This is a genomic window from Citrobacter sp. wls829 (assembly GCF_005280825.1).
GTDB classification, from domain to species: Bacteria; Pseudomonadota; Gammaproteobacteria; order Enterobacterales; family Enterobacteriaceae; genus Citrobacter; species Citrobacter gillenii.
Genome location: NZ_SZWP01000032.1, coordinates 1 through 57671 on the forward strand (window position 1 = coordinate 1; position 57671 = coordinate 57671).

General features: G+C 52.9%; 57 protein-coding genes (1 of these 57 running past the window's edge). 20 read left to right on the plus strand and 37 right to left on the minus strand.

Annotated elements, in window-relative coordinates:
* Positions 1–213 precede the first annotated feature (213 nt).
* The 3 genes from shiA (at position 214) to FDW88_RS04030 (ending at position 4903) form a co-directional block, all read left to right on the plus strand.
* Positions 214–1536, plus strand: a complete 1323-nt coding sequence (gene shiA, locus FDW88_RS04020; protein WP_137362070.1) for a shikimate transporter — start codon at positions 214–216, stop codon at positions 1534–1536.
* A 118-nt stretch (positions 1537–1654) separates the two neighbouring features.
* Positions 1655–3109, plus strand: coding sequence for an AMP nucleosidase (locus tag FDW88_RS04025; protein ID WP_115258852.1), 1455 nt, complete (start codon positions 1655–1657; stop codon positions 3107–3109).
* Positions 3110–3124: 15 nt separating this feature from the next.
* On the plus strand, positions 3125–4903 hold the full coding sequence (locus FDW88_RS04030) for an aminopeptidase P family protein (RefSeq protein WP_137362071.1): 1779 nt from the start codon (positions 3125–3127) through the stop codon (positions 4901–4903).
* A 55-nt stretch (positions 4904–4958) separates the two neighbouring features.
* Here the strand turns inward: FDW88_RS04030 and ptsG are convergent, their stop codons facing one another.
* The 14 genes from ptsG to yceD form a co-directional block, all read right to left on the minus strand.
* Positions 4959–6392 (minus strand): PTS glucose transporter subunit IIBC, encoded by a 1434-nt coding sequence (ptsG, locus tag FDW88_RS04035; RefSeq protein WP_096757538.1) that lies wholly within the window; start codon positions 6390–6392, stop codon positions 4959–4961.
* Between the two features lie 416 nt (positions 6393–6808).
* A complete protein-coding gene (locus FDW88_RS04040) occupies positions 6809–7606 on the minus strand; it encodes a metal-dependent hydrolase (protein ID WP_135912250.1) in 798 nt (265 codons plus the stop codon).
* Between the two features lie 10 nt (positions 7607–7616).
* Positions 7617–8621: a DNA polymerase III subunit delta' gene (holB, locus tag FDW88_RS04045; RefSeq protein ID WP_137362072.1), complete on the minus strand. Its 1005-nt coding sequence runs from the start codon at positions 8619–8621 to the stop codon at positions 7617–7619.
* The gene (gene tmk / locus FDW88_RS04050) at positions 8618–9259 is read right to left on the minus strand and encodes a dTMP kinase (RefSeq protein WP_137362073.1); all 642 of its coding nucleotides are present in this window, start codon (positions 9257–9259) and stop codon (positions 8618–8620) included. Before tmk ends, holB begins: the two co-directional genes overlap by 4 nt.
* On the minus strand, positions 9249–10271 hold the full coding sequence (yceG, locus tag FDW88_RS04055) for a cell division protein YceG (protein WP_137362074.1): 1023 nt from the start codon (positions 10269–10271) through the stop codon (positions 9249–9251). The genes tmk and yceG overlap by 11 nt, the downstream gene beginning before the upstream one ends.
* A gap of 2 nt (positions 10272–10273) precedes the next feature.
* Positions 10274–11083 carry an aminodeoxychorismate lyase gene (gene pabC, locus FDW88_RS04060; protein WP_096757543.1) on the minus strand — a complete coding sequence of 270 codons (810 nt, stop codon included), beginning with the start codon at positions 11081–11083 and terminating at the stop codon, positions 10274–10276.
* A gap of 127 nt (positions 11084–11210) precedes the next feature.
* Entirely contained in the window at positions 11211–12452 is a 1242-nt protein-coding gene (gene fabF / locus FDW88_RS04065) for a beta-ketoacyl-ACP synthase II (RefSeq protein WP_115258859.1), read from the minus strand.
* Between the two features lie 85 nt (positions 12453–12537).
* Positions 12538–12774 (minus strand): acyl carrier protein, encoded by a 237-nt coding sequence (gene acpP, locus FDW88_RS04070; protein WP_000103754.1) that lies wholly within the window; start codon positions 12772–12774, stop codon positions 12538–12540.
* A 155-nt stretch (positions 12775–12929) separates the two neighbouring features.
* Complete coding sequence (gene fabG / locus FDW88_RS04075; protein ID WP_096757545.1) at positions 12930–13664, minus strand: 3-oxoacyl-ACP reductase FabG; 735 nt, start codon at positions 13662–13664, stop codon at positions 12930–12932.
* Positions 13665–13676: 12 nt separating this feature from the next.
* Positions 13677–14606: an ACP S-malonyltransferase gene (gene fabD / locus FDW88_RS04080; RefSeq protein WP_137362075.1), complete on the minus strand. Its 930-nt coding sequence runs from the start codon at positions 14604–14606 to the stop codon at positions 13677–13679.
* A 15-nt stretch (positions 14607–14621) separates the two neighbouring features.
* Complete coding sequence (fabH, locus tag FDW88_RS04085; protein ID WP_096757547.1) at positions 14622–15575, minus strand: beta-ketoacyl-ACP synthase III; 954 nt, start codon at positions 15573–15575, stop codon at positions 14622–14624.
* Positions 15576–15652: 77 nt separating this feature from the next.
* Entirely contained in the window at positions 15653–16732 is a 1080-nt protein-coding gene (gene plsX, locus FDW88_RS04090; protein WP_096759432.1) for a phosphate acyltransferase PlsX, read from the minus strand.
* A gap of 122 nt (positions 16733–16854) precedes the next feature.
* The gene (gene rpmF, locus FDW88_RS04095; RefSeq protein WP_003036242.1) at positions 16855–17028 is read right to left on the minus strand and encodes a 50S ribosomal protein L32; all 174 of its coding nucleotides are present in this window, start codon (positions 17026–17028) and stop codon (positions 16855–16857) included.
* 16 nt (positions 17029–17044) lie between these two features.
* Entirely contained in the window at positions 17045–17566 is a 522-nt protein-coding gene (gene yceD, locus FDW88_RS04100; protein WP_115258860.1) for a 23S rRNA accumulation protein YceD, read from the minus strand.
* A 197-nt stretch (positions 17567–17763) separates the two neighbouring features.
* Here yceD and FDW88_RS04105 point away from each other — a divergent pair, with 197 nt between their 5' ends.
* The gene (locus tag FDW88_RS04105; protein WP_137362076.1) at positions 17764–18348 is read left to right on the plus strand and encodes a nucleoside triphosphate pyrophosphatase; all 585 of its coding nucleotides are present in this window, start codon (positions 17764–17766) and stop codon (positions 18346–18348) included.
* A gap of 82 nt (positions 18349–18430) precedes the next feature.
* Here FDW88_RS04105 and rluC read toward each other — a convergent pair whose 3' ends face one another.
* Complete coding sequence (gene rluC / locus FDW88_RS04110) at positions 18431–19384, minus strand: 23S rRNA pseudouridine(955/2504/2580) synthase RluC (protein ID WP_167456044.1); 954 nt, start codon at positions 19382–19384, stop codon at positions 18431–18433.
* Between the two features lie 699 nt (positions 19385–20083).
* Here rluC and rne point away from each other — a divergent pair.
* Positions 20084–23374, plus strand: a complete 3291-nt coding sequence (gene rne / locus FDW88_RS04115) for a ribonuclease E (protein ID WP_137362077.1) — start codon at positions 20084–20086, stop codon at positions 23372–23374.
* 40 nt (positions 23375–23414) lie between these two features.
* Here the strand turns inward: rne and FDW88_RS04120 are convergent, their stop codons facing one another.
* On the minus strand, positions 23415–24350 hold the full coding sequence (locus tag FDW88_RS04120; protein WP_164496610.1) for a LysR family transcriptional regulator: 936 nt from the start codon (positions 24348–24350) through the stop codon (positions 23415–23417).
* A 111-nt stretch (positions 24351–24461) separates the two neighbouring features.
* Between FDW88_RS04120 and FDW88_RS04125 the strand changes: the two genes are divergently transcribed.
* Positions 24462–25661: an MFS transporter gene (locus FDW88_RS04125; protein WP_115258862.1), complete on the plus strand. Its 1200-nt coding sequence runs from the start codon at positions 24462–24464 to the stop codon at positions 25659–25661.
* A gap of 78 nt (positions 25662–25739) precedes the next feature.
* Here FDW88_RS04125 and flgL read toward each other — a convergent pair whose 3' ends face one another.
* The 11 genes from flgL to flgB form a co-directional block, all read right to left on the minus strand.
* Positions 25740–26693: a flagellar hook-associated protein FlgL gene (gene flgL, locus FDW88_RS04130; RefSeq protein ID WP_115258863.1), complete on the minus strand. Its 954-nt coding sequence runs from the start codon at positions 26691–26693 to the stop codon at positions 25740–25742.
* Positions 26694–26707: 14 nt separating this feature from the next.
* A complete protein-coding gene (flgK, locus tag FDW88_RS04135) occupies positions 26708–28372 on the minus strand; it encodes a flagellar hook-associated protein FlgK (protein WP_115258864.1) in 1665 nt (554 codons plus the stop codon).
* A gap of 64 nt (positions 28373–28436) precedes the next feature.
* A complete protein-coding gene (gene flgJ, locus FDW88_RS04140; protein WP_137362078.1) occupies positions 28437–29387 on the minus strand; it encodes a flagellar assembly peptidoglycan hydrolase FlgJ in 951 nt (316 codons plus the stop codon).
* Positions 29387–30484, minus strand: coding sequence for a flagellar basal body P-ring protein FlgI (locus FDW88_RS04145; protein WP_096757557.1), 1098 nt, complete (start codon positions 30482–30484; stop codon positions 29387–29389). Before FDW88_RS04145 ends, flgJ begins: the two co-directional genes overlap by 1 nt.
* A gap of 12 nt (positions 30485–30496) precedes the next feature.
* Positions 30497–31195: a flagellar basal body L-ring protein FlgH gene (locus FDW88_RS04150; protein WP_096757558.1), complete on the minus strand. Its 699-nt coding sequence runs from the start codon at positions 31193–31195 to the stop codon at positions 30497–30499.
* 57 nt (positions 31196–31252) lie between these two features.
* Positions 31253–32035: a flagellar basal-body rod protein FlgG gene (flgG, locus tag FDW88_RS04155; RefSeq protein WP_045441663.1), complete on the minus strand. Its 783-nt coding sequence runs from the start codon at positions 32033–32035 to the stop codon at positions 31253–31255.
* Positions 32036–32048: 13 nt separating this feature from the next.
* The gene (locus FDW88_RS04160) at positions 32049–32804 is read right to left on the minus strand and encodes a flagellar basal body rod protein FlgF (RefSeq protein ID WP_137362079.1); all 756 of its coding nucleotides are present in this window, start codon (positions 32802–32804) and stop codon (positions 32049–32051) included.
* Between the two features lie 20 nt (positions 32805–32824).
* Positions 32825–34036, minus strand: a complete 1212-nt coding sequence (gene flgE, locus FDW88_RS04165; protein ID WP_137362080.1) for a flagellar hook protein FlgE — start codon at positions 34034–34036, stop codon at positions 32825–32827.
* 26 nt (positions 34037–34062) lie between these two features.
* Complete coding sequence (gene flgD / locus FDW88_RS04170) at positions 34063–34761, minus strand: flagellar hook assembly protein FlgD (RefSeq protein WP_115258868.1); 699 nt, start codon at positions 34759–34761, stop codon at positions 34063–34065.
* Positions 34762–34772: 11 nt separating this feature from the next.
* On the minus strand, positions 34773–35177 hold the full coding sequence (gene flgC, locus FDW88_RS04175) for a flagellar basal body rod protein FlgC (protein ID WP_096757562.1): 405 nt from the start codon (positions 35175–35177) through the stop codon (positions 34773–34775).
* 3 nt (positions 35178–35180) lie between these two features.
* A complete protein-coding gene (gene flgB, locus FDW88_RS04180; protein ID WP_096757563.1) occupies positions 35181–35597 on the minus strand; it encodes a flagellar basal body rod protein FlgB in 417 nt (138 codons plus the stop codon).
* Positions 35598–35754: 157 nt separating this feature from the next.
* Here flgB and flgA point away from each other — a divergent pair, with 157 nt between their 5' ends.
* The 3 genes from flgA to flgN all read left to right on the plus strand — a co-directional run bounded on the left by flgA (position 35755) and on the right by flgN (position 37227).
* Positions 35755–36414 carry a flagellar basal body P-ring formation chaperone FlgA gene (gene flgA / locus FDW88_RS04185; RefSeq protein WP_115258869.1) on the plus strand — a complete coding sequence of 220 codons (660 nt, stop codon included), beginning with the start codon at positions 35755–35757 and terminating at the stop codon, positions 36412–36414.
* A gap of 93 nt (positions 36415–36507) precedes the next feature.
* Positions 36508–36801, plus strand: a complete 294-nt coding sequence (flgM, locus tag FDW88_RS04190; RefSeq protein WP_096757564.1) for a flagellar biosynthesis anti-sigma factor FlgM — start codon at positions 36508–36510, stop codon at positions 36799–36801.
* A 3-nt stretch (positions 36802–36804) separates the two neighbouring features.
* Positions 36805–37227 carry a flagella biosynthesis chaperone FlgN gene (flgN, locus tag FDW88_RS04195; RefSeq protein WP_115258870.1) on the plus strand — a complete coding sequence of 141 codons (423 nt, stop codon included), beginning with the start codon at positions 36805–36807 and terminating at the stop codon, positions 37225–37227.
* Positions 37228–37310: 83 nt separating this feature from the next.
* On the opposite strand, the gene murJ is transcribed toward flgN, so the two are convergent.
* The 4 genes from murJ to rimJ form a co-directional block, all read right to left on the minus strand.
* On the minus strand, positions 37311–38846 hold the full coding sequence (murJ, locus tag FDW88_RS04200) for a murein biosynthesis integral membrane protein MurJ (protein ID WP_096757566.1): 1536 nt from the start codon (positions 38844–38846) through the stop codon (positions 37311–37313).
* A gap of 323 nt (positions 38847–39169) precedes the next feature.
* Positions 39170–40093, minus strand: coding sequence for a Gfo/Idh/MocA family protein (locus tag FDW88_RS04205; protein WP_137362081.1), 924 nt, complete (start codon positions 40091–40093; stop codon positions 39170–39172).
* 1 nt (position 40094) lies between these two features.
* Positions 40095–40745: a YceH family protein gene (locus tag FDW88_RS04210; protein ID WP_137362082.1), complete on the minus strand. Its 651-nt coding sequence runs from the start codon at positions 40743–40745 to the stop codon at positions 40095–40097.
* Between the two features lie 35 nt (positions 40746–40780).
* On the minus strand, positions 40781–41365 hold the full coding sequence (gene rimJ, locus FDW88_RS04215; protein WP_115258871.1) for a ribosomal protein S5-alanine N-acetyltransferase: 585 nt from the start codon (positions 41363–41365) through the stop codon (positions 40781–40783).
* 258 nt (positions 41366–41623) lie between these two features.
* Between rimJ and mdtH the strand changes: the two genes are divergently transcribed.
* Positions 41624–42832, plus strand: a complete 1209-nt coding sequence (gene mdtH, locus FDW88_RS04220) for a multidrug efflux MFS transporter MdtH (RefSeq protein ID WP_137362083.1) — start codon at positions 41624–41626, stop codon at positions 42830–42832.
* 115 nt (positions 42833–42947) lie between these two features.
* The gene (locus tag FDW88_RS04225; protein ID WP_096757571.1) at positions 42948–43508 is read left to right on the plus strand and encodes a lipoprotein; all 561 of its coding nucleotides are present in this window, start codon (positions 42948–42950) and stop codon (positions 43506–43508) included.
* Between the two features lie 39 nt (positions 43509–43547).
* Here the strand turns inward: FDW88_RS04225 and tssJ are convergent, their stop codons facing one another.
* The 5 genes from tssJ to tssK form a co-directional block, all read right to left on the minus strand.
* Entirely contained in the window at positions 43548–44063 is a 516-nt protein-coding gene (tssJ, locus tag FDW88_RS04230; RefSeq protein ID WP_137362084.1) for a type VI secretion system lipoprotein TssJ, read from the minus strand.
* Positions 44064–45134: a type VI secretion system baseplate subunit TssG gene (tssG, locus tag FDW88_RS04235; protein WP_137362085.1), complete on the minus strand. Its 1071-nt coding sequence runs from the start codon at positions 45132–45134 to the stop codon at positions 44064–44066. It lies immediately after the preceding gene.
* Positions 45098–47455, minus strand: a complete 2358-nt coding sequence (gene vgrG, locus FDW88_RS04240; RefSeq protein ID WP_137362086.1) for a type VI secretion system Vgr family protein — start codon at positions 47453–47455, stop codon at positions 45098–45100. The genes tssG and vgrG overlap by 37 nt, the downstream gene beginning before the upstream one ends.
* 153 nt (positions 47456–47608) lie before the next feature.
* Positions 47609–48256, minus strand: coding sequence for a type VI secretion system protein TssL, short form (gene tssL / locus FDW88_RS04245; protein ID WP_137362087.1), 648 nt, complete (start codon positions 48254–48256; stop codon positions 47609–47611).
* Positions 48253–49593, minus strand: a complete 1341-nt coding sequence (gene tssK / locus FDW88_RS04250) for a type VI secretion system baseplate subunit TssK (RefSeq protein ID WP_137362088.1) — start codon at positions 49591–49593, stop codon at positions 48253–48255. Before tssK ends, tssL begins: the two co-directional genes overlap by 4 nt.
* A 283-nt stretch (positions 49594–49876) precedes the next feature.
* On the opposite strand from tssK, the gene pyrC reads away from it, so the two are divergent.
* From pyrC to FDW88_RS04285, 7 genes are all read left to right on the plus strand, one after another.
* Positions 49877–50923, plus strand: a complete 1047-nt coding sequence (gene pyrC / locus FDW88_RS04255) for a dihydroorotase (protein WP_137362089.1) — start codon at positions 49877–49879, stop codon at positions 50921–50923.
* A gap of 74 nt (positions 50924–50997) precedes the next feature.
* Positions 50998–51243, plus strand: a complete 246-nt coding sequence (dinI, locus tag FDW88_RS04260) for a DNA damage-inducible protein I (protein ID WP_137362090.1) — start codon at positions 50998–51000, stop codon at positions 51241–51243.
* Positions 51244–51584: 341 nt separating this feature from the next.
* The gene (gene bssS / locus FDW88_RS04265; protein ID WP_096757575.1) at positions 51585–51839 is read left to right on the plus strand and encodes a biofilm formation regulator BssS; all 255 of its coding nucleotides are present in this window, start codon (positions 51585–51587) and stop codon (positions 51837–51839) included.
* 114 nt (positions 51840–51953) lie between these two features.
* Complete coding sequence (gene solA, locus FDW88_RS04270; RefSeq protein WP_137362091.1) at positions 51954–53072, plus strand: N-methyl-L-tryptophan oxidase; 1119 nt, start codon at positions 51954–51956, stop codon at positions 53070–53072.
* Between the two features lie 50 nt (positions 53073–53122).
* Positions 53123–53236, plus strand: coding sequence for a YceO family protein (locus FDW88_RS04275; RefSeq protein ID WP_096757577.1), 114 nt, complete (start codon positions 53123–53125; stop codon positions 53234–53236).
* A 262-nt stretch (positions 53237–53498) separates the two neighbouring features.
* Positions 53499–54065, plus strand: coding sequence for a cytochrome b (locus tag FDW88_RS04280; protein ID WP_137362092.1), 567 nt, complete (start codon positions 53499–53501; stop codon positions 54063–54065).
* 1 nt (position 54066) lies between these two features.
* Positions 54067–54642, plus strand: coding sequence for a YceI family protein (locus FDW88_RS04285; RefSeq protein WP_096757579.1), 576 nt, complete (start codon positions 54067–54069; stop codon positions 54640–54642).
* A gap of 59 nt (positions 54643–54701) precedes the next feature.
* On the opposite strand, the gene FDW88_RS04290 is transcribed toward FDW88_RS04285, so the two are convergent.
* Complete coding sequence (locus FDW88_RS04290) at positions 54702–55754, minus strand: rhodanese-related sulfurtransferase (protein WP_137362093.1); 1053 nt, start codon at positions 55752–55754, stop codon at positions 54702–54704.
* Between the two features lie 221 nt (positions 55755–55975).
* Between FDW88_RS04290 and FDW88_RS04295 the strand changes: the two genes are divergently transcribed.
* Both FDW88_RS04295 and mdtG read left to right on the plus strand, forming a co-directional pair.
* A complete protein-coding gene (locus FDW88_RS04295; RefSeq protein WP_117341757.1) occupies positions 55976–56896 on the plus strand; it encodes a Kdo(2)-lipid IV(A) acyltransferase in 921 nt (306 codons plus the stop codon).
* A gap of 154 nt (positions 56897–57050) precedes the next feature.
* A protein-coding gene (gene mdtG / locus FDW88_RS04300) for a multidrug efflux MFS transporter MdtG (protein ID WP_137362094.1) crosses the window boundary here: on the plus strand, positions 57051–57671 show its 5' portion. The gene runs 600 nt beyond the window's last position; the window shows 621 of its 1221 coding nt (coding positions 1–621); its start codon is at positions 57051–57053; the stop codon falls past the right edge of the window.

Consider the following 57671-nt stretch of genomic DNA (forward strand, 5'->3'; position numbering starts at 1 on the left):
ATTTAAGAAGCCTGCTTAGGATACTAAGCAGGCTTTTTGCTTTTCTACTTTCTCTTTCGTCCTATTTGTCATCTTACTCCGTTGTAACAGATAAAATCGTTTTCTCTTCCCGCCTGTCGCGGTAGTCTCATCACAGTCGCTAATATATCGACTGCAATGTGCGTAACCTTATTCCAATACTAATAACAAAAAATCAGTACAGACAGGATAGCTATGGATTCCACCCTCATCTCCGCGAGTCCTCAGAAGGACTCCTCTTTACATCATCGCGATCGCGCTCGACGTGCCGCACTGGGCAGCTTCGCCGGTGCCGTGGTCGATTGGTATGATTTTCTGCTGTATGGCATCACCGCCGCGTTAGTCTTTAACCGCGAGTTTTTCCCGCAAGTCAGCCCGGCGATGGGCACGCTCGCAGCCTTTGCCACCTTTGGTGTCGGATTTTTATTCCGCCCATTAGGCGGAGTTATCTTCGGTCACTTCGGCGATCGTCTTGGCCGCAAACGTATGCTGATGCTTACCGTCTGGGTGATGGGTATTGCCACGGCGTTGATTGGCATCATCCCCTCTTTTGACACTATCGGTTGGTGGGCTCCAGTACTGCTGGTAACACTACGCGCCATTCAGGGTTTTGCCGTCGGCGGCGAATGGGGCGGCGCGGCGTTACTCTCTGTCGAAAGCGCGCCAAAAAATAAAAAAGCCTTCTACAGCAGCGGCGTGCAGGTGGGTTATGGCGTTGGTCTATTGCTCTCGACCGGATTGGTTTCGCTGATCAGTTCACAAACAACCGATGAGCAGTTCCTGAGTTGGGGCTGGCGCATCCCATTCCTGTTCAGCATCGTGCTGGTACTTGGTGCATTATGGATGCGTAACCGCATGGATGAATCAGCTGAGTTCGAGCAGCAAAAACAGGAACCTCTGCCCGAGAAAAAGCGGCTGCCGGTCGTTGAGGCGTTAATCCGCCATCCGGGCGCATTTTTAAAGATAATCGCCCTGCGCCTGTGTGAGTTGCTGACCATGTATATCGTCACCGCGTTTGCACTCAACTATTCCACGCAAAATCTAGGTCTACCGCGCGAGCTGTTTCTGAATATCGGTCTGTTAGTTGGTGGGTTGAGCTGTCTGACCATCCCCTGTTTCGCCTGGCTTGCTGACCGCTTCGGCCGCCGACGGGTCTACATTACCGGCGCTCTGGTCGGCACGCTCTGTGCCTTTCCGTTCTTTATGGCCCTTGAGGCACAGTCTATCTTTTGGATTGTATTCTTCGCCATTATGCTGGCAAACATCGCCCACGACATGGTGGTCTGCGTGCAACAGCCAATGTTTACCGGGTTGTTTGGCGCCAGTTACCGTTACAGCGGTGCTGGCGTTGGCTATCAGGTAGCCAGCGTCGTTGGCGGCGGCTTTACCCCGTTTATTGCCGCGGCACTGGTGACCTTCTCGGGCGGAAACTGGCACAGCGTAGCCATATACCTGATGGCGGGGTGTCTTATTTCTGCCGCGACCGCAATTCTGATGAAAGATAAACCACACGGCTAAGCCGTTCTGCGAAGGCCGTTCGGCCTTCGCAGATTCTTCCTTAACGTCTGACTTTTGTTTCACATTCCTGTGACATACTATCGGGAGAGCAGCACATCTGTGGAACAAGGAGACAGACATGAACAATAAGGGCTCCAGCCTGACCCCGGCTCAGGCACTGGATAAACTGGACGCATTGTATGAGCAATCAGTTAAGGCTCTGCGTAGCGCCATTGGCAAGTACATTGAAACCGGGACGCTTCCTGACATCATCGCCCGAGATAAAGGTCTTTTTGTTTACCCTTCACTTTCTGTGACCTGGGATGGCAGCGCAACGAATCCTCCAAAAACACGCGCCTATGGCCGTTTTACCCATGCTGGCTGCTATACCACGACCATTACTCGCCCGTCTCTGTTCCGACCTTATCTTGAAGAACAGCTCACCCTGCTGTACCAGGATTACGATGCGCATATCTCTGTCGAACCGTCCCAGCACGAGATCCCCTACCCCTACGTGATAGACGGTTCTGAGTTGACGCTCGACCGCTCCATGAGCGCCGGATTAACGCGCCATTTCCCCACTACCGAACTGTCGCAGATTGGCGATGAAACCGCGGATGGAACATTTCACCCGGCAGAATTTTCTCCCCTGTCGCACTTCGACGCCCGACGCGTTGATTTTTCACTTGCACGCCTGCGCCATTACACCGGCACACCGGTAGAACATTTTCAGCCCTTCGTACTGTTCACCAACTACACTCGCTATGTCGATGAGTTTGTGCGCTGGGGCTGTAGCCAGATCCTCGACCCGGACAGTCCGTATATTGCGCTGTCATGCGCAGGTGGAATTTGGATTACCGCAGAAACGGAGGCACCGGAAGAGGCTATTTCCGATCTTGCCTGGAAGAAGCACCAGATGCCCGCCTGGCATTTAATCACCGCCGACGGTCAGGGGATCACACTGGTGAATATCGGCGTTGGCCCGTCAAACGCCAAAACCATTTGCGATCACCTGGCGGTCCTGCGTCCTGACGTCTGGCTAATGATTGGCCACTGTGGCGGCCTGCGTGAGAGCCAGGCCATAGGTGATTACGTTCTCGCCCACGCCTACCTACGCGACGACCACGTGCTGGATGCCGTACTGCCGCCAGATATTCCGATTCCGAGCATCGCCGAAGTCCAGCGCGCGCTGTATGACGCCACCAAAGAGGTCAGCGGCATGCCCGGTGAAGAGGTCAAACAGCGACTGCGTACCGGCACCGTCGTCACCACTGACGACCGTAACTGGGAGCTACGCTATTCTGCCTCTGCGCTGCGTTTTAACCTCAGTCGTGCCGTCGCTATCGATATGGAGAGCGCCACGATTGCCGCGCAGGGTTACCGTTTCCGCGTACCTTACGGCACCCTGCTTTGCGTCTCCGATAAACCGCTGCACGGAGAGATTAAACTGCCAGGCCAGGCCAACCGTTTTTATGAAGGTGCAATTTCCGAGCATCTGCAAATCGGTATTCGGGCAATCGATCGGCTTCGCGCCGAAGGCGATCGCCTGCATTCCCGCAAACTACGTACGTTCAACGAACCGCCGTTCCGTTAAGGCCTGAAGGTAACTATGCATAACTCAACGCCCCTTTCCGCCCTGCGCAATCTCCTGTTAGCACAGGGACTGGATGGTATGATTGTTCCACGCGCCGACGCTCATCAGAGTGAGGATTGCACACCACACGACAATAAACTGGCCTGGCTTACCGGCTTTAGCGGCTCAGCCGGTCTGGCACTGGTGCTTCGCGATCGCGCATTGATGTTTGTCGATGGACGTTACCAGGTCCAGGTCCGTAACGAAGTCTCCCTGGACGATTTCGAGATTCATCATTTACACGACGAGCCGCTAGCTGATTATTTGCAGACGCATGTGCCAGCAGGTACCCGCATTGGCTTTGAGCCTCTGCTGATGGTCAACAGCCAGTTTGAGGCGCTTTCGGCCACTCATTGCGAACTGGTCGCGCTGGAAACCGACCCCTTCGATACAGTTTGGCTCGACCGTCCGGCTGCCCCCTGCGGCATCATCCGCGAAATGCCCATTGAGATCAGCGGCGAAAGCAGTGCGCAGAAACGCGCACGGATCGTCGAGCAACTTGCTCAGCATCAGGCTGACTTTCTGGCAATCACCCTGCCCGATAACATCGCCTGGCTGCTCAATGTGCGCGGTTCAGATCTCAATATGGTTCCGGTGCCTTTTTCGTTTGCCTTGCTGCATCGCAGTGGTGAACTGGAGTGGTTTGTGGATGCCAACAAAACGCAGCAGTTACCCGAAGCGCTACTGAACGCATTAATGATTTCGCCACAAGAGGATTTTCTATCTCGCTGCCAGCAACTTGCCCACGGGAAACGCTTCCTGGTCGATAAAGACTATGCACCGGTTGCACTGCGATTCGCCATTGAACAGCACGGCGGCGAACTCCTCTGGGCACCCGATCCCATAACGCTTATCAAAGCACATAAAAATGACACAGAACTGGCGGGTTATCGCGAATGTCATGAGCAGGATGGTGCCGCTTGGGTGAACTTCCTCGCCTGGCTGGCGCATGAAGTCCCCTTACGTGAGGCTGCGGGTAATCCGGTAACCGAACTGGAAGCCCAGGAAAAACAGTTGGCGTTTCGCCAGCAGCAGCCTGGGTTTATTGAACAAAGTTTTGGTACGATCTCAGCATCAGCCAGCAATGCGGCAATGTGTCATTATCATTCCAGCGAAAAAACCAATACCCCCATCACCTCTCAGGCGATGTATTTAAATGATTCTGGTGGTCAGTATCAGAACGGCACTACGGATACAACGCGCACCCTCGCCTTTGGCCCGCAGGATCCACAGCGTCGACTGCATTACACTGCAGTGCTGAAAGGCTTTTTATCGCTGATCACGTTGCAATTCCCGAGCGGTACTCAGGGGCATCAACTGGATGCGTTTAGCCGTCGGGCACTTTGGGCGCTGGGCCTGGATTACGATCATGGCACCGGCCACGGTGTCGGACATCAGTTGTTGATCCACGAGCAACCGCACCGCATTGCGAAGAAAGTGAATCCCTGGCCTCTGGTTGCGGGCAACATTATTACCATCGAACCAGGATATTATCTGGCCGGACAATACGGTATCCGCATTGAGAATCAGGTGGAGATTATCGACAGTCGCCCTGGCTTTTGCCGCTTCTCTACGTTGACGCTAGTGCCCATTGATTTGAATCTGGTTGAGTTGCATCTGCTGAGCGAGAGCGAAAAGCAGTGGATTGATGATTACCATCAGCAAGTCAGAGAAACCTTGTCACCGCGCGTAAACAGTGATGCTCGTCCATGGCTATTTGCTGCCACCGCGCCGATTCGTGTTCAGGCCAATTAATGCATTAAAAAAGGCAGCCCGCAGGCTGCCTTAGTTCTCCCCAACATCTTACGGCTTAACTGTTACGGATGTATTCATCCATTTCAGTTTTCAGGTTATCGGACTTGGTGCCGAAAATAGCCTGAACACCAGAACCCGCAACCACCACGCCTGCTGCACCCAGTTTCTTCAGGCCAGCCTGATCCACTTTGGCGACGTCAGCCACGCTGACACGCAGACGCGTAATGCACGCATCGAGGTTAGTGATGTTTTCTTTTCCGCCGAACGCAGCAACCAGGGCCGGAGCCATTTCACCCGTTGCGCCCGCTTTGCTGTCTTCAGTCGCGTCTTCACGACCCGGTGTTTTCAGGTCCAGCGCTTTGATCAGCACACGGAAGATGGTGTAGTAGGCGATAGCATAGCCAGCACCGACAATTGGGAACAGCCACAGTTTGCTGCTGTTACCGGACAGAACGATAAAGTCGATCAGACCATGAGAGAACGACGTACCGTCACGCATACCCAGCAGGATACAGATCGGGAATGCCAGGCCTGCCAGAATCGCGTGGATGATGTACAGGATCGGCGCCACGAACATGAAGGAGAACTCGATCGGCTCGGTAATACCGGTCAGGAACGAGGTCAGCGCCGCGGAGATCATGATACCGCCCACTTTCGCGCGGTTTTCTGGTTTTGCAGAATGCCAGATAGCAATAGCGGCGGCCGGCAGACCGTACATTTTGAACAGGAAGCCACCAGACAGCATGCCCGCAGTCGGGTCACCCGCCATATAGCGAGGGATATCGCCGTGGAACACCTGGCCCGCAGCGTTGGTGTATTCGCCAATTTGCATCTGGAATGGAACGTTCCAGATATGGTGCAGACCAAACGGTACCAGGCAGCGTTCAATGAAGCCGTAGATACCGAACGCCACAACCGGGTTCTGGTATGCAGCCCATTGGGAGAATGTCTGAATAGCAGTACCGATCGGCGGCCAAATGAAGGACAGGACCACACCCGTAAAGATGGCAGCCAGACCAGAAATAATTGGAACAAAGCGCTTACCGGCAAAGAAGCCAAGATACTCAGGCAGTTTGATACGGTAGAAACGGTTGAACATATACGCTGCTATCGCACCGGAGATAATCCCCCCGAGAACACCCGTATCAGCAAGGTGTTTAGCTGCGATCTCTTCAGCAGGTAAATGCAGAACCAGCGGCGCAACCACAGCCATGGTCTTGACCATGATGCCGTAGGCAACCACTGAAGCCAGTGCGGAAACACCGTCATTGTTGGTGAAGCCTAACGCGACACCGATGGCAAAAATCAACGGCATGTTTGCAAAAACAGAACCGCCTGCTTCTGCCATAACGTGCGATACAACGGCTGGCAGCCAGCTGAAGTTAGCGGAACCGACGCCCAGCAGGATACCTGCGATCGGGAGTACGGATACCGGCAGCATCAGCGATTTACCGACCTTTTGCAGGTTAGCAAATGCATTCTTAAACATAATTAGGAGTGCTCCTGAGTATTTGTGCTTATACACTTCATCCTTCAAACCGCCTCAGCGTTGGCTGCGCTCGTTCATCCCAGTCACTTACTTAAGTAAGCTCCTGCAATTCACTCACTTGCCGCCTTGATGCTGCTTGAATGATTTTGCGTATTCTACGTTCTCACGCATTGGCGAGGGGGGAGAACCTCGCCGTGAACAGGGCATCTAAGTACCCTTTATTTATTACACAGAGTAAAATAATTCAGCTTATTTTTGTTTGACGGCTATCACAATTCAGCTGTGGATAGCCGTAAAATTCGCACAATTCGATAAAATGAGTATCTGAATGTGTCCAACTGGTTATTCACCGCCCATTTTATGGCGGTGAACTCTACTCGGTTTACTTATTAATTACGAGCTTTAAAAAAACTCAATTAACGGATAGATTGCAGGCGAGAAGCGTTGATGTGAAACAGGCGGGCAAAGTTATCAGTGGTGATTTGCGCCAGTTCTTCAACGGCAACACCTTTCAATACGGCCATATACTCTGCGACATCACGAACCATGGCGGGCTGGTTCTCTTTACCACGATGCGGTACCGGCGCAAGGTACGGAGAGTCAGTCTCAACTAACAAACGATCCAAAGGAACATAGCGCGCGGCGTCGCGTAACTGTTCGGCGTTACGGAACGTGACGATGCCGGAAAAAGAGATATAGAATCCGAGATCCAGCAATTTGCCCGCAGTTTCCCTGTCCTCTGTAAAACAGTGTAGTACGCCGCCACAATCCGTCACGTTTTCTTCTCGCAGAATCGATAGCGTATCGGCTCGCGCATCACGGGTATGGACGATCACTGGTTTTTGCAGTTCGCGGCCAATCTGAATGTGATGAATGAACGACTCCTGCTGACGCACTTTGGTTTCCGGGGTGTAGAAATAGTCCAGCCCGGTTTCCCCCATCGCCACCACGCCGTCTTCCGCGGCAAAGCGACGCAGGTCTTCTACATCATAGGTTTCATCCTGATTTAACGGATGAACACCGCAGGAGAACACCACATTATCGCGCTCGCCAACCAGGTCGCGCATATTGCGGTATCCGGGTAAGGTGGTCGCTACGGCAAGACAAAACTTCACATCACGCGCTGCCGCTTTCGCCAACACGTCATCCACGTCCTTATGCAGAGATTGATAATCCAGGCCATCAAGATGGCAGTGTGAGTCGACTAAAAACATAATGTCTCTCTCAAAGATGGGGAACAGGCAGTACAGTGCCTGGTTGCAGGTAATGCTCAATACGCAGGATAAGATCGGTTAATACCAGTTCACGATTGACGCCCGTCACGTTGAGCAGTTGCTGACGGCAGTGGCACACATCACCCAGCATCGCCTGAATCTGCGCCACGGAGAACCGTTCAGCAATGGATGAAATCAACGCCAGTGCATCAGGGTTAGTTAAATGGGCAGCACCATACGGACGTTTGAGCGCATCCGTAAACAGCGTTGCCAGCCAGTGTAAGCGGGCTGCAGCTTGTTCATGGTTGAGCGCCGCCAGCAGCTGATACCAGTCGCCGGAGTGCAAGGTGTTCGCCAGTGCCGCGCAAAAATCGCTACGGTGCGCCCAGCTTTCTGCCTGAAGCAACATTAGTGCCGCCCCAGGAGACCCGGCGCTCAGGCGTAGTGCGCAAAGGAGTGCATCCTGCGGGGCAGTCACTTCGCGGGCCAACCAGGAAACCGCATACGATTCCTCCGGGGGAGCAAGGTGATGCAATCGACAACGGCTGCGTAATGTGGCAAGTAAGCGTGCCGGCTCGGTAGTAGCCAGGAAAAACCACGTTTGCGCCGGCGGCTCTTCTAACGTCTTTAGCAGGGCATTGGCTGCCGCATCCGTTAACTGGGCAGCATCGGGGATCCACACCACTTTGGCACCGCCCAGACGCGAATGTTCGTACAGCTTTTCAGTGACTTCACGTACCGCGTCAACACCCAGCGTGTTCTTTCCTTTTTCCGGCAGCAGAGAATAATAGTCAGGATGCGTTCCTGCCTGCATCAACTGGCAACCACGGCAATGTCCGCAGCTTTTATGCCCTTCCGGCTGCTGGCACATCAGATAGCGGCTAAGGGCGTAAATCAGCGCGTCGTCACCCATACCAGGTAACGCCTGAATCAGTAACGCATGGTGACCGCGACCCGCCTGGTAACTGGCGACAAGTTTTTCAAAATCGGGTCGTAACCATGGATACCATTTCATGCGCCCTGCTCCTGTACCCAGTGGGTAATGGTGCTACGGATATCATTCATGACAGCTTCAAGCGGCTGCGTGGCATCTATGGTACGGATACTGGGATCTATCGCCGCCAGTTCCAGATAGCGGGCGCGGGTGCGATTAAAGAAGTCAAAAGACTCCTGTTCAATGCGGTCCAGCTCACCACGAGCACGGGCACGCTTTAAACCCACTTCAGGCGTCACATCCAGATATAGCGTCAGGTCCGGGCGAAAATCACCGAGTACCGCATCACGCAGAGTGGCCAACATCGTTTGGTCGATGCCACGGCCACCGCCTTGATAGGCCTGGGTCGACAGATCGTGACGGTCGCCAATCACCCAGGTACCTTTTGCCAACGCAGGCTTAATGACGGTTTCGACCAGCTGAACACGTGCGGCGTAGAACATCAGCACTTCCGCTTTATCGGTAATCACTTCGTCACCGACCGACTTGATGTCCAGCACCAGGCTTCTTAATTTCTCTGCCAGCTGGGTCCCTCCTGGCTCGCGGGTAAACACCATGTCGCGGATACCGAGTTGCTCAAGTGTCTCTACCACTACATCCCGCGCGGTAGTTTTTCCGGCGCCTTCCAGGCCCTCGATGACGATATAATTACTGCCCATTTTTTTCCTTAAGCACTTTCAGATAATCCTGCACAGAGCGGTTGTGGCTGGCAAGATTGGTATTAAACGTGTGACCACCTTTACCGTCAGCCACGAAATAGAGATACGGTGTTTTTGCCGGATGCGCGGCGGCCTGCAATGAGGCTTCGCCCGGCATAGCAATCGGGCCTGGCGGCAGCCCGGTAATGGTATAGGTGTTATACGCAGTCGGCGTTTCCAGGTCGGCACGCGACAATTTACCATTATACCGTGTGCCCATCCCGTAAATCACGGTCGGATCGGTCTGTAAGCGCATGCCAATACGTAAACGGTTTATAAACACCGAGGCCACCTGATCGCGCTCGCTGGCGACAGCGGTTTCTTTTTCAATAATAGAGGCCATGGTCACCAGCTGATTTTTGTCGGTATACGGTAGACCTTCGGCACGCCCTTCCCAGGCAGTATCAACAGCTTTGACCATTTTCTGGTGTGCACGCTTCAGCAGCGCCACATCCGAGGTGTTGGCGGTATACATCCAGGTATCCGGCCAGAACCAGCCTTCCACCCATTCCGGGTTCTCCAGCTTCAGCGCCTCGGCAACGGTAGCGTAGTTGTCGTCGCTCAATGTGTGCTTGATATAGGGCGCATTGCGCAGCTGTTTAAGGTAATCACTCAGGCGCATGCCCTCAACCAGACGTAATGGGAACTGTGCTTCTTTTCCGCTTTCCAGCAGTTGCAACATTTCCCGTACAGTCATATCAGGCGTCAACCGGTAGGTCCCGGCTTTAAAATGCGAAAGGTCGGGTTCAATACGCAGTAACCACTGGAATACGCGTGGACGATTAATCACCTTATCTGCATACAGCTGCTCACCCAGAGCCAGACGACCCGTGCCCGCTTTCAGCGTAAAAATCGTTTCATCTTTAATCAATAATTTACTGTCCGCCAGATGGCGAACTTTCCACATTCCCACACCCGTGGCAATGCCCAGCACAACCAGCAATAAAACAACAACGCGTAACAATTTTTTCATGACTAATTTGGGTGCTCACAAAGTGGGGCTAAAAAATCGAATAACAAACGTGAAGACAACATCCTGTCACCACAGGCACGCACGGGAACCACCGGCATTAATGCATTACAGACAACCATCTCATCCGCCTGCATCACGTCCTCTTCCCGCGCATACACGTCGACAATCTTGAACGGTGATTGTGCCAGCATCCGCATACAGAATTGTCGCATAATGCCGTTCACGCCAGCCTGATCCAGTCGAGGGGTATAAACGACATCGTCTTTACGCCAGAACACATTAGCCGCACAGCATTCCGTAACCCATCCCTCACTGTCAAGAACCAGCGCTTCATCGGCGTCTGTCTGCTCAAGATGAGAACGAATCAGCACCTGCTCCAGTCGGTTCAAGTGTTTAATTCCGGCAAGCATCGGATTGCGCCCCAGACGCACAGGACTTACAGCCAGAACAATCCCATCGTTCTGCCAACGAGCGTAATGTGTGGGAAAGGCAGAAGTAGAGAGAATACGCGTAGGCGAATGACAGTTCGCGCCACTATAGCCCCTGCCCCCGCTACCACGACTGATGATCACTTTCAGTACACCACGTGTATGCCCGACCGCCAGCATTTGCATTTCATCTTGCAGTTCTGACCACTTATCGAAGGGGATCAGCAATTTTTTGCATGCGTCGTCTAAACGCTGGAGATGCGCCGAAAGAAAACACACATTACCATCGACAATTCGCGCAGTGGTAAAACATCCGTCACCAAACTGCGTCGCACGATCGCTTGCAACCAACGTGCCCTGCTCACGGCCATTAATTAAGAACATGGTGGCTCCTTATTCGTGGTCAGCTAGTTTGGCAGGATGCCAAAGCCAGGACAAGGTCGAAAAATCGAATAAAAAAAGGCCCGCAAGCGGACCTTTTTTATGACGCCAGGTAAGTTACCTGCGGGACTTAGATCTTTTTAAAGATCACCGAACCGTTAGTACCACCAAAGCCGAAGGAGTTACAAAGAGCATATTCCATGCCGCTGACCTGACGTGCTTCGTGCGGAACAAAGTCCAGGTCACAACCTTCATCCGGGTTATCCAGGTTGATGGTTGGTGGAACCGCCTGATCGCGCAGCGCCAGAATAGAGAAAATAGACTCTACCGCGCCCGCCGCACCCAACAGGTGTCCGGTCATGGATTTGGTCGAACTGACCATCACGCTACGTGCCGCATCACCAAAGACAGATTTCACTGCCTGAGTTTCCGCTTTATCGCCTGCTGGTGTAGACGTGCCATGTGCGTTGACATAGGCAATCTGACCGGGTTCGATAGCCGCGTCACGTAATGCGTTGACCATCGCCAGTGCAGCACCCGCGCCGTTTTCCGGCGGCGAAGTCATATGGTAAGCATCGCTGCTCATCCCAAAACCGACCACTTCAGCGTAAATTTTTGCACCACGCGCTTTTGCATGCTCGTACTCTTCCAGTACCACCATACCAGCGCCGTCGCCCAGCACAAAACCGTCACGCTCTTTGTCCCACGGACGGCTTGCCGCTTGCGGGTTATCATTACGCGTAGACAGCGCACGTGCTGCGCCAAAACCACCCACACCCAGCGGTGTACTGGCTTTTTCAGCACCACCCGCAACCATCGCGTCTGCGTCGCCGTATGCAATGATACGCGCGGCATGACCGATGTTATGCACGCCTGAAGTGCAGGCGGTAGCGATGGAGATGCTTGGCCCTTGCAGGCCGTACATGATGGTCAAGTGACCGGCCACCATGTTAACAATCGTCGACGGAACGAAGAATGGACTGATCTTACGTGGTCCACCGTTTACCAGCGAGGTATGGTTTTCTTCGATAAGACCGAGACCACCAATACCGGAGCCAATAGCGGCACCAACACGGTGAGCGTTTTCTTCCGTAATTTCGAGACCAGAATCCTGCATGGCCTGAACGCCAGCGACAATTCCATATTGAATGAAGGCATCCATCTTGCGCTGTTCTTTGCGCGAGATAATGTCATCACAGTTAAAATCCTTTACTAAGCCAGCAAATTTCGTTGCATAGGCGCTAGTATCGAAATGGTCGATCAGGCTGATGCCACTCTGACCGGCAAGGAGAGCTTTCCAGGTAGACTCTACGGTATTGCCGACAGGAGACAACATGCCCAGTCCGGTCACAACTACACGACGCTTAGACACGGTTGTCCTCCAGGGAGGGAAAATAATTCAAGTGGGATAAAAAGATAAAACTCAGGCGGTCGAATGACCGCCTGGAGATGTTCACTTACGCCTGGTGACCGTTGATGTAATCAATGGCAGCCTGAACGGTAGTGATTTTCTCAGCTTCTTCGTCCGGAATCTCAGTATCAAACTCTTCTTCCAGAGCCATTACCAGCTCAACGGTGTCAAGAGAATCTGCGCCCAGGTCTTCAACGAAGGAAGCATTGTTGGTTACTTCTTCCTGCTTAACGCCCAGCTGTTCGCCGATAATTTTCTTAACGCGTTCTTCGATAGTGCTCATACTCTTAAATTTCCTATCAAAACTCGCTTTCGCGATGGTTTTCGTAGTGTATAAAATGTTGAAAAATTTGCAACTAAATCCCGGCAGGTCTTACCACGATTTTGCGTTATTTTGAGGGCATTCACCCTAATAACGCAAATTTTTTTATCTCGTGGTTAAACCATGTACATCCCGCCGTTGACATGCAAAGTCTCACCTGTGATGTAACTTGCTTCGTCAGAAGCTAAAAATGCAACCGCATTGGCGATTTCATTTGGGGAGCCAAGGCGCCCCGCAGGAACTGCCGCCAGCGTACCCGCACGCTGCTCATCAGTCAGCGCACGCGTCATGTCCGTTTCAATAAAGCCCGGAGCAACAACGTTTACAGTAATGCCACGAGACGCAACTTCACGCGCCAGTGATTTACTGAAGCCGATCAAACCCGCTTTCGCCGCAGCGTAGTTGGCCTGACCCGCATTTCCCATGGTACCAACCACAGAACCAATAGTGATAATACGACCATGACGCTTTTTCATCATAGCGCGCATTACCGCTTTTGACAGACGGAAAACAGATGACAGGTTGGTTTCGATGATATCGTTCCACTCGTCATCTTTCATGCGCATTAACAGGTTATCACGAGTAATCCCGGCATTATTAACCAGAATATCGACTTCCCCAAATTCTGCGCGAATATTTCCCAGAACAGATTCGATAGATGCAGGATCGGTCACATTCAACACCAGACCTTTACCATTTGCACCTAAGTAATCGCTAATGGCCTGCGCACCGCTTTCGCTGGTTGCAGTGCCGATCACTTTCGCGCCACGGGCAACGAGTGTTTCAGCAATTGCGCGGCCAATGCCACGGCTTGCACCGGTAACCAGCGCGATTTTTCCTTCAAAACTCATGGTTTTCCTCTTTTATTGCGCAAGCGCCGCAGTCAGCGCCGCCGGCTCATTCAATGCCGAAGCAGTCAGGGTATCAACAATACGTTTTGTCAGACCCGTGAGGACTTTACCCGGCCCCACTTCATACAGATGCTCTACGCCCTGGGACGCCATAAACTCGACGGTTTTGGTCCACTGAACCGGGCTGTACAGTTGGCGAACCAGCGCATCGCGGATCGCGTCTGCGTCGGTTTCGCACTTCACATCGACATTGTTCACAACCGGAACGGTCGGTGCGTTAAAAGTGATCTTCTGCAGTTCAACGGCCAGTTTTTCTGCTGCTGGTTTCATCAACGCGCAGTGAGACGGCACGCTAACCGGCAGCGGCAGAGCACGTTTCGCACCTGCGGCTTTACATGCTGCACCTGCACGCTCTACGGCTTCTTTATGCCCGGCAATCACCACCTGGCCCGGTGAGTTAAAGTTAACCGGTGATACAACCTGACCTTCTGCTGACTCTTCACAGGCTTTCGCGATGGACGCATCGTCCAGGCCGATGATAGCAGACATGCCGCCCGTACCTTCCGGCACCGCTTCCTGCATGAATTTGCCACGCAGTTCAACCAGGCGTACGGCATCAGCAAAGTTGATGACACCCGCGCATACCAACGCGGAGTATTCACCCAGGCTATGCCCGGCCATCAGCGCAGGCGTTGCACCACCCTGCTGCTGCCACACGCGGTACAATGCAACAGAGGCCGTTAACAGCGCTGGCTGCGTTTGCCAGGTTTTATTCAGTTCTTCTGCTGGTCCCTGCTGGGTAAGTGCCCACAGATCATAGCCCAGCGCAGCTGAAGCTTCAGCAAAAGTTTCTTCAACAATGGGGTAGGCTGCAGCCATTTTAGACAACATCCCAACGGTTTGAGATCCCTGACCCGGGAACACAAATGCAAATTGCGTCATGTTAAAATCCTTATACTAGAAACGAACCAGCGCCGAGCCCCAGGTGAATCCACCCCCGAAGGCCTCAAGCAATATCAGCTGACCGGCTTTAATTCGCCCGTCGCGGACGGCTTCGTCCAACGCACATGGAACGGAAGCGGCTGACGTATTGCCATGTCTGTCCAGCGTTACCACGACATTATCCATCGACATGCCCAGCTTTTTCGCCGTCGCGCTGATAATGCGCAAGTTTGCCTGGTGCGGTACTAACCAGTCCAGGGCAGAACGGTCGAGATTATTCGCTGCCAGCGTTTCATCAACGATGTGTGCAAGCTCGGTAACCGCCACTTTAAAGACTTCGTTACCCGCCATGGTCAGATGAATCGGGTTCTCCGGATTTACACGATCGGCATTCGGCAGTGTCAACAGTTCGCCATAGCGACCATCAGCATGCAAATGAGTGGAGAGAATGCCAGGCTCTTCTGAGGCACTCAGTACCACCGCGCCAGCACCATCACCAAAAATAATGATCGTCCCGCGATCGGTCGGATCACAAGTACGCGCCAGCACATCAGACCCGATCACCAGCGCGTGCTTCACTGCGCCGGACTTAACGTACAGGTCAGCCACGCTCAGGGCATAAGTAAAACCGGCGCAGGCAGCCGCGACGTCAAACGCCGGGCAGCCTTTAATTTCCAGCATACTTTGGATCTGGCACGCCGCACTCGGAAAAGCGTGCGTTGATGATGTGGTCGCAACCACAATCAGACCAATTTGATCTTTATCGATGCCAGCCATTTCAAGTGCGCGGTTTGCGGCGGCAAAGCCCATCGTCGCAACGGTTTCATTGGGCGCGGCAATATGGCGTTCACGGATACCTGTACGAGTGACAATCCACTCATCAGATGTCTCGACCATTTTTTCCAAATCGGCGTTAGTACGCACTTGTTCAGGCAGATAGCTGCCAGTACCAATAATCTTCGTATACATGTACGCTCAGTCACTTTTTGGTTATATACCGCTACGAACAAATCACGGGTAGGTAGGCTACGCTCTCGACCGCACTATCATCTGCGCGCCCGCGAGCGTGTCGTTTCGCCACCATCCAGCAGTTCGAATCCAGCTGGGTATACAGATTCCAGGCGAGCGGCAATTCGCTGAGGAACTTGTCGCTGCACCGCCTGCACTGCCTGTTCAATCGCGACTTCAAATGCTCGCTGATTGGCCGCACCATGACTTTTTATCACTGTGCCGCGCAATCCTAACAGACAGGCGCCATTATACTGGTCGGGGTTGAGGTGACTGAATCGCCTCGTTAGGCTTTTTTGTAACCAACGTTTTAATAACAGCAGCCACCACGACCGTTTTTTGCCCTCACCCTGAGATTTCAGCAGTGAAAGGAACATTCTTACAACACCTTCCATCGTCTTTAATGTGACATTGCCTGTAAAGCCGTCACAAACCAACACATCGGTTTTGCCAGTCAACAACTCATTGGCTTCAAGATAGCCGATATAGTTAATGGAAGGGATTGTTTTTAGCACAGCAGAAGCATCCCGAATACTGTCGAGACCCTTAGTTTCTTCTTCACCGATATTAAGCAATGCAACGCGAGGGCTGGCAATCCCAACCACCTCTTCTGCCAGCACGGAACCCATGACGGCAAATTGCACCAACATCGTACTGTCGCAATCAACGTTAGCGCCGAGATCCAGCACCACCGTTTTGCCCTTCTGCTGATGCGGCAACACCGTCACCAACGCAGGTCGCTCAATCCCCTCAAGGGGTTTGAGTAATAACTTCGCCAGTCCCATTAGCGCGCCCGTATTACCGGCGCTCACACAGGCTTCTGCACGACCTTCTTTCACGAGCTCCAGGGCAACACGCATAGAGCTACCACGACTGGCGCGGATAGCCTGCGAGGGCCGGGCATCACTGGCAATAACTGACTGAGCAGGGATAATCTGCAGACGTGAACGTTGTTCGAAGTCAGCTTTGGCAAGTAATGGCGTGATTGTATCGGGATCCCCGACTAAAAGAAGTGTGAGTTGCGAATTAGAATTCAGTGCCTGCAGTGCTGCAGGCACTGTCACGGTAGGGCCAAAATCGCCCCCCATGACATCTAACGCCAGGGTTAGACGTGTCAAGGTATCGTCGCTGCTCGGCTAGGTGTTTCCCCAGTTACCCGGGGAAAGCCTCACTAAGCTTCATCACGCTGGTTCTCTTTGTCTTTCTCACCGAGGTGGGAAATTCATTGAGCCATGCGTGATTACTTAGCGATTACCTTACGGCCGCGGTAGAAACCATCGGCAGTGATGTGGTGACGCAGGTGTTGTTCACCAGAAGTTTTGTCTACAGACAGGCTGGTGACTGCGGTCAGAGCGTCATGAGAACGACGCATGCCACGTTTGGAACGGGTTGGTTTATTCTGTTGTACGGCCATGGACCTTACTCCTCAATTACTTACGCTTTAAGCTGGCTAATACGGCAAATGGATTTGGTTTTTGCGCTTCATCAGGCAATTCACCAAAGACCATGTCCGCCTCGGACACTTCACAGTGTTCAGAATCATGCACCGGAACTACCGGCAAGGAGAGGATAATCTCATCTTCAACCATTGCAAGCAGATCGATTTCACCGAATTCGTTAACCTCAATCGGTTCATACGCTTCCGGCAGTGCTTCAGCCTGCTCGTCAGAACGGACAGGACTAAAACAATATGTTGTGTGGACATGGAGTGGGAACGGTTTCCCGCAACGCTGGCATGCGAGCGTAACCGAGACCTTCGCATCACCGGTAATAACGGCAAGACGTTGGTTATCGATCGCGAACGACATGGAGCATTCCACATCACTGTCCACACTGACTACAAAATCGGTGACGCGCTCTAACAGATCAGAAGTATAGATACCTTCATAATCGAGGCGTTTTTGAGCCGTACGAACCGGATCAAGAGTCAGGGGTAATTTTACCTTTTGCATAGGGCGCGCATATTAACTTTGTAACGTCATAGAGTCAAAGAAAAAGGCAGCCTGAGGTTGCCTTTTGCCAATAATTCGCACACATTGCGGGTCATCGACTTAAAATCACTCAAGTCTGGCCATAGCAGCCAACTTGAAGGTCGAGAGCCCTAGTTTAAAATGGCTCTCATCATTACGCTATATGCGAGGGAAAAAATATGCCTCAACTCATTCTTGCGTCTACCTCTCCCTGGCGTCGCGCCTTGCTTGAAAAACTGGCCATCCCGTTCGAATGTGCAGCACCTGAGGTTGATGAAACACCGCAGCCTGGCGAAACACCTCGGCATTTGGTGTTACGTCTGGCCCAGGAAAAAGCGCAATCTCTTGCCCACCGCTACACATCACACCTCATTATTGGATCCGATCAAATCTGTGTACTTGATGGAGAAATAACCGGAAAACCGTTAACAGAAGAAAAGGCCAGACAACAATTAACCAAAGCCAGCGGCAATATTGTGACGTTTTACACCGGAGTGGCGCTGTATAATTCTGCAAACGGACATTTACAAACCGAAGTCGAACCGTTCGATGTTCATTTCCGTCATTTAAGCGAGACGGAAATTGACGATTACGTACGCAAAGAACGTCCGTTACATTGTGCCGGCAGTTTTAAAAGCGAAGGATTAGGTATTGCGCTCTTTGAGCGTCTGGAGGGCCGCGATCCTAATACGTTGGTTGGCCTGCCGCTGATTGCGTTGTGTCAGATGCTACGCAGGGAAGAGATGAATCCGCTGAAAGCCTGATTAATCTTCCTGATGGCGACGCGGTGCGTCTTATCAGGCCTACGGCGCATAACGCAATGGTAGGCCTGATAAGCAACGCGCATCAGGCTTTGCTGCGTAATACCTCAAGGCAGCGTTTTAGCTGATTATCCATCGGGGCTTCAACACGCATGACCTCACCGGTCCCCGGATGGGTAAACTTCAATGCTGCGGCGTGCAGAAACAGTCGGTTCAGCCCCGTACCGGCCAACTGCTTGTCGAACTCACGGTCGCCATAGCGATCGTCAAAAGCAATAGGATGTCCAGCATACTGGGTATGCACGCGAATCTGGTGGGTCCGCCCGGTTACCGGACTACAGCGCACAAGCGTGGAAAACGCATAGCGCTCTTCTACTTTAAATCGCGTCTCCGACGGTTTACCTTCCTGATTTACCCGCACGATTCGCTCACCGCTTTGCAGAATATTCTTTAACAGCGGCGCCTGTACGGTTTTGACATGCGACTGCCACTGACCTCTTACCAGCGCCAGGTAATCTTTTTGCATTCCCTTTTCGCGCAACTGTTCATGCAGCGAACGCAGTGCGGAACGTTTTTTGGCAACCAACAGCACGCCAGACGTGTCACGGTCGAGGCGATGCACCAATTCAAGGAAACGTGCCTCCGGGCGTAACGCTCGCAGACCTTCAATTACCCCAAAGCTTAATCCACTGCCGCCATGCACGGCCGTGCCTGACGGTTTGTTGAGCACCAGAATATGGTCATCTTCATACAGAATAACATCGGCCAGCGCGGCGACCTTCTGCAGATGCGGTGAAATAGCTTCTTCTTCGCGCTCAGCGACACGCACTGGCGGAATACGCACAATATCTCCGTCTTCGAGCTTGTACTCGGGTTTGATGCGTTTTTTATTCACCCGCACTTCGCCCTTACGCAAAATGCGATAAATCATACTTTTTGGCACACCTTTAAGCTGGGTGCGCAGAAAGTTGTCGATGCGTTGCCCTGCTTCGTCGGCAGTAATGGCAACAATTTTTACGGCTGGAGTCTCTGTTTTCATGGGTGCCGATTTTAAATAGCCATCAAGATTCGCGCCACACATTTTTCTATGCTTAGATTAACTGCTATACCCTATTACACAGGTTTGACAGTTTCGATTTGGTGGTTATTAAACCAATCACTGTACGGAAGTGTAAAAACTGTGAGTAACCGGGTGGTAAATGGCAAAAGTCATCTTGCTATAACAAGGTTAGCAGTGGAATAATGAGGTCGTCTCCGTGTTGAATCTTGTTAAAACAAGAACTTTTCCGGAATGACCCAATTTTGCCCGACCGATCATCAACGCAGCAATGGCGTAAGACGTATTGATCTTTCAGGCAGTTAGCGGGCTGCGGGTTGCAGTCCTTACCGGTAAGTGCTCTATGAATTTCGCGTTGTAGGAAGACGGCAAGTCTGGGAACCCCCAAGAATTTACTCCGGTGAGTGACTGGGGTGAGTAGATGAAGCCAACGCACCGATAGCGTGAAAAACGACGAGCATAATGGAAGCGTTTCTGGAGAGTAACACCCAGACTGTTCCCCTGATAATTGCGCTGTGTTTCCGTATGAAATACAGGCAACCGACACTCTGCGCCTCTTTGAGCTGACGATAACCGTGAGGTTGGCGACGCGAATAGACACGAGGCCATCGGTTCACACCCGGAAAGGCATTACTCTGCCCGCAGCTTAGTCGTCAATGTAAGAATAATGAGTAAGTTACGATGAAAAGAATGTTAATTAACGCGACTCAGCAGGAAGAGTTGCGTGTCGCCCTTGTAGATGGGCAGCGTCTGTACGATCTGGATATCGAAAGTCCTGGACACGAGCAGAAAAAAGCCAACATCTATAAAGGTAAAATTACCCGTATTGAACCGAGTCTGGAAGCCGCTTTTGTTGATTATGGCGCTGAACGTCACGGTTTCCTCCCGTTAAAAGAAATTGCCCGCGAATACTTCCCCGCTAACTACAACTCCCATGGCCGTCCCAACATTAAAGATGTGTTGCGCGAAGGTCAGGAAGTGATTGTTCAGATTGATAAAGAAGAACGCGGCAACAAAGGTGCTGCACTGACCACCTTTATCAGCCTGGCGGGTAGTTATTTGGTTCTGATGCCTAACAACCCGCGTGCGGGTGGTATCTCTCGTCGCATCGAAGGCGATGACCGGACAGAACTCAAAGAAGCGCTGGCAAGCCTGGAACTGCCTGATGGCATGGGGCTCATCGTACGCACTGCGGGTGTTGGTAAATCCGCAGAAGCGCTGCAGTGGGACCTGAGTTTCCGTCTGAAGCACTGGGAAGCGATTAAAAAGGCCGCTGACAGCCGCCCTGCTCCGTTCCTGATCCATCAGGAAAGTAATGTCATCGTTCGCGCATTCCGCGACTATTTACGTCAGGATATCGGCGAAATCCTCATTGATAACCCAAAAGTCATGGAGATGGCGCGTCAGCACATCGCCGCGTTGGGTCGTCCGGATTTCAGCAGCAAAATTAAGCTCTACACCGGTGAAATCCCGCTGTTCAGCCACTATCAAATCGAGTCTCAGATTGAGTCTGCGTTCCAGCGTGAAGTGCGCCTGCCTTCTGGGGGTTCTATCGTTATCGATAGCACCGAAGCACTGACCGCAATTGATATCAACTCCGCACGTGCCACGCGCGGCGGCGATATCGAAGAGACCGCATTTAATACCAACCTTGAAGCGGCCGATGAAATCGCTCGCCAGCTGCGTCTTCGTGACCTCGGCGGCCTGATTGTTATCGACTTCATCGACATGACGCCGGTTCGTCACCAACGTGCCGTTGAGAACCGTCTGCGTGAAGCCGTTCGTCAGGACCGTGCGCGTATCCAGATTAGTCATATTTCTCGCTTCGGCTTGCTGGAGATGTCCCGTCAGCGTCTGAGCCCGTCATTAGGCGAATCCAGCCATCACGTCTGCCCGCGTTGCTCCGGCACAGGTACAGTGCGTGATAACGAATCGCTGTCGCTGTCTATTCTGCGCCTGATTGAAGAAGAAGCGCTGAAGGAAAACACCCAGGAAGTCCATGCGATTGTCCCGGTGCCGATTGCGTCTTATCTGCTTAACGAAAAACGTACTGCGGTCAATGCCATTGAAACCCGACAGAACGGCGTACGCTGTGTGATCGTGCCCAACGATCAAATGGAAACACCGCACTACTCTGTTCTGCGTGTTCGCAAAGGTGAAGAGACATCGACCCTGAGCTATCTGCTGCCGAAACTGCACGAAGAAGAGATGGCGTTACCGACGGAAGAAGAGTACGTCGAACGTAAACAGCCTGAACAGCCTGCGCTGGCGACCTTCGCCATGCCAGACGTACCGCCAGAACCTGCTCTGCAGGAGCCTGCCGTTACAGCCGTTGCTGCCGCACCAAAAGCAGCCGCAGTCGCAGCAGGATCCGAACAGCCTGGTTTGTTTGGTCGTTTCCTCGGCGCACTGAAGTCCATCTTTGGTGGCAATGAAGAAGCCAAGCCTGTTGAGCAGCCAGCACCGAAAGCGGAAGAGAAATCTTCTGAACGCCAGCAGGATCGTCGTAAGCCTCGTCAGAACAATCGCCGTGACCGCAACGATCGTAACGATCGTCGCGATAATCGCGATAACCGTGGCGAACGTGATAACCGCGATCGTGACAACCGTAATGAACGTTCTGATAGCAGCGAAAACCGCGATGAAAATCGCCGTAACCGTCGCCAGCCGCAGAATGCCGAAGCGCGCGATACCCGCCAGCAATCCACCGATGTTGCTGATAAAGCGAAGTCAGGTGACGAGCAGCAGGCTCCGCGTCGTGAACGCAACCGCCGTCGTAACGACGACAAGCGTCAGGCACCGCAGGAAGTTAAAGAACTGAACCTGGTTGAACAACCGGCACAGGAAACGGATCAGGAAGAGCGCGTTCGCCAGCCTCAGACTCGCCGTAAACAGCGTCAGTTGAACCAGAAGGTTCGTTACACCGATAGCGCAACCGTCGAAACCGAAGCCGTAACCGCTGCCGTGGTTACCGAAACGGTTGTGGCTGAGCCTGTGGTTCAGGCCGCTGTTGCCCAGCGAACTGAACTGGCGAAAGTCGATCTGCCTGCCGTTGTCACTACCGAGCATGAAGATAACAACGACGCGCGTGATAACAACGATGCACGTGATAGCAACGGTATGCCGCGTCGTTCTCGCCGCTCGCCTCGCCATCTGCGCGTAAGCGGACAGCGTCGTCGTCGCTATCGTGACGAACGTTACCCGACGCAGTCGCCAATGCCGATTACTATCGCCTGTGCATCTCCTGAATTAGCCTCTGGTAAAGTCTGGATCCGCTACCCTGTTGCCCGTGCACAGGAACTGCAGGTTGAAGAGCAGCATCAGCAGGAAGTGGCCCAGGTGCAGCCGGTTATCGCCGAGCAGCAAACCATTGCAGCGGTCGTTGCACCAGCAGTGGAAACCGTAGCGGCATCTGTCGCGGTCACAGAAGCGCCGGTAGTCACCGAAACCGTCGTTGTCGAACCTCAGGTTGTGGCGGTTGAAACCACACATCCGGAGGTTATCGAGACGGCTGTTGAGGAACAACCGCAGTTCATCGTTGACGCTGACGTCCCGGTTGCAGAAGAGGTTGTTGCTGAAGCTGAGCCCGTAGCAAACGTGGTAGAAGCACCGATTACCGAAGAACCTGTCCAGGTTGACGTCGCTGTCGCCCAGCCAGACGTTGCTGAACCGGTTATCGAGGCCGCGCCAATTGCCCCGGTTACGCAGGAAGAAGTCGCACCGGTTGCACCAGTCGTTGTCGCTGAAGCTGTGGTAGAACCTGCGTCTGTTGCCGCTGTACCCGTAACGGTTCACAGCCACGCAACCGCACCGATGACCCGCGCACCTGCGCCGGACTACGAACCAGAAGCGCCGCGTCAGAGCGACTGGCAGCGCCCTGCTTTCGACTTCGAAGGCAAAGGTGCCGCAGGCGGTCACAGCGCCACGCATCAGGCTACTGCCCCAGCCACACGCCCGCAGCCTGTTGAGTAAGCCGTAATCAACATCAAAGCCGACCTTCGGGTCGGCTTTTTTATTTCTTATCGATTTGTTTCATTCCCGTCAGCTGCGGCATCACATCCTTCATCAGCGCCAGAAATTTACGCAGTCGGACCGGATAATAACGCGCCCAGGGATACACCAGATGCACCGGCAGCGATGCCGCAGGCCAGTCTGCGAATAGCTCGACTAAACGCCCGTGAACAATATCTTCTTCCACCATCCAGCTTGACACAATGGCTACCCCCAGCCCTGCCAGAGCCGCATTTCTGGCAACATAAATACTGTCCGTGCTTAATCGGGGAGAGATATTTATCGTGATGGGTTCATTTCGCTGTTGATGGCGCAGCGACACACTATGCTGATAAAACGTGTTTACAGCAATCCACGGCAGCGTTGATAACTGTTCGGGATGCGTAGTATCGCCATACTGCGCCAGCAATGCCGGGCTGGCCACAATGCTTCGGGGCACTTCGGCCAGCAGAACGGAGACCGTTGCCGGATCAACTTCCGCACCCACTCGGATCGCGCAATCAATATTGTCGCTAAGGAAATCCACCGTTTTGTCATTGAGCATCCACTCCACCGATAACTGCGGATAACGGGCCAGAAATTGCAGCAGCGGTTCAAGCAGTTGTTGCTGACCAAACGCATGAGGCGCTCGTACCCGCAGCGTACCGACGGGTTCATCCTCCGTGATATTCAGCCCATCTTCCAGCGCTAACCAAGCATCGATAATATGCTTAGCATGCTGATATCCCCGCTCTCCGTCATCGGTCAATTTCATCGCGTGGGTGGTGCGTAAAATCAGTTTCACACCCAGCAGCGTTTCCAGGGATTGCAGTCTCCGACTGACGGTCGCCTGGGTGGTCCCCATCTGTTTTGCCGCCGCAGAGAGCGATCCTGCCTCAACGATGCGCACAAACGTCCGCATCAGCTCCACTCTGTCTATACGCTCATTTTTCAAGATAACCACTTTCATCATACGTCAAACGTATAACTGTTTTACCACCACGCCCGCTACCGTGCCAATGAGCGAAAGATAAAAATAGCCGTACATCCTGTGATTGAGGAATCATTTGTGAACACATCTACCGCACTTTCCCGTTGGGTCATCTTTGTACTGGCACTTGGCGCCGGTTTCAGCGTGGCGGCTATCTACTATGCCCAGCCTCTTCTGCCGCTGATCGGTCAGGACCTGACCTTAAGTCTCACCGGTATGGGGCTGGTGCCGACGCTTACCCAGGCCGGGTACGCGCTGGGGATTTTGTTTCTCTTACCGCTTGGCGACCGCTATGACCGCCGGACTTTAATCTTGCTGAAAAGCATCTCACTTGCCGTGCTGCTTCTGGCCTGCAGCTTTAGCGGGCAACTGCATTCACTGCTGTTGATTAGCTTGCTGATGGGAATGGCGGCAACCATGGCACAGGACATCGTTCCCGCAGCAGCCATACTCGCCCCCGCGGGGAAACAGGGAAAAACGGTCGGTACGGTGATGACCGGCCTGTTGCTGGGCATTTTGCTCTCCCGCACCGTCAGTGGTCTGGTGGGCGAAGCGTTTGGCTGGCGCGAGATGTATCAACTCGCCGCCATCAGTATTGCCATTATTACTGTGGTGATGTGGAAAATGCTGCCTCACTTTGCGGCCAATTCCACGCTGAGCTATCCGTCGTTAATGCTCTCAATGGCCAAACTCTGGCAACGGTATCCTGTACTGCGCCGGGCGGCGCTGGCACAGGGATTCCTGTCAATTGCCTTCAGTGCCTTCTGGTCAACGCTGGCGGTGATGTTATCCGAGCATTATCACATGGGCAGCGCAGTAGCCGGGGGTTTTGGTATTGCAGGAGCCGCTGGCGCGCTTGCCGCACCGCTAGCCGGACATCTTGCAGACAGAGTTGGCGGCGAAAAGGTCACGCAACTGGGGGCATTATTAGTGACGCTTTCTTTCGCGCTGATGTTTTTACTGCCCGCCCTGCCGGTTGAGGGACAGTGGCTGCTAATAGCCCTTTCTGCGGTCGGCTTTGATCTTGGGCTACAATCCAGCCTGGTGGCTCACCAGAATCTGGTCTATAGCCTTGAGCCTCAGGCGCGGGGCCGCCTGAACGCCCTACTGTTTACCCTGGTGTTCATTGGCATGGCGTTGGGTTCAGTTCTCGGCACCCAAGTTTACGCCCTGGCAAACTGGCAAGGCGTTGTCGGGTTGGCAACCGTCAGCGGTGCGATTGCTCTGATGATCAGACTGACAGGTAACACTGTGGTGAGTCGGACAAAAACGGCCTAAAAAAATGCCCGCGCCGGGGGGGAAGTGGCGCGGGCAGACAAACATATCCAGTTTCATGATATGTTTCAAAAAAAGGCGTTAACGATTTAACTGGAACAACGACATTCCCTGCATATCGGTAAACGCTTTATAGGATGCCTGCAGCGCAGCCTGCTGCATAACATAGGACGAAATCGCTGCGTTCCAGTCGACATCCACCAGGTTACTCATCTGCTGAGTTTGCCCTAATGCGCGATCGGTACCCAGTGAATCCAGCGAGCTCAACTCACTGAGTTGTGTGCCTAATTCAGCACGCACAGACAGGACGTTATTAAGCGAGTTCTTCAGGCCACGGCTGGTTTTATCAATAGCGGCTGCCGCTTTATCTTTTGCCACATCATCCCCAGCAACCGGCGTTTTAAGGGCATCAATAGCGGTATCCAGCATTTTGAACAGGCTCTTTTCCTGGGTTCCACCCGCGGGTTCCGGCACCGCATTACTGGTCAATTCGGCAAATATTTTATCCCCGGTATGGCCAATCACCATGGTACGGGCAGCATCGACCTGCTGGGTCACGTTTTGGGTTCCGCCAGTATAGGTACCATCAGCCTGGGCAAATGGTGCACTTTCTGTTTTATATCCACCGAAAATATAGCGCCCGTTGCCATCGGTGCTGTTCGCCAGGTTCATCAGCTGATCGCGGATCCCCTGTAAATCAGTTGCCAACGATGCACGGTCATCATCACTTAACGTCCCGTTAGCAGCATGGACAATTTTTTCCTGCGCGCTCTGAATAGCCGTCGTTACCTGTCCCAACACGTTTTCTTCCAGTGAGACTTTTTGCGTGGCGAAAGAGCGCGCCAGCGTGTACTGGCTGTTTTGTGCCTGAGCCTGAGACAGCACCACGGCCTGTGAGGCGGCAATCGGATCGTCAGACGGATTAATGACCCGTTTACCCGTCGACATTTGCTCGCCGAATTTCATCCATTCCGCCTGAGAGTTGGTGATGCCACGCATGTTCTGCTGGTACATCATCTGGGTACTGATACGCATTGATTCCCTCTCCCTTAGCGAATATTAATCAGTGCATCAAACAACGCATTCGCGGTTTGCAGCACCTGGGCGTTAGCCAGGTAGTACTGCTGATAGCGCTGCAAATTGCCGTACTCTTCGTCGAGATTCACCCCGGAGATGGACTGCTGCTGATTAGAGAGCTGCGTGACCACGTTGTTTTGCGTGGTGCTGCTGGTTTTCAGCGTCGCGGTTTTGTTACCGACATCGCTTACCAGCGTGGCATAGGCATCGTTGAAGGTTTTATTCCCGACGGTGGCCTTATTTTGTAGATCCAACAGTTTCTGACCGTTACGGTTGTCGCTTGCGCCCGTCTCCGCAGCAGGATCGGTCTTTTTCTCTGACGCCATGGCAATTTTTGACTCGTCGGTCACCATCACTTTCATATTGACGATGGCGTCGCTAACCGGCTTCAGAATAAAACTGTCATTATCGTTAGCTCCGGTTGGTTTATTCGTCACCGTCACTTTCAGGCCATCAATATCCAGTTTACCGCTGGCATCCGGTTTTGCTTCAAACGTCGTATTATCCGCCAGGCGCGTGACTTGCCATTTGCCACCGTTAAACACAACTTTATAGTCAGTCGCCTGCACTTTCGAACTATCATCAACTTCAGCGGTTAACTCCGCTTTGCCGGTGTTTTTAGCATTACTGGTCACCGACGGATCGCCGATGGCAAAGAAATCCTTACCCGCAACACCATCAGTATCAAAACCGGCTTTATGCTGTGTGTTAAAGGCGTCGGCAAAAGCCAGTGCCAATTGGCCCAGCGTATTACGCGTCTGGTCCAGTTCCTGAGAGCGAAACGTCAGCAACCCACCCAGTGAGCCGGTATTGAGCAGTTTTTCTGGAATTTCAATATTACCCGCAACCCCATCGACATAGGCCACGGTGGTGCGGGTGGTATCGGCACTGGACGGTACGGCAGCAAGCTGACGTGCGCTACTGCCCTGCACCAGCGAATAGCCATTCGCCATGGTGACGTTATAGGTGCCGCCGTCTTGAACGCTGACTTCAACGCCGACAATCTTGTTTAATTCGCTCACCAACTGGTCGCGCTGGTCCAGCAGATCGTTCGGTGAAGCGCCCGCGCCGACGCCGGTCAGACGAGAGATTTGATCGTTGAGGCTGGCAATTTGCTTCGAGTAGTTATTGATCTGGTCAACACTGGCGGAAATCGCGGTATTAACCTGTTTATCCTGATCGCGCAGATACTGATCGGTGGTTTTAAACTGGTTGACTAAGCCGTCTGCTTTGCCAATCAATGCCTGACGCGCCGCCGGGTCTTCTGCGTTACTGACCAACGTTTGTAAGCTGGTGAAAAAGCCCTGCATCGAGGTAGAAATAGAGCTGGTCTTGCTGGCGAGCAGGTTATCGATTTTCGACATTTGCTCATAACGCGTTGTCAGACCGCTGCTTTGGTTCTGCGCAGCGCGTAACTGATTACTGATAAATGAATCATACTCACGCTGCACGCCAGAAACATAGACGCCATTGCCAACCCAGCCCCCCGCACCCAGCGTGCTGTTTGCTTGCGCCATAATGGTCGTCTGGCGGGTATACCCTGCCACGTTATAGCTGGAGATGTTATTACTGGCTGTGTTCAACGCGGCCTGCGCTGCGCTAAGACCACTCATGGCGTTGTTAATCAAGCTGGACATGGAGGTTCCTTGTAATCCTTCAATACTCGTTATTATCGGCAGCGGATGGGTAGACTTGAGTTATTTAAAACAGATTGTCGAGATTGCTACTGTAAGTTTTACTCACTTTCTCGCTCATCGACTTCAGCTGCTGGATCATGGTGGTTAATTTACGCGCATAGTGCGGATCGGTGGCGTAGCCTGCATTCTGCAAGGCCTGCGCACCCTGTTCGGCAGTCGCCGCACCGGTTACCGCGGCGTAGCGCGGATTACGCGATATCAGCCCGACATAATCCGACAGCGCCTCAAGGTACGAGCTATAGACACGGAATCGGGCTTTCACTTTTTTCGCCTCACCGTTTTCATATTCGGTAGTGGTGATTTCGGTGGTCGGCCCTTTCCAGCTCCCCGAAGCCTTCACGCCGAAAATGTTAAAGCTCGGCTCACCGTTCTCACGGCGGATTTGGCGTTGCCCCCAGCCGGATTCCAGCGCAGCCTGTGCCAGGATCAGATGATGCGGTACCCCGCTTTGTTGACTCGCCAGTTTTGCTGGTAGCGATAGCTGAGCAAGGAAGTCTTTACTGTCGCCCGACAGCGGTTCATCGTTCCCTTCCGTCGCTTTCGGTAGCGCTTTACGCACCATCTGCGTCAGTGCCTGGTTTTGATAGCTGGTCACCGTTTCCAGTGAAAACTTCATCGGTACCTGCGGCGCATCATCCGCAGGCGTCCCCTGGCCTTCGGTCATCTGCTTAACCATCATTTCAGCCAGCCCCAGACCTTTGCCTGCTGTCATCTGCTGGGCTACCTGCTGGTCATACATGCTGGTGTACAAGCGCGTCGAGTCGCTGCTAAAGACGCCATCTTTTGGCAGCGCTTCACGCATGCTTTTCAGCATCATCTGGACAAACATCCCTTCAACCTGGCGGGCGACCGGGCGGATATTTGCCGCCGGTTCCTGACCCGCCTTCGCTTTCAGTTCGTTCAGCGATTGCGCATCCCAAGCGGCGCTGCTCAGCAGTTTGCTGTCGCCAATCATCAGATAATTTCCAGTTTGGCGCGTAAACAACCCGCACTTTGCATGGATTGCAGAATTGACATCAAATCCATTGGCGTGGCACCGAGCGCATTGAGGGCGCGAACCACATTGTTCAGATTGGCGCTGGAGCGCACGCTCTGCAATGAGCCGCCGCTTTGACGCATATCGATTTGGGTTTGCGGGGTAACCACGGTTTGCCCACCGCCAAACGGCGTATCGGGCTGACTGACGTTGGCCTGGCGATTCACTGTGATAGACAAGTTGCCCTGCGCGACCGCACAACTGTCCAACGTAACTTCGCGGTTCATCACTACCGATCCCGTACGGGAGTTGATAATCACCTTCGCATCCTGCGGCGTTACGTTCACTTCTATATTCTGGATATCAGCGAGGAAGCGCACCTGTGAGCTATTGCCGCTCGGCACACGCACCTGAATCGTACGCGCATCCAGCGCCGTGGCGCTGCCAAACCCACGCGAACGGTTAATGGTGTCGGTTATCTGCTGTGCCAGGGTGAAGTCTTCATTATTCAGCTGCAGATTGAGGGTGTTTCCGCCACCAAACTGGCTAGGAAGTTCGCGTTCAATAGTGGCCCCGTTGGTGATCCGCCCACCATTGAGTTGGTTCACCTGAACGCTACTGCCGCCCGCCGCAGCACCGGCGCCGCCGACTAAAATATTGCCCTGCGCCAGCGCATACACCTGGCTATCAACCCCTTTCATCGGGGTCATCAGCAGCGTCCCGCCGCGCAGGCTTTTGGCATTACCCATTGAAGAGACCACAACGTCAATGGTTTGTCCCTGACGTCCAAACGCCGGAAAGGATGCAGTCACCATCACCGCCGCCACGTTTTTCAACTGCATATTGGTGCCGGTCGGCACGGTGATCCCCAGTTGAGAGAGCATGTTATTGAGCGTTTGGGTGGTGAACGGCGTCTGGGTGGTCTGGTCACCCGTGCCGTCCAGTCCTACCACCAGCCCGTAGCCAATCAGCGAGTTTTCACGCACACCCTGAACGCTGGTCAGATCGCGAATACGATCGGCATGGGCCAACGTGGTTGCCAGCATCAGGACCATTGCAACAAGAGTTTTAAACACAGAAAGCCTCGCTTACATCGGTGACAAATTAAGGAAGAAACGCTGCAACCAGCCCATATTCTGCGCTTCGTTGATATAGCCGTTACCGACATACTCAATACGTGCATCCGCCACCTGGGTTGACGGAACAGAGTTGCTGCCGCTGATGGTGCGCGGGTTAACCACCCCGGAGAAGCGGATAAATTCAGTGCCCTGGTTTATGGCGATCTGCTTTTCACCCACAACGTGTAAATTGCCGTTGACCAGAACCTGATCGACGGTCACGGTCAGCGTACCGCTAAAGGTGTTACGGGCATTAGCGCCACCTTTACCGTTAAAGGAGTTCCCACCGGACGCTTCTACGTCAGCACGCTCGTTGCCAAACAGTCCCTGCAGGTAGCGCGGCACCGTGTCGAAACCAAAGTTTGTTTTGCCATCACGGCTGGCATTAGCAGAAGAGCTTTTGCTCGCACTGACGTTTTCCTGCAATACGATAGTTAGCGTATCGCCAACATTGCGCGGACGGCGGTCTTCAAATAGCGGCTGGTAGCCATAGTTAACTGGCTGCGCAGACTGAAAAATTGATCCATTGGCCACCGGCGTTGGGCCAGGTATCGGCTGGGCAGAGGTCGCCCCCTGAACCAGCGGCGTGGCCGGGATCCAGGCACATCCTGTCAGTGACACCACCAGCAGGGCCGTAATCGGGTATGGGTGAAGCGCGTTTTTTCGCATTGCCTTCATCTTCTACATCAGTGTGCCGGTGAGGTTTTCACCCCACCGGACAACACGTTAGAGTTGCGTCAGTTTTTGCAGCATCTGATCGGTAGTCGACACCGCTTTGCTGTTGATTTCGTAAGCACGTTGAACCTGGATCATATTCACCAGCTCTTCCGCCACGTTGACGTTAGAGGTTTCAACATAGCCCTGATACAGCAGACCCGCGCCGTTAAGCCCAGGCGTGCTCTCGTTCGGCGCACCTGAAGATTGCGTCTCGGTGTACAGGTTCTCACCAATGCTTTCCAGGCCGGTATCGTTCATAAAGGTGGTCAGGTTGAGCTGGCCTACCTGTACCGGCGCCGCCTGTCCTTGCTGGGTTACGCTGACGATGCCATCACGCCCGATAGTGATGCTGAGCGAGTTCGCTGGAATGGTGATCGCTGGCTGAACCTGAAAACCGCCTGCCGTCACCAGTTGACCGTTCTGATCCACCTGGAAAGAGCCGTCACGCGTATAAGCAGAAGTACCATCCGGCAACATGACCTGGAAAAAACCCTGGCCTTTAATCGCCACATCTTTGCTGTTATTGGTCTGTGACAGGTTGCCCTGACTGTGTAAACGCTCGGTCGCCACCGGACGCACACCGGTACCGATTTGCAAACCCGAAGGCAGTACGGTCTGTTCAGAAGACTGCGCGCCCGGTTGACGAATCGTCTGGTACAACAGATCTTCAAACACCGCACGCTGACGCTTGAAACCATTGGTGCTGACGTTTGCCAGGTTGTTGGCAATCACATCCATGTTGGTTTGCTGTGCATCCAGGCCGGTTTTGGCGATCCATAATGAACTGATCATAAAATGTCCTGTATTAACTCATCGACAGCAGTTGGTTGGCGCGACCCGCGTTATCATCCACGCTACTGATAATCTTCATCTGCATTTCGAAGCGACGGGCGCTGGCGATCATGTCGCTCATCGCGGCAACCGGTTTGACGTTACTGCCCTCCAGCACGCCCGACATCACGCGGATGCTGGGATCGGCCGGAAGCGTCGGACCACGGGTCGCCTGTGCCGCCGCGCTCAGACGGAACATACCGTCATCACCACGCTGCACTTCACTTCCCGTCGCCTTCACCAGCTTCAGACGCCCGACAGGCGCCACGGTATTCGCCGGATCGCCTGGGTTCAGCACAGAAATCGTCCCGTCAGCAGCAATGGTGATTTCTGAACCTTCCGGTACCGCTATTGGCCCGGCTTCGCCAATCACCGGGTGTCCCTGAATGGTCAGTTCACCGGTGGGGCTTACCTGAATTGCGCCATTACGGGTGTACCCTTCACTGCCGTTAGCGGTCTGCACCGCCAGCCAGCCGTCCTGTTGCAGCGCAACGTCCAGCGGGCGGGAGGTGTAGTCCATCTGACCTGGCGTCATATCAGCCCCTGGCGTTGAGGCCACCACCAGCGTACGCGTCGGTAAAGAGAGCCCTTCAACCGGTACCGCACGTAGCGCATTAAGCTGCGCGCGGAAACCCGGCGTTGAGGCGTTTGCCAGGTTGCTGGCCGTCACCGCCTGTTGGTTCAGCGTCTGACTGGCCGCGCCCATGGCGGTATAAATTGCGTGATCCATTAAGCCATCCCGTCAAGCGCTTAGCGCAGGTTGACCAGCGTGTTGAGGATCTGATCCTGGGTTTTGATGGTCTGCGCGTTCGACTGATAGTTACGCTGGGCGACGATCATGTTCACCAGTTCTTTACTCAAATCCACGTTCGATGCTTCCAGCGCGCCGTTCGTCAGCTTGCCGAAGTTACCGGTGCCCGCGGTGCCCAGCAGCGCAACGCCAGAAGACTGTGTCGCGGCCCAGACGTTATCGCCCTGAGAAGCCAGACCTTCGTTGTTGGCAAAGTTAGCCAGCACGATCTGCCCCAGTACTTGCTTTTGTTCGTTGGAGTAGTTACCGACGACGGTGCCGTCATTGTTAATCTGGTAGCTCACCAGATCGCCCGGTTTGTAGCCGTCCTGATTCGTCGCTACGATGTTGTTGGCGCCGGTGTTCTGCTGCATAGAGTTCTGGAAACTCATTGCAAAGGTGATAGCAGGTGCGCCATTGAGTGGGCTAGTGGTGATATCAAAGGTACCGCCCCCGATTAACGCCCCGTTGGTATTAAATTCCAGCGTGGAAGTCGGTGTAGTTGGCACAGGAGCCTTAGGATCACTGCTATCAATGGTGTAGACAGCCCATTTGTTATCAGGCTGCTTAACAAAATAAGCGTTAACTTCGTGGGCATTCCCCAAGCTGTCATAAACGGTGACAGGGCCTTTTTTGTTATAGCTGTCCGCATCTTTCGGATCGAACTTTGCCGCTGTCGGGATTTTATCCGATGAGTTCAGGTTGATCTGCATTGATGCTTTGCTGGTAGCCTGTGCCGCCATCAATGTATTCGGAACTGTGATCGGTCCCGGGTTTGCGCCCTGTTGTACCGTCGGCGGTGTGCCGGTGGCCGGGTAACCCGTCAGCTGCAGTCCCTGCATGTTGACGATATTACGGTTTTGATCGAGCTTGAATTGACCGTTACGGCTGAAGAAAACAGACCCGTTGCTGTCGACCATACGGAAGAATCCGTTCTGGCTAATGGCAACGTCCAGCCCACGGCCGGTGTTGGTGGTAGTGCCATCGGTAAAGTCCTGGGTAATACCCGCAACTTTAACGCCCAGGCCCACTTTAGAACCGGCAAACATATCCGCAAAGGAAGCGGTACCGGATTTAAACCCGTAGGTCGCGGAGTTGGCGATGTTGTTACCGATGACATCGAGGTTGGTCGCTGCAGCGTTCAGACCGCTGACCGCTTGAGAAAAGGCCATGACTTACTCCTGATAAGTGTGAAGGCTTAGATGATCTGCCGTACTTCGTCGAGGGTGGTGGTTCCATAGGTGCCGAGGTCCAGCGTGTTACCGCCGTTGCTGCGAATAACCCCCTGCACCAACGCAAACTGAAGTGGCTGCGCCACAAGCTGCGTCCCCCCATTGCTGGCGGATATCGCCACGTTGTAGGAACCGCTTGGGGCCGCCGTGCCATCCGTCATGGTGCCGTCCCAGGTGAAGGTGTGAACCCCCGCCTTCAGCTCACCAATATCGATCGTGCGCACGACCTTGCCGTCTTTATCGGTAATGGTGGCAGTGACCTTATCGGCTGGCTGCTGCAGCTCAACGCCAAACGGTGTCGTGGTGGTGGTCGCCCCCTCTTCTGTCCCTTTCCCGGTCAGGATCGTGGTACCTGGAATCATCACGCCATGACCAATCAAGGTACTGGCCTGCAGCGACTGACTGTTGTCTATCTGTCCAGAAATCGACCCCAGCGTAGTATTCAGCTTCTCAATCCCGCTGACGGTACTGATTTGCGCCAACTGGGTGGTGAGTTCGTTGTTTTGCAAGGGGTTGGTCGGATCCTGGTTTTTCAGCTGCGCGACTAACAGCGTCAGAAAGCTGCTTTGCAGATCGGCGGCATTGCTGCCCGTCAGTGAACTGTTGTTACTGGCTGCATTCACGCCCGTGCTGCTCGGGTCATTCATTTTTACCGAAATTGACATGTGCGGCTCCTTTACTGGCCTAGCGTCAGCGTTTTAAGCATCAAACTTTTTACGGTATTGAGCACTTCGACGTTTGCCTGATAGCTGCGTGAGGCTGACATGGTGTTGACCATCTCTCCGACCACATCCACATTGGGCATTTTGACGTAACCGTTCGCATCGGCCAGCGGATTACCCGGTTCATAAACCAGCTTGTCCGGCGCCTGGCTCTCAATCACATCAGCGACTTTTACGCCACCGGTAGCCGCACCCGGCGCGGCGTTAACCTGAAAAACAACCTGCTTCGCGCGATACGGTTGACCGTCAGGTCCCGTCACGCTGTCCGCATTCGCCATATTGCTCGCCGCCACGTTCAGGCGCTGGGATTGCGCGGTCAGCGCCGAACCTGCGATATCAAAAATATTTAACAACGCCACGAATTAGTTCCCTCCTTGCAGCACGGTCATCATGCCCTTGATTTGTCCACCCAATGCGGTGAGCCCCATCTGATACTTCAGACTGTTATCGGCAAACTGCGTACGCTCGCGGTCCATATCCACCGTATTGCCATCCAGCGACGGTTGGTCCGGAATGCGATAAAGCAACTCCGTCGAAGGTGCAGAAAGTGTCTGGGCCGGAATATGTTGTGCAGAGGTCAGCGTCAACGAGACACCGCCGGTTTCTTCCCGTCCACGCACCATGACTTTTTTTAATTCACTGGCGAAATCCAGGTCGCGCGCCTGATACCCCGGCGTGTCGGCGTTGGCAATGTTGGCCGCTAATACTTCCTGGCGTTGGGCGCGCAGATTCAGCGCTTCCTGTTGAAAACGTAAGGCGGCGTCGAGCTTATCGAGCATATCTCCTCCGCAAATGACAAAATTCAGCCGACAGCTTAAATCCCATTACGCGCGCGTTATCGCTGGAATAAGCGCAAAATGCGTCGCTATTTGTTGCGTTGATGGCGGCGTCACACAGGTAAAATCCAGCCACAGCCTGAAAAAGCGAGAGGTATTGATGCAAACGTTCAAACGCGGAATAGCGGTGGTCGCACTGCTGTTCAGCCCCCTGACGCTGGCGCAAGACCTGAATTCGCAGCTTACGGCGTGGTTTTCCGAGCGACTGGCAGGGTTCAGTGACGAGGTGGTCGTTACCCTCCGGACCCCACCCAACCTGCTGCCTGCCTGTGAGCAACCGGCACTCAGCGTGGCCGGTAGCGCGAAGTTATGGGGCAATGTGAATGTGCTGGCGAGATGCGGCAATGAAAAACGTTACCTACAGGTGAACGTGCAGGCCACGGGCGACTACGTGGTTGCCGCTGCCCCCATCGCCCGGGGAAGCGCGCTTAACTCAGCCAGCGTAACGCTAAAACGCGGTCGTCTGGACCAACTGCCGCCACGTACCGTGCTGGACATTAACCAGGTGCAGGAAGCGGTGAGTCTGCGTGATGTGGTCGCTGGCCAGCCGATCCAGCTCACCATGCTGCGTCAAGCATGGCGGATAAAAGCGGGTCAGCGCGTGCTGGTTATCGCCAATGGAGACGGTTTTCGCGTGAATGCGGAAGGTAAGGCGCTGAATAATGCGGCGGTTGCCCAGAACGCCAGGGTACGGATGCTTTCAGGCCAGGTCGTCAGCGGCGTCGTCGATTCTGATGGGAATATTCTTATTAACCTATAATAGGTTAAAGATTTTTTTGCGGATGCCGATAGATAATCAACCAATGATTAAAGCGGGCCGCTATAGCGTAACCCCTCGATGAGGATAAAAAAAATGAGTATTGATCGTACCTCACCATTGAAGCCAGTTAGTACTGTCCAGCCGCGCGAAGCCAGCGACACGTTGGTCCAAAAAACGCGTAAGGAAAAAACGTCCACGACCAACAGCACTAGCGTCATGTTGAGCGACGCGCAGGCAAAGCTGATGCAACCCGGCACCAACGACATCAATATGGAGCGCGTTGAAGCACTGAAAACCGCCATCCGTAACGGTGAGTTGAAAATGGATACCGGAAAAATTGCCGACTCGCTGATCCGCGAGGCGCAGAGCTACTTACAGAGTAAATAAAGTATGACGCGTTTGTCAGAAATACTTGATCAGATGACGACTGTCCTGAATGACCTGAAAACGGTGATGGATGCTGAGCAGCAGCAACTTTCCGCAGGCCACATTCACGGTAGCCAGCTACAGCGTATTACAGAAGAAAAAAGTTCTTTGCTGGCAACCCTGGATTACCTGGAGCAGCAGCGACGTCTTGAGCACGACGCGACGCGCAGCGCTAATGATGATATTGCCCAACGCTGGCAGACGATTACCACTAAAACGCAGCATTTACGCGATCTCAACCAGCATAATGGTTGGCTGTTGGAAGGACAAATCGAGCGCAATCAACAGGCGCTCGAGGTGCTTAAACCGCATCAGGAACCCACGCTGTATGGCGCTAACGGCCAAACATCTTCAGCCCATCGCGGCGGAAAGAAATTCTCAATTTGACGAATGCCTGACGGCTCGTAGCTTTCAGGCCTGCGTGTTTTGCAGGCCGGATAAGGTGATCCCCTCATCCGGCAGTATGTTCATTATGCCGTTCGGCGCACAAACTCTTTCACTTTAAAGCCCAGCACGGCCAGCGCGGCAAAGTAAGCAGTAATACCGACCAACACCACCGCCATTAAGCGCAGCAGACGCCACAGCATCGTCCCCTGAGACCACTCCGGCATAATGTACAGCATCCCCACCAGCGCCGCAGACATCACCAGCACAGAGATCACCAGACGCGCCAGGAACCAGGCCCAACCCGGCTGTGGCGTGAATATTTTCTGTTTACGCAACTGCCAGTACAGCAGCGAGGCGTTCAGACAGGCCGCCAGACCGATCGACAGCGACAGCCCGGCATGTTTCAACGGACCGATAAACGCCAAGTTCATCACCTGGGTCATAATCAGCGTCACGATGGCAATTTTCACCGGCGTTTTAATGTCCTGACGGGAGTAAAATCCGGGGGCCAATACTTTCACCACGATCAGGCCAATCAGGCCGACCGAATACGCTACCAGCGCGCGCTGGGTCATGGACGCATCAAAAGCGGTAAACTTACCGTACTGGAACAATGAAACCGTCAGCGGCTTTGCCAGGATCCCCAATGCCACCGCACTGGGCAAAGCAAGCAGGAAGCACAGGCGTAAACCCCAGTCCATCAGGCGACAATATTCATCATGGTTACCGCTGGAAAAACTTTTTGACAGCGAGGGCAGCAGAATAGTGCCCAGCGCGACGCCCAGAACACCTGACGGGAACTCCATCAAACGGTCAGCGTAGTACATCCAGGAAACCGAACCTGAAGCCAGAAATGACGCGAAAATCGTGTTGATAATCAGGGAAATCTGGCTGACGGAAACGCCGAGGATCGCCGGCCCCATCTGCTTCACTACGCGCATCGCGCCCGCATCACGAAAATTCACGCGCGGCAGCACCAGCATGCCAATTTTCTTCAAGTGCGGAAGCTGATAAACCAGTTGCAGCACACCACCGACGGTCACGGCCCACGCCAGCGCCAGCACCGGCGGATTAAAATACGGAGCGGCAAACAGCGCAAAACCGATCATGCTGATGTTGAGAAACGTCGGCGCAAACGCCGGAATAGAGAAACGGTTCCAGGTATTCAGAATCGCACCCGCCAACGAGGCCAGCGAAATCAACAGAATATAAGGAAAGGTTATCTGCAACAGCTGGGTAGTCAGCGTAAATTTGTCAGCAGTATCGGCAAAGCCTGGCGCGGTGACCATGATCACCCACGGCGCGGCAAGCATCCCGGCAACCGTCACAACGGCCAACGCCAGCGTCAGCAAGCCAGACACGTAGGAAACAAACACGCGGGTGGCGTCTTCGCCCTGCTTACTTTTGTATTCAGCCAGAATAGGGACAAATGCCTGAGAAAATGCGCCTTCAGCAAAAATTCGACGCAGCAGGTTAGGAAGTTTGAATGCCACAAAAAAGGCATCGGTCGCCATCCCTGCACCAAAGATTCTGGCGACGATCGCATCACGCGCAAAACCCAGCACGCGTGAGAACATCGTCATTGAGCTGACGGCTGCCAGTGACTTTAATAAATTCATCTATGTTGTATTCCAGACTCTGAGGCAAAACCCCGTATAACCAACATCGCCATCCGGCAATGTCACTGTGCCTGATGGCGACGCCGCAGCGTCTTATCAGGCCTACAAGCCAGCCTATGGTTGAAAAGAGGTGTTATTTTGAGTGGGCATATATACCCGTCATACTTCAAGCTGCATGTGCGTTGGCTGCGCTCGCTCACCCGAATCACTTACCTGAGTAAGCTCACCGGGATTCACTCCCTTGCCGCCTGCCTGCAACTCGAATTATTTTGGGTATAGTACCTGGATTATGCTGAATTACTACCGCCAGATGTTACAGGGGGTTATTCGTCCATCGCATCCCGCCACAGCTTTTCCACCACGCGCTGCGCCAGAATAGCCTGCTCACCCGCTGTCTCAGGAACTGTCTGATTTTGCACGCATTCAATAAAATGGCGCGCACATCCGGTAAAGCCTCTCTGCTCCAGCGTCGTTTGCCAGCCGGGTATCGGTTGCTGAACGACACCGTGTCCGCGCTCCTCACGCCATTCACGCATATCCGTGACATCAATTAACCCACCGTCGATAACCGCCTGCACGCTCTCGCGCTGACTGCCCGCACGGCGATGCATACTGGTCGTTATCTGCAGCCGGTCGACGTAGAAATGGTGTTCTGCATACAGCATTGCTCCGGACTCGTTGGTTAACAGCGTGCCGCTATTTAGCTGTGCCTTTCCCCCTGCCAGCCACAGCGCGGTGTCCACCACATGCAGATAGTCATCCAGCAGCGTAAAACGCAGATCGTGTGGCCCGACGCTATCGCTGCGATGCTTATCCATGCGGATGGAGGCCGGCTGGCTTAACTGCGACTTTAACTCGCGATACAGCGGCGCAAACCGGCGGTTAAATCCGACCATCAACGTCAGTTTTTTTCGCGCCGCCAGCTCCACCAGTTGTTCCGCATCACGCAGGTTTTCCGCCAGCGGTTTATCCACGCAAACGTGTACCCCGGCATGAAGCAATTCGCTGACTACCGCATGGTGCGTCGCAGTACTGGAGTGTACGAAAACCGCATCACAGGTTGCCGCCAGGTTTTGTAATGAATCAACATACGGCATGCGCCAGGCTGCACAAATCCGTTCTGCTTTCTCACGCGAAGGTGACCAGGCCCCCTGTAACGTCCAGTCCGCAGCGGCACCCAACACGGGTAGCCAGGCCTTTTGCGCGATGCCGCCCAACCCGACGACACCGATACGAAGTTTTTTCACGTTACTCTCCCAGATGCGCCAGCAAGGATTCGAGCCGCTGTTTTAACTCAGCGACTTCGCTTTCCAGCACCTCAACGCGCGCCAGCAAATCGCTGGATGCCGCCTGAGGCTCATCGGCGGTTGTCACCATCGTCAGATCGACGTCGCCACAGAACAGATGCATATAGCGGCTTTCGCGTTTTCCCGGTTCACGCGCCAGACGGACCACGTAAGGACCATCTTCGCGGGTGGCCAGCTGTTCCAGCGTTGACTCCACTTCCGCCACATCGCTGAATTCATACATGCGGGATGCGCGACTACGCAGTTCGCCCGGCGTCTGCGCACCGCGCAGTAACAGCGTGGTGATCAAGGCCACCTCACCGGCGCTGAGTTTAAGGTTACCAAACTCTGAATTGCAGAAGCGCTGTTCGTACTTGGTCACACGATTGCCGAATCCGCTCACCGTACGCAAGAAATGGCGTTTCACCAGATTATCGAGCTGATCCTGCACCTCCGATTCCGACAGATTCATCACCGGTTCACGATTAGTTTTTTGGTTGCAGGCAGTCACGACACCATTCACGGAGAGCGGATATTGTTCCGGCGTAGTCACCTGTTTTTCCAGCAAACAGCCAATCACGCGTGCTTCGGTAGCGGTTAATTCATATTTCATCGTCTTCTCCATTCATCAGCCAATACAGCTGAAACTTAGCGACCGGGGGTCCATTCTGATGTTGTTAACGCCGTCAGCACATGATCGCGCCACTGCCCATCTATCAGCAGATAGTCTTTGGCATAACCTTCTTTTTCAAATCCAAGCCGCGCCAGCAAATCGCCGCTACGTTTATTGTGTGGCATATAGTTCGCCATAATGCGATGAATATGCTGCGTACGCTGCATATAGCGAATGGCTGCAACCAATGCCTCGTACATCAATCCCTGCCCTTGCCACTTTTGCGCAATGGAATAGCCGAGATAGCAGGCATGAAACGATCCACGCACAACGTTGGAGAAATTTGCAACACCGATAATCTCTTTCTCTTCCGGGTCGAGCAGCGCAAAGTAATAGGCAGAGCCTTGTTTATGAAACTCGGTGATCATACTCAGACGCGCCTGCCAGCCAGAGGGATAGCAGTGGCTTTCATCGCGAATAGGCTCCCAGGGCTTTAAGAAATGACGATTCTCTGCGTAATAATCTGCCAGACGCCAGGCATCACGCTCATGCACTAAACGCACGACCAGGCGGTCCGTGGTTAAGCGCACTTTTGGCACGTTACTGCGATAGCCAAACATTCTATACCTACTCCTTCCCGCACCGTTTTCAATACGCTATTCGCGATACTATACCTGTACAAATATGCCCGATGAAAAGAGCAAAACACCATTTCTTGAATTATTCACACATTTTGATGAAAACTCTCTATCAAGACCGACTTTTGATAAAAAAATATTGTCCCGCCGAGGGTGGGAAAAGGTCAGACAACCCCGCAGAATAGACAGGCTTACCGTTAAAACTCTAAACAGAGTGACGAGTTTTTCCCTGGAGGGGAAATGTCGCAAGTCTCGCAGGCGAGGAACCTGGGTAAATATTTCCTGCTTATCGATAATATGCTGGTCGTGCTGGGCTTCTTCGTCGTCTTCCCGCTGATCTCGATTCGTTTCGTCGACCAAATGGGTTGGGCCGCCGTGATGGTCGGCATCGCGCTCGGGTTACGTCAATTTATTCAGCAGGGTTTGGGAATTTTTGGCGGGGCCATTGCCGACCGTTTTGGCGCAAAACCGATGATTGTCACCGGCATGCTGATGCGCGCCGCCGGGTTTGCGACGATGGGAATCGCCCATGAACCCTGGCTTCTGTGGTTTTCCTGTTTTCTCTCCGGGCTGGGCGGCACGCTGTTCGATCCCCCCCGTTCGGCGCTGGTGGTCAAACTGATCCGCCCGGAAAAGCGTGGACGCTTCTTCTCCATCCTGATGATGCAGGACAGCGCCGGGGCGGTCATTGGGGCATTACTGGGAAGCTGGCTGTTACAGTATGACTTCAGGCTGGTCTGCGCCACCGGGGCCATTATCTTCATCCTGTGCGCCGCCTTTAACGCCTGGTTGCTTCCTGCGTGGAAACTATCGACAGTGAAAATTCCGGTGCGTGAAGGGATGAACCACGTGATGCATGACAAGCGATTTGTCACTTACGTGCTGACGCTGGCAGGTTACTACATGCTGGCAGTCCAGGTGATGCTGATGCTGCCGATTATGGTTAACGACATTGCAGGATCCCCGGCGGCCGTCAAATGGATGTATGCCATCGAGGCGTGCCTCTCGTTAACGTTGCTCTACCCGATTGCCCGCTGGAGCGAAAAACGTTTTCGCCTTGAACACCGTCTGATGGCCGGTCTGTTAATCATGTCACTCAGCATGATGCCTATTGGGTTGGTCGGAAACCTACAGCAGCTCTTCACTCTGATCTGCACGTTCTATATCGGCTCCATTATTGCTGAGCCAGCACGTGAAACGCTCAGCGCCTCGCTGGCGAGCGCACGGGCCCGGGGGAGCTATATGGGTTTTAGTCGGCTGGGACTCGCCATCGGCGGCGCCATAGGCTACATCGGCGGCGGCTGGCTGTTTGATATGGGTAAGGCACTGTCGCAGCCCGAGTTACCGTGGATGATGCTGGGTGTTATCGGCATTATCACCTTCCTGGCGCTGGGCTGGCAGTTCAGCCACAAACGCACGACGCGTGGCATGCTGGAGCCTGATGCCTGACGCGTAACCCTCAGCCCGGACACCTTTTCAGTTTTTTCTGCTGGTGTCCGGGGCACTGGTACTGGATGCTGCTTTGTGTCACGATTACGCCATAAGCATCATGTTGAGGAACCCCATGAAAAAGTTTTTTTTTGCTGCTGCACTCATTGTCAGCGGCCTGTTGGTTGGTTGTAATCAACTCACACAATACACGGTAAGCGAGCAAGAAATTAACCAGGCGCTGGCAAAGCATAATAATTTTTCGAAAGATATCGGTTTGCCCGGCGTTGCTGAAGCCCACATCGTGCTGAGCAATCTGACCAGCCAGATCGGTCGTGAAGAACCCAATAAAGTGACCCTGACCGGCGACGCCAACCTGGACATGAACTCACTATTTGGCAGCCAGAAAGCGACAATGAAGCTGAAGTTAAAAGCATTACCGGTGTTCAATAAAGAAAAAGGCGCGATTTATCTGCAAGAGATGGAAGTGGTTGATGCGACCGTCACACCAGAAAAAATGCAGTCGGTATTACAAACTCTGATGCCGTATTTAAACCAGTCGCTGCGCAATTATTTCAACCAGCAACCGGCATACGTCCTGCGTGAAGACAGCAGTGAAGGCGAAGCGCTGGCGAAAAAGCTGGCAAAAGGAATTGAAGTAAAACCGGGTGAAATCATCATCCCGTTCACCGATTAACACACCAAAGGGCGCATCAGCGCCCTTTTCTATCAGAGGTTACTTTTCCTCTGTCTGCATCGTCATAGTATGGTCATCAAGCACGATTTTACGTGCCTCATCGGGATCGAGATCGTGGCGTTTGACTACCAAGCGCCAGTTTCCCTGGGCCATATCAGGATCGCGAAACAGAGCCGCAATCGCCACAAATTGTGTTCCCTCCTCCATCGGCATATCCAGCGTCACGGCGCTATTGGGTTTCACCACCACAAACTGCTCAGCCAGTAAATCCTCTTTTAATAAGTTAGCCCCGTCACCGACCAGTTGTTCGTACTGAGTTTGATTAAAACGCTTCTCATCTTTTAACTGGTAAATACGCACTATAACCGACTGCGGCGCGCTGTTTTGCTCGCGGCTGTCAGTATTGAGCGCGGCCCGGCCAGAGATATCAAGATGTAATACCTTAATCTGTTTATAAAAAAGAGAGCTTGCGGCGGAACGAGTACCGTCACTCACTGACTGAAGTAGGCCGCAGCCACTGAGTATTAATGCCAGTACGGGAAAATGTATTTCAATTTAAAAACGGTAATGAACACGCTGTATGTCCTTATTTATTATAGCGGATGTCAGACCACGGTAATGTCCCAGTTCTACAGTGAAGTCGTCCGGTAAGTCCCTGTCTCCTTGTTGCAGACCATTAACACAGGTAAGACCCAGCCGCACGGGTGACTCACCCAGCACAGGCACAGGAAGCAGATGGGTGGGTAGAGTCAACATAATCCGCGCCCGATAGCGCCACCCCAGATAAACGCGCAGCAATACCAACAAGTCGGTCAAAAGCGCCCCATCGGGTAACCAGCCTTCCGTTTCCGTTGCATCATCAGTAACGAGTGAAATTAACAACTGACTGGCTGCATCGGTTGCTTCATCCCCCAGTACCGTATGACCATCCAGCCTTAATGGCTGTTCATCAAGCAGCCCTGCAGGTTGTCGTATTGCCACTGTACGCAGATCGTGTGGTGTGACGTCGGTACGCGTGTTCGGTGCCAGTAAGTTGACCAGCCGTGCAATACCCTCTGCCGTTCTCCCAGGCTGGCGCATGATCCCCAACAGGGCGAGGAAACGCGATGACGGTGTGGCAATATGCTCCTGTGTACCGGCGATCCCTAAGCCAATGAGCCCCAATAAGCAGCGAGAGGTACTATCGATTCCCCCCGCTTCAAAGGTGGCCGGGTAACTGTATTTTCGCCAGATGCGGTAAAACTGCGTCAAAATACGATGGTTGAAAATATCGAGGAAGGTTTCCAGTACCTCGTGGCCATCGCGCCTTTGCGTAATGTCATCTATGTATGTCGTTGGCAGCGGTGAATCCACACCGTAAAGCCCCATGAAGGTTGAGCGGACCGTAAGAGGGGCATCGGGATGATCTGGATCGCACTCAATCGCTTTCAGTTCACTAGCGGGAAACCCTACTCCAGGATGGGGGCGAAAACGCACCATATCATCATGCGGGTTATCACTTTCCCCCAGTCGGTGAGCGCCGTGGTTTTCCAGTAGCTGGCAAAATCGATAAAAATTAATATGACCAATATCTTCTTTCAGACGTGATGTTAGCGCATCCCTGGATTGCGCGGGTTTTCGTCCCATGCAAGCTGCTCCCCGGTCGGTTGTAAGATAAGAATCAACCGATTAAACAGGTGGATGTCGGTATAGAGTGCAAAAAAGCGATTAAGCATTTCACCAAACAAGCTGATGTCTCCGCGACCGGCAAAACCATTGCTATCAATGGTGACCTCTAAACGTTCAATAATGAGTGCCGTTTTATCGCATGCTAATGTGATTTTTTTCGCCGTTGAGATATAAACCTCCCCGTCCTTACTTTGTATTTTCATATCTTTCATGGCAGTAAGCTCCATGTTGTCATCTTGCGCCTGTATCTCAACCTTGCCTTTGTTGGCAAAAATCTTAATCCCCAACGTTTTAGCAAACAGGCTGATAATCTCTCCAGCGGCGACGGTAAATTTTTTGAACACGCTGAAATCACTGTTTTCAGCCGAGGTCTGCATAAAATTCTTACCCGTACTAATTTGAATACTTTCCGGAGATACCTGTGCAATACCCGCTGGCGCACTCAACAGCAAAGCCGCTTGCTGTAAATCTTTTAGCGACCCTTCCATCAGACTTTTTTGCGCTGCTACTTGTGCAAGCTCTGCGTTGGCCGTTTTCACCGCCTCGCTCAGCGATTGCGCCAGTCCTTGCGCCTGTTGCAGGGTTTCCAGCGCCGCTTTCATTTCAAGCTGTAGGCCCTGCGCCTTTGCCTGCATATCGGCACTGATAAACAGCCCTTGTCCGCCGCGTATCGTCCCCCATTTGTCCGTGCGCAGCTCAAACCCTTCCCCACGTTTCTGCTTGCCGCTGTCCACGATATGACCAAGATTTAGCTGGCTCTTCCCGCCGTACTCCGTCGAGAGCTTGATATGCTCCTGCCCACGGGTGTCATCGAGGCGGAATTTGTTGTTCGTGGGAGTACGCAGGACATTGCGTTTATCGTTGCGGATGGTGACATGGTCAGGATGGGCTGAGTCATGCAGCGCATGGGCGATATACGGCCGGTCCGGATCGCCATTTTCAAACGCAATAGCCACTTCCGTGCCGGCCAGCAGCGGCAGATGAAAACCATAGGTATCTCCAGCATACTGTCTGGCCTGACGCACCCACAGACTTTCGTACCCGGCGGGCCATGTATCGCGGTCAAAGAGTAAATTGACCCGATAGCGTCCGTCTTTATCGATATGCCCGTAGAGATCGCCTGGCTGGGTACTGGTCACCCGAGCAGGCAAAGTGCCCGCCATCACAGGTTTCTCCGGCGAAGGTGCGCGAAAACAGTAACGTTCAGAACAGGGTATTGCCTCAAACTCCAGCGTATAGCTACGGTCGCGAGCGGCACGGGTGTGAATCGCGGTGATGACCACGCCATGGGCAAACATATCTGGGGCCTCACCGCCGGTCACCTTCAGCGCCTGGCCAGGCATTAATGTTACGCTGTTGCTGGTGCCCCCCAATCGCGTCTGCCCGTTGAGATAGCGTTCGTGGCGGATACGGGCATAAAATCCCCCGCTCTCAATAGTCTGCGGGCTACCGGCCTCACGAAAATTATCTGCGTAATGATACGCTTCACCACGGGTAATTTTGTCGCCCGCAGTGACATCCATCGAGCTGTCCATGTCCCTTTGGGCGTCACGGTAGTTGTAGTCTCGGGTGGTAACCGTGTTTTCAACCACCGAATGCGACGAATTCAGCGCCCATGCGGCTTCAACTGTGCCGTCGTACATACCGGACGGGTGGCGCAGCGGTAGAGTGATTCCCTGTTCATATCCCTGCTGATCGTCGTAAAACTCTATCACCTCGATTTTCAGCCGTGAATCTGCCGCGAAACGGAACCAGATCCCGGTCTCCGCCAGCAACCGTGACAGAAACGTCAGGTCATTCTCGCCGTACTGCATCACCTGTTCGCGACGTGGGTACTCATTATTCAGCTTAAAAACAAAATCCTGACCGCGCAGACCATGACGTTCACGCAGGATTTTTTCTGTAATCTGCGAGACGGACATATCCTGGAAAATCGCGCTCTGATGACTGCGGGAAAATAGCGCCAGACGGGGTTCCAGTCGCACCTCGTAATGCGTTTCGTCACGTGAGGTAGACAGACACTTAAATGCAGTAATCACCCCATGCAATGTGCGCTGCGGAGTCATCACCGCCATCCCCTGTTCCGGCGGTGCGCACAAGCTGAACGAAGCGTCCTGCATCAATACCGCTTCCGGCGTAATACCATGATTAGTGCTGGTGAACTGAATGTCATACCGAAAAGGTTGGCTGAGATATTCATGCCCTTTGAAAGCCAGAACGTCTGGCTCAAACTCCAGCCCACGAATAGTCAGTTTATTATGGTTGTGATCAAACAACATTTTGTGCCCTCCTGGCGTTCGGGCATGCTACCGCCCATGGCCGTAACCCTATGCCCATTAAGGTAATACTTCCCCGTTCTCAGTAACCGCGTTGAATGTCCCTACTGATCAACACATGAAATTGGCGAAGCCCAACGTTGCCATTCGCCTGTGTTATGCGGCGAAACTGACCAGTAGTGAGTCAAGCCAGCAGTCCAGTCCCCACCAGAGTAGTCCCACCGCAAACAGGCCCAACATCAGCCGAATTCGCCCGTCACGCAGCCATAAACCCAGCGTGCTTCGCGCAGGTAAGGTATTAAGTACCGGTTGTGATTCCTGAAACTGAAAAGCGGGAATACGCGACGTCAGTTCATTGAGTAACGCTGTCCGTGTTGGTGCGTCCGGACTCAGTCCACCGAGAAATCCCAACATCAATACCCGATGGAAACAGGTAAGCACCGTTGGTTCCGGTGCCGGCTCGCGCAGAACACCACGCATCCGTTCATACAACGCTTCTCCGGCGTCGAGGGTGTTGAAGTAGTGCGTCTGGAGGGGGGACTGATACCACACTAGACTGGCATCATCCTGTACCTCGCGACTTTTCACCGCCTCATCCAACAGTGCGCAGCAGGCATAGGTGATGTGCAGCATGTTTTCCTCGGTTAACCCCGCCGTACGCATCACCTCTCGCACACGCGTCACATTATCCGCGCACGTCTGCCACAACCGCCGCCCTTCTCCGGGAGCAAACTGTTCCCCCTGGCGTAATCTCACGGTCTGAAGCCAAATCTCGGCCAGACATTCATCGACGTTGAAGGTCATGTGCGCAGCACCGCAAACAACTCAAGCTCGAGTTCACCCAACGTGCCCGGCACATAAAATACGCAGACGCCAGAGTCCAGCATTCTCTGGGCCGACGGATGATTGAGATCGAGGGAGAAATACTGATTTTCCAGGCGCAGGGGAATCGCCGCCGGGACGTGAGTTTGCGCTTTCAGCGGGATGCCATTTAGCGCAATATTCACGACCTGGTTTACATCGTCCGGGCTCCCCGCCTTGCATAATTGTGGGAACTGGTTATAAAGCTGTGCAGTTGGCAGTGATGAACGAACCGACAGCCAAAAGTCAGCACCTTCACGCAGACGGGGATCGTGTAGTCGGGCGGTCCATTGATGCAGACGAAGATCGCGTTCCATATCAATGGCGATGACCCGTGATGGCAGACTGGTTTCCAACAATCTGTTCAACAACCTGAACAACGGCAAAAACGTGTTGCTTAAATCATCGTGCTGATACGGCGGAATAGCGCCAATCTCATGTTCCAGCGAGAACGTCAGCAGCGCCCCCGCTAGCCGCGCCAACTCCTGATACACGCGTTCCGGATGCACCTGTGGGAAACGCTGGTACATCCCCAGGACGGGTTCGGCGGTATTTAGCGCATTGAGCAGCCAAAATAACGAGACGTCTGCTACAGCAAAATCCGCCATCCGCTCATTACTTTCCCGACGCATTGCCATCAAACGGATAATGCGAGCACGCAGCTGCGTCAATAACACCTCTGTCTTATCGCACAACCCGTGATTACCGCGCATCGCCAGTAGCGGCGGGATGAACGTCCCATCAAGGACATAATGCCCCTGTACGTCTCTAAATATCCGAGCTACCGGGCAGGTGAGGTAATTGGCATTATCCTGAGTTGAAAGCCGTAGCGTGAGTTCATGTTGCATCACCGCCATCGGCTTTATGTCATCATCAAACTGGTTGCGTACATCGCGCCACACCTGGCGGTAACGCACCGGATATTCAGCAATGTCTTCCGTTTGCAGGCAATTTCGGTCATTTGAATAAAGCTGAGGAAGGGCCAACAGCACTGTGGCTTCGTTTGTCTCCCTCGTCAAAGTTAACGTTGGAGGTAGGGCATCCATCTGCTCAGTATCTATCTGAGTACCGTCCTGAAATCGTAAGTTCAGGCAAAGGGGTTTCAGTTGCCCTTGTGTCAGTACTTGTGAATCAAATTCTGCACGCCATATCCCCCACGGATGCATAACGCTCATTTGGGCTATACCCTGGTCATCACGGGAATTAAGCAACGTTTGCTGTTGAAAATACTGGGGAGAAAGGAGGATCCCTTTTGTCCATAGCGGACGAAAAATCTTCATTGCACCTCCTGTGCCATAACATTTTTATTCAAACATCCAGAAATCAAATAGATTAATAAAAATCATTTATTGTGTGATTAATTATATCAATGCATATAATTACACACGGAAACAAAAAAATTAAGTCTTATTTAACGGTTAAACATTTGGCGCGTTGAGCAGTGATATTTATCTACTGCTGGTGACGCTTACAGACAGCTCGCTTTTTTTTCGTGCAAACGAAAACGTTTCCGCTTATCCTTTGTTTCCGGCAAAAAAGACTATCCTCAGCCGGAGCATATTGATGACTGCACCATCCCAGGTATTAAAGATCCGCCGCCCAGACGACTGGCATCTTCACTTTCGCGATGGCGACATGTTGAAAACTGTCGTGCCCTATACCAGTGAAATTTATGGACGCGCAATTGTCATGCCGAACCTGGCACCGCCCGTCACTACTGTTGACGCAGCCATCGCTTACCGTCAGCGTATACTGGACGCCGTACCTGCCGGACACGATTTCACCCCGTTAATGACCTGCTATCTGACGGACACGCTGGATCCCAACGAACTGGAGCGCGGGTTCAACGAAGGTGTTTTCACCGCCGCCAAACTCTACCCGGCTAACGCCACCACCAACTCTACTCACGGCGTGACCTCTATTGATGCCATCATGCCGGTTCTGGAACGGATGGAAAAACTCGGCATGCCTTTGCTGGTACACGGTGAAGTCACGCACGCGGAAATCGATATATTCGATCGCGAAGCACGCTTTATTGACACGGTGATGGAGCCATTGCGGTCGCGTCTGACCGCGCTGAAAGTGGTGTTTGAACATATCACCACTAAAGACGCCGCCGACTACGTGCGTGACGGCAATGATCTGCTGGCAGCGACCATTACCCCGCAGCATTTGATGTTTAACCGTAACCATATGCTGGTCGGGGGCATTCGTCCGCATCTGTATTGCCTGCCTATTCTCAAGCGAAACATCCACCAGCAGGCGCTGCGTGAACTGGTCGCCAGTGGTTTCAGCCGGGCGTTCCTCGGCACTGACTCGGCGCCGCATGCGCGTCATCGTAAAGAATCCAGCTGCGGCTGCGCGGGGTGTTTTAATGCCCCTACCGCACTCGCCAGTTATGCCACCGTCTTCGAAGAGATGAACGCCCTGGCCCATTTCGAGGCCTTCTGCTCGCTTAACGGTCCTCGCTTCTACGGACTGCCGGTTAACGACACCTTTATTGAACTGGTTAAAGAAGAGCAGCAGATACCGGAAAGTATCGCGCTGGAGGGAGACACGCTGGTGCCTTTCCTCGGCGGTGAAACAGTACGCTGGTCAGTGAAACGCTAAAAAAATGTCGCAACCTGTTGTCAACTGGCGAAGTTAACTGTATAAATAACCAGTATATTCAACAGGGGGCTATTATGCGTATTGAAGTCACTATTGCCAAAACTTCACCTTTGCCTGCTGGCGCCATTGACGCGTTGGCAGGTGAACTCTCCCATCGTATTCACCATCATTTTCCGGATAACGCCGGTAACGTCACCGTTCGTTATGCCGGCACAAACAATCTGTCGGTCATTGGCGCGACAAAAGAGGACAAAGAACGCATCAGCGAGATCCTGCAAGAAACATGGGAAAGCGCGGATGACTGGTTCATTAATGAATAAAAAATGATATGCAGTGATGTTTTTTGCCGGGTCGCCCCGGCTTTTTTTATTTTCCCGTATCATAAAGATTTCGAGCAATCTCTCTCAACAAAACAGTTAATGTTTATTTACATGCTGATTATCTTTTAGTCAAAACCACAAAATAACTGCACAACATGCTAAAAAAATATGAATGACATGCCGGTTTATCGTTCAGATAACACTTAAAACAAAAAAATTATGCCCTGTCCTCTTTAAATTTTCAGTGAATACCCTTATTTATTGATATACTGAACTTGCTTCAGAAAAAAACGCATTGAACCTCGAAAACCGTTGTCTAGTAACACGAATTAGGGGGCATGATGGAAAAGAATAATGAAGTCATTCAGACTCATCCGCTTGTAGGATGGGACATCAGCACCGTTGATAGCTATGATGCGCTGATGCTGCGTTTGCACTACCAGACCCCGAATCGTCCAGACCCAAATGGGACTGAAGTTGGTCAAACGCTCTGGTTAACCACTGATGTTGCCAGGCAATTTATTTCAATATTAGAAGCCGGAATCGCCAAAATTGAATCAGGTGATTTCCCCGCTAATGAGTATCAGCGTCATTAAATCTGATGCACCCAACCTTCAAAAGGCACCTTAACGGTGCCTTTCTTATTTGATAGTTGAATAATGCGGGTCAGTTATTTACCCTGCTACTATCGCGATTGCAGAGAGAAGCGGATGAAATACGACTTAATCATTATTGGCAGCGGTTCCGTAGGCGCCGCCGCCGGATACTATGCCACGCGCGCCGGTCTGAATGTACTGATGATCGATGCACATATGCCGCCGCACCAACAGGGTAGCCATCACGGCGATACACGCTTAATTCGTCATGCCTATGGCGAAGGTGAAAAATACGTTCCGTTGGTCCTGCGTGCGCAGACATTGTGGGATGAACTCGCCCAGCATAATGAAGAACCTGTGTTTGTCCGTTCTGGCGTTGTCAACCTCGGCCCGGCAGATTCCATGTTCTTATCTAACGTGGCGCAAAGCGCAAAACAGTGGCAGCTCAACGTTGAACAGTTGGATGCCGCTGCCATCATGGCCCGCTGGCCCGAAATTCGTGTCCCGGAAAACTATATCGGCCTGTTTGAGGCCGATTCAGGTTTTCTGCGCAGTGAGTTGGCCATTAAGACCTGGATTCGCCTGGCTGAGGAAGCAGGCTGCGCTCAGCTGTTTAAATGCCCGGTTACCGCGATTCACCATCATGATGATGGCGTAACGGTTGAGACCGCAGACGGCGACTATCACGCGAAAAAAGCGCTGGTGAGTGCCGGCACCTGGGTACAGGCATTAGTACCGGAATTGCCGATACAGCCAGTGCGCAAAGTGTTCGCGTGGTATCAGGCTGACGGGCGCTACAGCGTTAAAAACAATTTCCCGGCCTTCACCGGCGAATTGCCTAATGGCGATCAGTATTACGGTTTCCCGGCCGAGAACGACGAACTGAAGATTGGTAAACATAACGGCGGGCAGGTTATTCACTCAGCCGAAGAGCGCAAAGCGTTTGCCGCTGTCGCCAGCGATGGTTCAGAGGCTTTCCCGTTCCTGCGTTCTGTTCTGCCCGGCGTGGGATGTTGTCTGCACGGTGCGTCGTGCACCTACGATAACTCTCCGGATGAAGACTTTATTATTGATACGCTACCCGGACATGATAATACGCTTATTATTACCGGGCTAAGCGGTCACGGCTTTAAGTTTGCCTCGGTACTGGGGGAGATTGCGGCTGATTTTGCCCAGGACAAGCCGTCGGCCTTCGACCTGGCACCGTTCAAACTGAGCCGTTTTAAACGATAACCATGATATGGCCTCGCCACTGGGGCCATTTTATTGAAGGAATAATAGTGATGCGCCGCATCGTTGACTATCTGGTGAATAATATACGCGAGCATTTTATGCTCTACATTATTTTATGGTCTCTGCTGGCAATCATGGATGTAATATATATTATGTTTTTCTGATCTTAGCCTGCTGACAATAATTGACAGCAATTGAGATTTCTTTAATTTTTATTGTGATTAATTGAATAATCAGAAACCCTACAAAGTACCGCACATCAGGCTCTACCCGCCCATCTTTCTCTAAACACCTGATGATCAACTCATCATCACATCAAATTTATTGAATTAAAAATAAATATCATCACTCTTGTTATTTATTAGTTGCATTAATGTCTTTTACAGGCCATTTTCATTCACTTCTGAAATATTTATCGGTGTATTTATGCAATTCAATAATAGTCCACAGCGCTATGGTGTGGTGTCAGCCGTTTTGCACTGGCTGGTCGCGATTGCCGTGTATGGCATGTTTGCGTTGGGTTTATGGATGGTCACACTCAGCTATTACGATGGCTGGTACCACCAGGCACCTGAACTGCATAAAAGCATCGGCGTATTGCTGATGATGGGGCTGGTGATTCGCGTGGTCTGGCGGCTGTTCTCTCCTCCTCCTGCGGCATTGAAAAGCTATTCTCGCTTAACTCGTCTGGCTGCGGCCCTGGGCCACCTCAGTTTATATCTGCTGCTGTTCTCCATTGTCATCAGTGGGTATTTAATTTCGACCGCAGACGGCAAACCCATCAGCGTCTTTGGCTGGTTTGAGATCCCCGCCACGCTCGCCAACGCCGGGGCGCAGGCCGATCTCGCCGGAAGCCTGCACCTGTGGCTTGCCTGGAGCGTTGTGGTCCTCTCTCTTTTACATGGGCTGATGGCCCTGAAACACCACTTTATCGACAACGACGATACCCTTAATCGCATGTTGGGAAAATCGTCATCTGACTATGGAGCTTAAAATGAAAAAAAACCTGCTGGGACTGACTCTCGCATCTTTACTGTTTACCACCGGTTCGGCCATCGCGGCAGATTACAAAATCGACAAAGAAGGACAACATGCCTTTGTTAATTTTCGTATTCAGCATCTGGGATACAGCTGGCTGTACGGCACCTTTAAAGACTTCGACGGATCGTTTACCTTCGATGAAAAAAATCCAGCCGCCGATAAAGTGAACGTCACCATTAACACCAACAGCGTTGACACTAATCATGCCGAGCGTGACAAGCATCTGCGCAGCGCAGATTTCCTTAACGTCGCCAAATTCCCGCAGGCGACCTTCACCTCCACCAGCGTGAAGAAAGCGGGTAACGACCTGGATATTACCGGGGATCTGACGCTGAACGGCGTCACCAAACCGGTCACGCTGGACGCGAAGCTTATTGGTCAGGGTGGCGATCCGTGGGGTGGCACCCGTGCAGGCTTTGAAGCACAAGGGAAGATTAAGCTGAAGGACTTTAACATCACCACCGACCTGGGGCCTGCTTCACAGGAAGTAGACTTAATCATCTCGGTAGAAGGTGTTCAGCAGAAATAGCATCTCAATGCTGCCAAAATGGAAGCCGGATGAGGCTGTAGCCCTCATCCGGCATCATTTTATTGCGCAGGGTCCGGAATACCCAGTTTAGTATTCAGACGGCCACGGGACTTATTAAAAATTTTATTGCCATTCTCACGACCTGCGCGACGGCGACGTTGTTCCTCTTCAGGCAACGTACTCTCTTCACAACACAGATCGCTGCAGCACCCTTTGTACTTCTCGGCGCAGGCCGGGCACTGGATAAACAGCAGATGGCAGCCGTCATTTTTGCAGTTGGTATGGCTGTCGCACGCCACACCACACTGGTGACAATGTGCGATAACATCTTCGGAGATCCGCTCCCCCATCCGTTCATCAAAAACAAAGTTTTTACCGATGAAGCGTACCGGTAGTCCCTGTTCTCGAGCTTTACGGGCATATTCAATAATGCCGCCCTCAATGTGCCAGACTTTACTGAACCCGTTGTATTTCATCCAGGCGCTGGCCTTCTCACAGCGAATACCGCCCGTGCAGTACATTACGATTTTTTTATCTTTATGTTCCTGCATCATTTCAACGGCTTTCGGCAACTGATCGCGGAACGTATCTGCCGGGATCTCCATGGCGTTCTCGAAGTGCCCCACCTCATACTCATAGTGGTTGCGCATATCGATAAACACCGCGTCAGGATCGTCAAGCATGGCGTTCACTTCTGCCGCCTTCAGGTAATCACCAACGTTGCTGGCATCAAAAGCAGGATCATCGATGCCATCTGCCACAATACGTTCACGGACTTTCATGCGCAGTACCCAGAACGATTTTCCGTCATCGTCCAGCGCAATGTTAAGTCGCAGCCCGGCAAACGCAGGATCAAACGCGTACAACTGCTGACGGAATGCCTCAACCTTGCTTTGCGGCACGCTGATTTGTGCGTTAATGCCTTCGTGCGCCAGATATACGCGCCCGAAAACGTTCAGCTCGGTGAACAGTTGGTACAGCGCATCACGCGTATCCTGAGGATTAACGAGGTTGAAATATTTATAAAATGAAATCGTGGTGCGCGGCTCAGATTCCGCCAACATTTTAGCTTTGAGCGCGTCATTCGAAATGCGGTTGTGTAACACTGGCATGGTGTACGTTTCCTGCAGTCAGTAAAAAGATGAAAATCGGCCGGCATCATAAAGCAAACATCGCCAATTTACATCCACACATTTTACGCTACATTTCATACTTCATGATAAAAGCGTCACAACAATTGACGAAAAACCAGCCATTCTCCCGTCACAAATTTTTGATACGCGCGAAAAAATGCGACAATACAGGGCATTGGTCGTTTAATGACAGGATAGACATGACGAATTTACCCAAGTTCTCGGCTGCACTTTTGCATCCACGTTATTGGTTAACCTGGCTAGGTATTGGCATCCTTTGGTTGATCGTGCAGTTACCCTATCCGTTCCTCTATAAGCTGGGCTGTACATTAGGTCGGCTGGCGTTACATGTGATGAGACGCCGGGCAAAGATTGTTTCGCGTAATCTGGAGCTGTGCTTCCCACAGATGAGCGAACAAGAGCGTCAGCAGATGGTGGTAAAAAACTTTGAGTCCGTCGGCATGGGCGTAGTGGAAACCGGCATGGCCTGGTTTTGGTCCGACCGTCGTATTACGCGCTGGACCGAAGTAATCGGCATGGAGCATATTCGTGATGTTCAGGCACAGCAGCGTGGGATCCTGTTAGTGGGTCTGCACTTTCTGACGCTTGAATTAGGCGCGCGTCAGTTTGGTTTACAGGAACCCGGTATCGGGGTGTATCGCCCCAACGACAATCCGCTGCTCGACTGGCTGCAAACCTGGGGGCGTATGCGCTCCAATAAATCAATGCTCGATCGTAAAGATCTAAAAGGAATGGTCAAGGCTCTGAAGAAAGGTGAAGTGGTCTGGTATGCCCCGGATCACGACTACGGCCCACGCTCCAGCGTCTTTGTGCCGCTGTTTGCTGTAGAGCAGGCTGCAACCACCTCTGGGACATGGATGCTGTCGCGGATGTCCAATGCGTGTCTGGTGCCGTTTGTCCCTCGTCGTAAACCTGACGGCAAAGGGTATCAGTTGATTATGCTGCCGCCGGAATGTTCGCCGCCGCTGGACGATGCTGAAACCACCGCCGCGTGGATGAACAAAATTATTGAGAAATGCATCATGATGGCGCCGGAGCAATATATGTGGCTACATCGCCGGTTCAAAACACGCCCTGAAGGCGCACCTTCCTTGTACTGACCCTTTGTTGCAGCCCGCGGGCTGCAACATCTCGCCCCCCCTGTTTAGGTTTTACTGCTCTGCACATTGCAGCGACTATCAACCAGGCGCATAATTAGTCTGCTTACTTATTTTTACACGATAGCGCAAACAGCGCGCCACACTGCGGATCGCTATGTCACCCTCAGATGTCTCCATCAACTGGAAGCGTAATCTCACGGTTGCCTGGCTCGGTTGCTTTTTAACCGGTGCAGCATTTAGCCTGGTGATGCCTTTCTTACCCCTGTATGTCGAAAGCCTCGGCGTGACGGGACACGGTGCCCTGAACATGTGGTCGGGTCTGGTGTTCAGCATTACGTTTCTTTTTTCAGCTATCGCTTCACCTTTCTGGGGCGGCCTTGCAGATCGCAAAGGCAGGAAAATCATGCTCCTGCGCTCAGCGCTGGGGATGGCTGTCGTGATGCTGCTAATGGGGCTGGCGCAAAATATCTGGCAGTTTTTGATCCTGCGTGCGCTGCTGGGACTGCTTGGTGGGTTTATTCCCAATGCGAATGCGCTGATCGCCACCCAGGTGCCGCGCAATAAAAGCGGCTGGGCGCTGGGAACACTTTCAACCGGCGGCGTCAGTGGCGCACTGCTGGGCCCGCTGGCGGGAGGCTTGCTTGCCGACCAATACGGGTTGCGCCCCGTTTTCTTTATTACCGCCAGCGTGCTGCTGCTCTGTTTTATGCTGACGTTATTTTTTATTCGTGAGCATTTTCAACCGGTCAGCAAAAAAGAGATGTTGCACATTCGG

Excerpts from the sequence above, each read along its gene's own strand:
- dinI (WP_137362090.1), top strand. The coding sequence starts at position 50,998 with ATGCGTATTGAAGTCACTATTGCCAAAACTTCACCTTTGCCTGCTGGC.
- FDW88_RS04040 (WP_135912250.1), bottom strand. The coding sequence starts at position 7,606 with ATGTTTTTAGTCGACTCACACTGCCATCTTGATGGCCTGGATTATCAA.
- fabH (WP_096757547.1), bottom strand. The coding sequence starts at position 15,575 with ATGTATACGAAGATTATTGGTACTGGCAGCTATCTGCCTGAACAAGTG.
- flgB (WP_096757563.1), bottom strand. The coding sequence starts at position 35,597 with ATGCTCGATAAGCTCGACGCCGCCTTACGTTTTCAACAGGAAGCGCTG.
- flgK (WP_115258864.1), bottom strand. The coding sequence starts at position 28,372 with ATGTCCAGCTTGATTAACAACGCCATGAGTGGTCTTAGCGCAGCGCAG.
- flgN (WP_115258870.1), top strand. The coding sequence starts at position 36,805 with ATGACGCGTTTGTCAGAAATACTTGATCAGATGACGACTGTCCTGAAT.
- FDW88_RS04280 (WP_137362092.1), top strand. The coding sequence starts at position 53,499 with ATGCAATTCAATAATAGTCCACAGCGCTATGGTGTGGTGTCAGCCGTT.
- flgA (WP_115258869.1), top strand. The coding sequence starts at position 35,755 with ATGCAAACGTTCAAACGCGGAATAGCGGTGGTCGCACTGCTGTTCAGC.
- FDW88_RS04210 (WP_137362082.1), bottom strand. The coding sequence starts at position 40,745 with ATGAAATATGAATTAACCGCTACCGAAGCACGCGTGATTGGCTGTTTG.
- tssG (WP_137362085.1), bottom strand. The coding sequence starts at position 45,134 with ATGGGACGAAAACCCGCGCAATCCAGGGATGCGCTAACATCACGTCTG.
- solA (WP_137362091.1), top strand. The coding sequence starts at position 51,954 with ATGAAATACGACTTAATCATTATTGGCAGCGGTTCCGTAGGCGCCGCC.
- rpmF (WP_003036242.1), bottom strand. The coding sequence starts at position 17,028 with ATGGCCGTACAACAGAATAAACCAACCCGTTCCAAACGTGGCATGCGT.
- bssS (WP_096757575.1), top strand. The coding sequence starts at position 51,585 with ATGGAAAAGAATAATGAAGTCATTCAGACTCATCCGCTTGTAGGATGG.
- pabC (WP_096757543.1), bottom strand. The coding sequence starts at position 11,083 with ATGTTCTTAATTAATGGCCGTGAGCAGGGCACGTTGGTTGCAAGCGAT.
- vgrG (WP_137362086.1), bottom strand. The coding sequence starts at position 47,455 with ATGTTGTTTGATCACAACCATAATAAACTGACTATTCGTGGGCTGGAG.
- rne (WP_137362077.1), top strand. The coding sequence starts at position 20,084 with ATGAAAAGAATGTTAATTAACGCGACTCAGCAGGAAGAGTTGCGTGTC.
- shiA (WP_137362070.1), top strand. The coding sequence starts at position 214 with ATGGATTCCACCCTCATCTCCGCGAGTCCTCAGAAGGACTCCTCTTTA.
- tssK (WP_137362088.1), bottom strand. The coding sequence starts at position 49,593 with ATGAAGATTTTTCGTCCGCTATGGACAAAAGGGATCCTCCTTTCTCCC.
- flgG (WP_045441663.1), bottom strand. The coding sequence starts at position 32,035 with ATGATCAGTTCATTATGGATCGCCAAAACCGGCCTGGATGCACAGCAA.
- flgJ (WP_137362078.1), bottom strand. The coding sequence starts at position 29,387 with ATGATTGGCGACAGCAAACTGCTGAGCAGCGCCGCTTGGGATGCGCAA.
- flgM (WP_096757564.1), top strand. The coding sequence starts at position 36,508 with ATGAGTATTGATCGTACCTCACCATTGAAGCCAGTTAGTACTGTCCAG.
- rluC (WP_167456044.1), bottom strand. The coding sequence starts at position 19,384 with ATGAAAACAGAGACTCCAGCCGTAAAAATTGTTGCCATTACTGCCGAC.
- flgD (WP_115258868.1), bottom strand. The coding sequence starts at position 34,761 with ATGTCAATTTCGGTAAAAATGAATGACCCGAGCAGCACGGGCGTGAAT.
- FDW88_RS04290 (WP_137362093.1), bottom strand. The coding sequence starts at position 55,754 with ATGCCAGTGTTACACAACCGCATTTCGAATGACGCGCTCAAAGCTAAA.
- FDW88_RS04225 (WP_096757571.1), top strand. The coding sequence starts at position 42,948 with ATGAAAAAGTTTTTTTTTGCTGCTGCACTCATTGTCAGCGGCCTGTTG.
- yceD (WP_115258860.1), bottom strand. The coding sequence starts at position 17,566 with ATGCAAAAGGTAAAATTACCCCTGACTCTTGATCCGGTTCGTACGGCT.
- FDW88_RS04105 (WP_137362076.1), top strand. The coding sequence starts at position 17,764 with ATGCCTCAACTCATTCTTGCGTCTACCTCTCCCTGGCGTCGCGCCTTG.
- pyrC (WP_137362089.1), top strand. The coding sequence starts at position 49,877 with ATGACTGCACCATCCCAGGTATTAAAGATCCGCCGCCCAGACGACTGG.
- holB (WP_137362072.1), bottom strand. The coding sequence starts at position 8,621 with ATGAAATGGTATCCATGGTTACGACCCGATTTTGAAAAACTTGTCGCC.
- fabG (WP_096757545.1), bottom strand. The coding sequence starts at position 13,664 with ATGAGTTTTGAAGGAAAAATCGCGCTGGTTACCGGTGCAAGCCGTGGC.
- FDW88_RS04295 (WP_117341757.1), top strand. The coding sequence starts at position 55,976 with ATGACGAATTTACCCAAGTTCTCGGCTGCACTTTTGCATCCACGTTAT.
- flgE (WP_137362080.1), bottom strand. The coding sequence starts at position 34,036 with ATGGCCTTTTCTCAAGCGGTCAGCGGTCTGAACGCTGCAGCGACCAAC.
- acpP (WP_000103754.1), bottom strand. The coding sequence starts at position 12,774 with ATGAGCACTATCGAAGAACGCGTTAAGAAAATTATCGGCGAACAGCTG.
- tmk (WP_137362073.1), bottom strand. The coding sequence starts at position 9,259 with ATGGGCAGTAATTATATCGTCATCGAGGGCCTGGAAGGCGCCGGAAAA.
- fabD (WP_137362075.1), bottom strand. The coding sequence starts at position 14,606 with ATGACGCAATTTGCATTTGTGTTCCCGGGTCAGGGATCTCAAACCGTT.
- mdtH (WP_137362083.1), top strand. The coding sequence starts at position 41,624 with ATGTCGCAAGTCTCGCAGGCGAGGAACCTGGGTAAATATTTCCTGCTT.
- murJ (WP_096757566.1), bottom strand. The coding sequence starts at position 38,846 with ATGAATTTATTAAAGTCACTGGCAGCCGTCAGCTCAATGACGATGTTC.
- FDW88_RS04160 (WP_137362079.1), bottom strand. The coding sequence starts at position 32,804 with ATGGATCACGCAATTTATACCGCCATGGGCGCGGCCAGTCAGACGCTG.
- FDW88_RS04025 (WP_115258852.1), top strand. The coding sequence starts at position 1,655 with ATGAACAATAAGGGCTCCAGCCTGACCCCGGCTCAGGCACTGGATAAA.
- yceG (WP_137362074.1), bottom strand. The coding sequence starts at position 10,271 with ATGAAAAAATTGTTACGCGTTGTTGTTTTATTGCTGGTTGTGCTGGGC.
- tssL (WP_137362087.1), bottom strand. The coding sequence starts at position 48,256 with ATGACCTTCAACGTCGATGAATGTCTGGCCGAGATTTGGCTTCAGACC.
- flgL (WP_115258863.1), bottom strand. The coding sequence starts at position 26,693 with ATGCGTATCAGTACCCAGATGATGTACCAGCAGAACATGCGTGGCATC.
- ptsG (WP_096757538.1), bottom strand. The coding sequence starts at position 6,392 with ATGTTTAAGAATGCATTTGCTAACCTGCAAAAGGTCGGTAAATCGCTG.
- FDW88_RS04150 (WP_096757558.1), bottom strand. The coding sequence starts at position 31,195 with ATGCGAAAAAACGCGCTTCACCCATACCCGATTACGGCCCTGCTGGTG.
- FDW88_RS04285 (WP_096757579.1), top strand. The coding sequence starts at position 54,067 with ATGAAAAAAAACCTGCTGGGACTGACTCTCGCATCTTTACTGTTTACC.
- FDW88_RS04030 (WP_137362071.1), top strand. The coding sequence starts at position 3,125 with ATGCATAACTCAACGCCCCTTTCCGCCCTGCGCAATCTCCTGTTAGCA.
- FDW88_RS04275 (WP_096757577.1), top strand. The coding sequence starts at position 53,123 with ATGCGCCGCATCGTTGACTATCTGGTGAATAATATACGCGAGCATTTT.
- rimJ (WP_115258871.1), bottom strand. The coding sequence starts at position 41,365 with ATGTTTGGCTATCGCAGTAACGTGCCAAAAGTGCGCTTAACCACGGAC.